66 protein-coding genes and 2 tRNA genes (2 of these 68 only partly in view) are annotated in these 57,671 nt (G+C 37.2%); 64 read left to right on the top strand and 4 right to left on the bottom strand.

The window, feature by feature from the left end; all coding sequences use genetic code 11:
* On the bottom strand, positions 1 to 622 hold the 5' end (the start) of the coding sequence (locus BN55_RS02020) for a C69 family dipeptidase (protein WP_008469975.1). It extends 794 nt beyond the left edge of the window; the window shows 622 of its 1,416 coding nt (coding positions 1-622); its start codon is at positions 620 to 622; its stop codon lies beyond the left edge, outside the window.
* A 339-nt stretch (positions 623 to 961) separates the two neighbouring features.
* Here BN55_RS02020 and trpX point away from each other — a divergent pair, with 339 nt between their 5' ends.
* From trpX to alr, 11 genes are all read left to right on the top strand, one after another.
* On the top strand, positions 962 to 1,954 hold the full coding sequence (trpX, locus tag BN55_RS02015) for a tryptophan ABC transporter substrate-binding protein (protein WP_008469972.1): 993 nt from the start codon (positions 962 to 964) through the stop codon (positions 1,952 to 1,954).
* Positions 1,951 to 2,850, top strand: coding sequence for an ABC transporter permease (locus tag BN55_RS02010; RefSeq protein ID WP_008469970.1), 900 nt, complete (start codon positions 1,951 to 1,953; stop codon positions 2,848 to 2,850). The genes trpX and BN55_RS02010 overlap by 4 nt, the downstream gene beginning before the upstream one ends.
* Positions 2,843 to 3,604, top strand: coding sequence for an ABC transporter ATP-binding protein (locus BN55_RS02005; RefSeq protein ID WP_008469968.1), 762 nt, complete (start codon positions 2,843 to 2,845; stop codon positions 3,602 to 3,604). Before BN55_RS02010 ends, BN55_RS02005 begins: the two co-directional genes overlap by 8 nt.
* A 26-nt stretch (positions 3,605 to 3,630) precedes the next feature.
* On the top strand, positions 3,631 to 5,232 hold the full coding sequence (locus BN55_RS02000) for an APC family permease (protein ID WP_008469967.1): 1,602 nt from the start codon (positions 3,631 to 3,633) through the stop codon (positions 5,230 to 5,232).
* Positions 5,233 to 5,390: 158 nt separating this feature from the next.
* Positions 5,391 to 5,465 carry a helix-turn-helix domain-containing protein gene (locus BN55_RS10365; protein WP_236699158.1) on the top strand — a complete coding sequence of 25 codons (75 nt, stop codon included), beginning with the start codon at positions 5,391 to 5,393 and terminating at the stop codon, positions 5,463 to 5,465.
* Between the two features lie 31 nt (positions 5,466 to 5,496).
* The gene (locus BN55_RS01995; protein ID WP_008469966.1) at positions 5,497 to 6,003 is read left to right on the top strand and encodes a Sialic acid-specific 9-O-acetylesterase; all 507 of its coding nucleotides are present in this window, start codon (positions 5,497 to 5,499) and stop codon (positions 6,001 to 6,003) included.
* Between the two features lie 144 nt (positions 6,004 to 6,147).
* Positions 6,148 to 6,399, top strand: a complete 252-nt coding sequence (locus BN55_RS01990; RefSeq protein WP_008469965.1) for a type B 50S ribosomal protein L31 — start codon at positions 6,148 to 6,150, stop codon at positions 6,397 to 6,399.
* A gap of 161 nt (positions 6,400 to 6,560) precedes the next feature.
* Positions 6,561 to 7,928, top strand: coding sequence for a UDP-N-acetylmuramoyl-tripeptide--D-alanyl-D-alanine ligase (locus BN55_RS01985; RefSeq protein WP_008469964.1), 1,368 nt, complete (start codon positions 6,561 to 6,563; stop codon positions 7,926 to 7,928).
* A 15-nt stretch (positions 7,929 to 7,943) separates the two neighbouring features.
* Positions 7,944 to 9,413, top strand: a complete 1,470-nt coding sequence (cshA, locus tag BN55_RS01980) for a degradosome RNA helicase CshA (protein WP_008469963.1) — start codon at positions 7,944 to 7,946, stop codon at positions 9,411 to 9,413.
* Between the two features lie 52 nt (positions 9,414 to 9,465).
* Positions 9,466 to 9,825 (top strand): holo-ACP synthase, encoded by a 360-nt coding sequence (acpS, locus tag BN55_RS01975; RefSeq protein ID WP_008469962.1) that lies wholly within the window; start codon positions 9,466 to 9,468, stop codon positions 9,823 to 9,825.
* A gap of 5 nt (positions 9,826 to 9,830) precedes the next feature.
* Positions 9,831 to 10,967, top strand: a complete 1,137-nt coding sequence (gene alr / locus BN55_RS01970; protein WP_008469960.1) for an alanine racemase — start codon at positions 9,831 to 9,833, stop codon at positions 10,965 to 10,967.
* A gap of 61 nt (positions 10,968 to 11,028) precedes the next feature.
* On the opposite strand, the gene cbpA is transcribed toward alr, so the two are convergent.
* Positions 11,029 to 11,712, bottom strand: a complete 684-nt coding sequence (gene cbpA / locus BN55_RS01965; protein ID WP_008469959.1) for a cyclic di-AMP binding protein CbpA — start codon at positions 11,710 to 11,712, stop codon at positions 11,029 to 11,031.
* Between the two features lie 187 nt (positions 11,713 to 11,899).
* Positions 11,900 to 12,871 (bottom strand): L-lactate dehydrogenase, encoded by a 972-nt coding sequence (locus BN55_RS01960; RefSeq protein ID WP_008469958.1) that lies wholly within the window; start codon positions 12,869 to 12,871, stop codon positions 11,900 to 11,902.
* Positions 12,872 to 13,013: 142 nt separating this feature from the next.
* Between BN55_RS01960 and pth the strand changes: the two genes are divergently transcribed.
* From pth to rpoC, 16 genes are all read left to right on the top strand, one after another.
* Entirely contained in the window at positions 13,014 to 13,571 is a 558-nt protein-coding gene (gene pth / locus BN55_RS01955; RefSeq protein ID WP_008469957.1) for an aminoacyl-tRNA hydrolase, read from the top strand.
* A 1-nt stretch (position 13,572) separates the two neighbouring features.
* Complete coding sequence (gene mfd, locus BN55_RS01950) at positions 13,573 to 17,067, top strand: transcription-repair coupling factor (RefSeq protein WP_008469956.1); 3,495 nt, start codon at positions 13,573 to 13,575, stop codon at positions 17,065 to 17,067.
* A 12-nt stretch (positions 17,068 to 17,079) separates the two neighbouring features.
* Positions 17,080 to 17,322: an RNA-binding S4 domain-containing protein gene (locus BN55_RS01945; protein WP_008469955.1), complete on the top strand. Its 243-nt coding sequence runs from the start codon at positions 17,080 to 17,082 to the stop codon at positions 17,320 to 17,322.
* Positions 17,323 to 17,423: 101 nt separating this feature from the next.
* A complete protein-coding gene (locus BN55_RS01940; protein ID WP_008469954.1) occupies positions 17,424 to 17,801 on the top strand; it encodes an FtsB family cell division protein in 378 nt (125 codons plus the stop codon).
* A complete protein-coding gene (locus BN55_RS01935; RefSeq protein WP_008469952.1) occupies positions 17,801 to 18,148 on the top strand; it encodes a S1 RNA-binding domain-containing protein in 348 nt (115 codons plus the stop codon). The genes BN55_RS01940 and BN55_RS01935 overlap by 1 nt, the downstream gene beginning before the upstream one ends.
* A gap of 36 nt (positions 18,149 to 18,184) precedes the next feature.
* A complete protein-coding gene (tilS, locus tag BN55_RS01930) occupies positions 18,185 to 19,483 on the top strand; it encodes a tRNA lysidine(34) synthetase TilS (RefSeq protein WP_008469950.1) in 1,299 nt (432 codons plus the stop codon).
* Positions 19,484 to 19,551: 68 nt separating this feature from the next.
* Positions 19,552 to 21,720, top strand: a complete 2,169-nt coding sequence (gene ftsH / locus BN55_RS01925; RefSeq protein WP_008469948.1) for an ATP-dependent zinc metalloprotease FtsH — start codon at positions 19,552 to 19,554, stop codon at positions 21,718 to 21,720.
* 47 nt (positions 21,721 to 21,767) lie between these two features.
* Positions 21,768 to 22,646: an Hsp33 family molecular chaperone HslO gene (hslO, locus tag BN55_RS01920; protein ID WP_008469947.1), complete on the top strand. Its 879-nt coding sequence runs from the start codon at positions 21,768 to 21,770 to the stop codon at positions 22,644 to 22,646.
* Between the two features lie 71 nt (positions 22,647 to 22,717).
* Positions 22,718 to 23,719 carry a tRNA dihydrouridine synthase DusB gene (dusB, locus tag BN55_RS01915; RefSeq protein WP_040469132.1) on the top strand — a complete coding sequence of 334 codons (1,002 nt, stop codon included), beginning with the start codon at positions 22,718 to 22,720 and terminating at the stop codon, positions 23,717 to 23,719.
* Positions 23,720 to 23,740: 21 nt separating this feature from the next.
* Complete coding sequence (gene lysS / locus BN55_RS01910; protein ID WP_008469945.1) at positions 23,741 to 25,291, top strand: lysine--tRNA ligase; 1,551 nt, start codon at positions 23,741 to 23,743, stop codon at positions 25,289 to 25,291.
* A 104-nt stretch (positions 25,292 to 25,395) separates the two neighbouring features.
* A tRNA-Gly gene (locus BN55_RS01905) sits at positions 25,396 to 25,470 on the top strand.
* Between the two features lie 41 nt (positions 25,471 to 25,511).
* Positions 25,512 to 25,585 (top strand) — tRNA-Pro (locus tag BN55_RS01900).
* A gap of 110 nt (positions 25,586 to 25,695) precedes the next feature.
* Entirely contained in the window at positions 25,696 to 25,926 is a 231-nt protein-coding gene (locus tag BN55_RS01895) for a hypothetical protein (RefSeq protein WP_008469944.1), read from the top strand.
* 152 nt (positions 25,927 to 26,078) lie between these two features.
* Positions 26,079 to 28,553, top strand: a complete 2,475-nt coding sequence (locus tag BN55_RS01890) for an ATP-dependent Clp protease ATP-binding subunit (RefSeq protein ID WP_008469943.1) — start codon at positions 26,079 to 26,081, stop codon at positions 28,551 to 28,553.
* A 194-nt stretch (positions 28,554 to 28,747) separates the two neighbouring features.
* Positions 28,748 to 32,392: a DNA-directed RNA polymerase subunit beta gene (gene rpoB / locus BN55_RS01885; RefSeq protein ID WP_040469131.1), complete on the top strand. Its 3,645-nt coding sequence runs from the start codon at positions 28,748 to 28,750 to the stop codon at positions 32,390 to 32,392.
* A gap of 19 nt (positions 32,393 to 32,411) precedes the next feature.
* Positions 32,412 to 36,098 (top strand): DNA-directed RNA polymerase subunit beta', encoded by a 3,687-nt coding sequence (gene rpoC, locus BN55_RS01880; protein ID WP_008469941.1) that lies wholly within the window; start codon positions 32,412 to 32,414, stop codon positions 36,096 to 36,098.
* A 56-nt stretch (positions 36,099 to 36,154) separates the two neighbouring features.
* On the opposite strand, the gene BN55_RS01875 is transcribed toward rpoC, so the two are convergent.
* Positions 36,155 to 36,823, bottom strand: a complete 669-nt coding sequence (locus BN55_RS01875) for a prepilin peptidase (RefSeq protein WP_008469939.1) — start codon at positions 36,821 to 36,823, stop codon at positions 36,155 to 36,157.
* A 167-nt stretch (positions 36,824 to 36,990) separates the two neighbouring features.
* Between BN55_RS01875 and rpsL the strand changes: the two genes are divergently transcribed.
* The 37 genes from rpsL to rplM form a co-directional block, all read left to right on the top strand.
* Complete coding sequence (gene rpsL, locus BN55_RS01870; protein ID WP_008469937.1) at positions 36,991 to 37,398, top strand: 30S ribosomal protein S12; 408 nt, start codon at positions 36,991 to 36,993, stop codon at positions 37,396 to 37,398.
* 15 nt (positions 37,399 to 37,413) lie between these two features.
* Positions 37,414 to 37,884, top strand: coding sequence for a 30S ribosomal protein S7 (gene rpsG / locus BN55_RS01865; RefSeq protein WP_008469936.1), 471 nt, complete (start codon positions 37,414 to 37,416; stop codon positions 37,882 to 37,884).
* A gap of 35 nt (positions 37,885 to 37,919) precedes the next feature.
* Positions 37,920 to 40,019, top strand: coding sequence for an elongation factor G (gene fusA, locus BN55_RS01860; protein WP_008469935.1), 2,100 nt, complete (start codon positions 37,920 to 37,922; stop codon positions 40,017 to 40,019).
* 269 nt (positions 40,020 to 40,288) lie between these two features.
* Positions 40,289 to 40,597 carry a 30S ribosomal protein S10 gene (gene rpsJ, locus BN55_RS01855; protein ID WP_008469934.1) on the top strand — a complete coding sequence of 103 codons (309 nt, stop codon included), beginning with the start codon at positions 40,289 to 40,291 and terminating at the stop codon, positions 40,595 to 40,597.
* Positions 40,598 to 40,625: 28 nt separating this feature from the next.
* Entirely contained in the window at positions 40,626 to 41,255 is a 630-nt protein-coding gene (rplC, locus tag BN55_RS01850; RefSeq protein WP_008469931.1) for a 50S ribosomal protein L3, read from the top strand.
* A 14-nt stretch (positions 41,256 to 41,269) separates the two neighbouring features.
* Entirely contained in the window at positions 41,270 to 41,887 is a 618-nt protein-coding gene (gene rplD, locus BN55_RS01845; protein ID WP_008469930.1) for a 50S ribosomal protein L4, read from the top strand.
* The gene (gene rplW / locus BN55_RS01840) at positions 41,887 to 42,186 is read left to right on the top strand and encodes a 50S ribosomal protein L23 (RefSeq protein ID WP_008469929.1); all 300 of its coding nucleotides are present in this window, start codon (positions 41,887 to 41,889) and stop codon (positions 42,184 to 42,186) included. Before rplD ends, rplW begins: the two co-directional genes overlap by 1 nt.
* A 16-nt stretch (positions 42,187 to 42,202) precedes the next feature.
* On the top strand, positions 42,203 to 43,039 hold the full coding sequence (gene rplB, locus BN55_RS01835; protein WP_008469928.1) for a 50S ribosomal protein L2: 837 nt from the start codon (positions 42,203 to 42,205) through the stop codon (positions 43,037 to 43,039).
* A 21-nt stretch (positions 43,040 to 43,060) separates the two neighbouring features.
* Complete coding sequence (gene rpsS, locus BN55_RS01830) at positions 43,061 to 43,348, top strand: 30S ribosomal protein S19 (protein WP_008469927.1); 288 nt, start codon at positions 43,061 to 43,063, stop codon at positions 43,346 to 43,348.
* A gap of 20 nt (positions 43,349 to 43,368) precedes the next feature.
* Complete coding sequence (gene rplV / locus BN55_RS01825) at positions 43,369 to 43,722, top strand: 50S ribosomal protein L22 (protein WP_008469926.1); 354 nt, start codon at positions 43,369 to 43,371, stop codon at positions 43,720 to 43,722.
* Positions 43,723 to 43,736: 14 nt separating this feature from the next.
* The gene (gene rpsC, locus BN55_RS01820) at positions 43,737 to 44,408 is read left to right on the top strand and encodes a 30S ribosomal protein S3 (RefSeq protein WP_008469924.1); all 672 of its coding nucleotides are present in this window, start codon (positions 43,737 to 43,739) and stop codon (positions 44,406 to 44,408) included.
* 2 nt (positions 44,409 to 44,410) lie between these two features.
* Entirely contained in the window at positions 44,411 to 44,848 is a 438-nt protein-coding gene (rplP, locus tag BN55_RS01815) for a 50S ribosomal protein L16 (protein ID WP_008469923.1), read from the top strand.
* Entirely contained in the window at positions 44,838 to 45,035 is a 198-nt protein-coding gene (gene rpmC / locus BN55_RS01810) for a 50S ribosomal protein L29 (RefSeq protein WP_008469922.1), read from the top strand. Before rplP ends, rpmC begins: the two co-directional genes overlap by 11 nt.
* A 21-nt stretch (positions 45,036 to 45,056) precedes the next feature.
* Positions 45,057 to 45,323, top strand: a complete 267-nt coding sequence (gene rpsQ, locus BN55_RS01805) for a 30S ribosomal protein S17 (RefSeq protein ID WP_008469921.1) — start codon at positions 45,057 to 45,059, stop codon at positions 45,321 to 45,323.
* A 33-nt stretch (positions 45,324 to 45,356) separates the two neighbouring features.
* Positions 45,357 to 45,725, top strand: coding sequence for a 50S ribosomal protein L14 (gene rplN, locus BN55_RS01800; protein ID WP_008469920.1), 369 nt, complete (start codon positions 45,357 to 45,359; stop codon positions 45,723 to 45,725).
* Positions 45,726 to 45,745: 20 nt separating this feature from the next.
* The gene (gene rplX, locus BN55_RS01795) at positions 45,746 to 45,988 is read left to right on the top strand and encodes a 50S ribosomal protein L24 (RefSeq protein ID WP_008469919.1); all 243 of its coding nucleotides are present in this window, start codon (positions 45,746 to 45,748) and stop codon (positions 45,986 to 45,988) included.
* 14 nt (positions 45,989 to 46,002) lie between these two features.
* The gene (gene rplE / locus BN55_RS01790; RefSeq protein ID WP_008469918.1) at positions 46,003 to 46,545 is read left to right on the top strand and encodes a 50S ribosomal protein L5; all 543 of its coding nucleotides are present in this window, start codon (positions 46,003 to 46,005) and stop codon (positions 46,543 to 46,545) included.
* A 14-nt stretch (positions 46,546 to 46,559) separates the two neighbouring features.
* Positions 46,560 to 46,745 carry a type Z 30S ribosomal protein S14 gene (locus tag BN55_RS01785; RefSeq protein ID WP_006729422.1) on the top strand — a complete coding sequence of 62 codons (186 nt, stop codon included), beginning with the start codon at positions 46,560 to 46,562 and terminating at the stop codon, positions 46,743 to 46,745.
* A 23-nt stretch (positions 46,746 to 46,768) separates the two neighbouring features.
* The gene (gene rpsH, locus BN55_RS01780) at positions 46,769 to 47,167 is read left to right on the top strand and encodes a 30S ribosomal protein S8 (protein WP_008469912.1); all 399 of its coding nucleotides are present in this window, start codon (positions 46,769 to 46,771) and stop codon (positions 47,165 to 47,167) included.
* 24 nt (positions 47,168 to 47,191) lie between these two features.
* Positions 47,192 to 47,722, top strand: a complete 531-nt coding sequence (gene rplF, locus BN55_RS01775; protein WP_008469911.1) for a 50S ribosomal protein L6 — start codon at positions 47,192 to 47,194, stop codon at positions 47,720 to 47,722.
* A gap of 27 nt (positions 47,723 to 47,749) precedes the next feature.
* Positions 47,750 to 48,109, top strand: coding sequence for a 50S ribosomal protein L18 (gene rplR / locus BN55_RS01770; protein WP_008469910.1), 360 nt, complete (start codon positions 47,750 to 47,752; stop codon positions 48,107 to 48,109).
* Positions 48,110 to 48,126: 17 nt separating this feature from the next.
* Positions 48,127 to 48,651: a 30S ribosomal protein S5 gene (gene rpsE, locus BN55_RS01765; protein ID WP_008469909.1), complete on the top strand. Its 525-nt coding sequence runs from the start codon at positions 48,127 to 48,129 to the stop codon at positions 48,649 to 48,651.
* A 12-nt stretch (positions 48,652 to 48,663) separates the two neighbouring features.
* Positions 48,664 to 48,849 (top strand): 50S ribosomal protein L30, encoded by a 186-nt coding sequence (gene rpmD, locus BN55_RS01760; protein WP_008469906.1) that lies wholly within the window; start codon positions 48,664 to 48,666, stop codon positions 48,847 to 48,849.
* A 24-nt stretch (positions 48,850 to 48,873) separates the two neighbouring features.
* Positions 48,874 to 49,314, top strand: coding sequence for a 50S ribosomal protein L15 (gene rplO, locus BN55_RS01755; RefSeq protein WP_008469905.1), 441 nt, complete (start codon positions 48,874 to 48,876; stop codon positions 49,312 to 49,314).
* Positions 49,314 to 50,609: a preprotein translocase subunit SecY gene (gene secY, locus BN55_RS01750; RefSeq protein ID WP_008469903.1), complete on the top strand. Its 1,296-nt coding sequence runs from the start codon at positions 49,314 to 49,316 to the stop codon at positions 50,607 to 50,609. Before rplO ends, secY begins: the two co-directional genes overlap by 1 nt.
* Before the next feature lie 8 nt (positions 50,610 to 50,617).
* A complete protein-coding gene (locus BN55_RS01745) occupies positions 50,618 to 51,271 on the top strand; it encodes an adenylate kinase (protein ID WP_008469901.1) in 654 nt (217 codons plus the stop codon).
* Between the two features lie 73 nt (positions 51,272 to 51,344).
* Entirely contained in the window at positions 51,345 to 51,566 is a 222-nt protein-coding gene (gene infA / locus BN55_RS01740) for a translation initiation factor IF-1 (protein ID WP_003647816.1), read from the top strand.
* Between the two features lie 14 nt (positions 51,567 to 51,580).
* Positions 51,581 to 51,697: a 50S ribosomal protein L36 gene (gene rpmJ / locus BN55_RS01735; RefSeq protein ID WP_003647815.1), complete on the top strand. Its 117-nt coding sequence runs from the start codon at positions 51,581 to 51,583 to the stop codon at positions 51,695 to 51,697.
* A gap of 31 nt (positions 51,698 to 51,728) precedes the next feature.
* Complete coding sequence (gene rpsM, locus BN55_RS01730; RefSeq protein ID WP_008469894.1) at positions 51,729 to 52,076, top strand: 30S ribosomal protein S13; 348 nt, start codon at positions 51,729 to 51,731, stop codon at positions 52,074 to 52,076.
* Between the two features lie 17 nt (positions 52,077 to 52,093).
* Complete coding sequence (rpsK, locus tag BN55_RS01725) at positions 52,094 to 52,483, top strand: 30S ribosomal protein S11 (protein ID WP_008469892.1); 390 nt, start codon at positions 52,094 to 52,096, stop codon at positions 52,481 to 52,483.
* 45 nt (positions 52,484 to 52,528) lie between these two features.
* On the top strand, positions 52,529 to 53,467 hold the full coding sequence (locus BN55_RS01720; protein WP_008469891.1) for a DNA-directed RNA polymerase subunit alpha: 939 nt from the start codon (positions 52,529 to 52,531) through the stop codon (positions 53,465 to 53,467).
* A gap of 26 nt (positions 53,468 to 53,493) precedes the next feature.
* Positions 53,494 to 53,877, top strand: coding sequence for a 50S ribosomal protein L17 (gene rplQ, locus BN55_RS01715; protein WP_008469890.1), 384 nt, complete (start codon positions 53,494 to 53,496; stop codon positions 53,875 to 53,877).
* A gap of 181 nt (positions 53,878 to 54,058) precedes the next feature.
* Positions 54,059 to 54,907 carry an energy-coupling factor transporter ATPase gene (locus tag BN55_RS01710; RefSeq protein WP_008469889.1) on the top strand — a complete coding sequence of 283 codons (849 nt, stop codon included), beginning with the start codon at positions 54,059 to 54,061 and terminating at the stop codon, positions 54,905 to 54,907.
* Positions 54,883 to 55,743 (top strand): energy-coupling factor transporter ATPase, encoded by an 861-nt coding sequence (locus BN55_RS01705; protein ID WP_008469888.1) that lies wholly within the window; start codon positions 54,883 to 54,885, stop codon positions 55,741 to 55,743. Before BN55_RS01710 ends, BN55_RS01705 begins: the two co-directional genes overlap by 25 nt.
* Positions 55,736 to 56,533, top strand: a complete 798-nt coding sequence (locus BN55_RS01700; protein WP_008469886.1) for an energy-coupling factor transporter transmembrane component T family protein — start codon at positions 55,736 to 55,738, stop codon at positions 56,531 to 56,533. Before BN55_RS01705 ends, BN55_RS01700 begins: the two co-directional genes overlap by 8 nt.
* 9 nt (positions 56,534 to 56,542) lie before the next feature.
* Complete coding sequence (truA, locus tag BN55_RS01695) at positions 56,543 to 57,331, top strand: tRNA pseudouridine(38-40) synthase TruA (RefSeq protein ID WP_008469884.1); 789 nt, start codon at positions 56,543 to 56,545, stop codon at positions 57,329 to 57,331.
* A gap of 101 nt (positions 57,332 to 57,432) precedes the next feature.
* On the top strand, positions 57,433 to 57,671 hold the 5' portion of the coding sequence (gene rplM, locus BN55_RS01690; RefSeq protein WP_008469882.1) for a 50S ribosomal protein L13. It continues 205 nt past the right edge of the window; 239 of the gene's 444 nt are visible here — the first part of the coding sequence; it begins with the start codon at positions 57,433 to 57,435; its stop codon lies beyond the right edge, outside the window.

The following is a 57,671-nucleotide window of genomic DNA, read 5'->3' as shown; positions in this document are numbered from 1 at the left end:
CAATAAAGTCTGGATCGTCAAATTTGAATTCATCAATGTTCAAACGGTTAGGGGCGATAACATATGCATCATCAGGGATGCGACGCGCAGCCCAGTGATGACCACCGATAGTTTCTAAATACCAAATTTCATCTTTATCGCAAAAGGCCATCCCGTTCATTTCGTAAGTGCCGTATTTTTCTAATAAGTAACCTACGCGCATAACGCCTTCGCGAGCATTGTGGATATAAGGTAAAGTTAAAGTAACAAAATCTTCCTCACCTAACCCGCCTTCTTCAAGTAATGGATCGATTCCTTGGATGCGAGAATTGGTTGTAATTGTTTCGGTAGCGGTCATGGCTACGTTGTCTGAATTAATACCAGCAGCAGCCCAGATACCATTTTTACCAGATGCATCAGGGGCGCTAGTATAACGAAGTGGATTTTCTAAAAGATCGGCATCGTCAATTTTTTGGTGGCTGATGACGCTTTCGTAATGTTTAGGTTGATCGCCTGGCATAACTACATCAAAGCGTTCAGGAATAATAGTGCGTCCGCCGTCTTCACTACGAGCAATCATAGTTGAGCCATCGATAGTTGCTTTTTTACCAACTAAAATTGTGGTACATTCGGTTTGTTTCATAAATTATGTGGTCCTTTCTTAAATTCTATATCTACATTGTATGAAAAAATTAGCATTTATGCCAAAAAAGTTTGACAGATAAAAAAACTCTATTTATACTTATGGTAATAATTTTTTAGGAGTAGTAATTATGAATACACAAGCTTTCTTTGTTAATAAACGTTGGCCTAGCCGGTAATCAGGTTGTGAGCAGTAGATACAACCTGAAGTTTTCAGATTGTATCTGTGCCGGTTGTGTATTTTGGTGTGACCTGCATGGAAGAAACATGTAGGTCTTTTTCTTTAAACAAGCTAGTAGGGACCTTCATGCAGGTCCCTATTTTTGTTTGGAGGAAAAATATGAAGCGAATGTACGGCTTAATTGCGATAATTGCAATTTTTTTAGCAGTTGCATTTTTTAAAGAGGATCAAAATCAAAAAAGCCAGTCAAAAATTCCTGAAGTAGGTGTTTTAACACTAATGCACCACCCATCTTTAGATGAAATTTACGATGGCTTTTTAGATGGATTAAAGCAAAAAGGCTATCGTAATGGTCAAAATATAAAAATCGATTATCAAAATGCCAACAACGATCAAAGTAATTTACGGACAATGGCGACTCGGTTAATTGATAATCACAGTAAAGTGTTAGTTGGAATTACAACTCCAGCAGGGCAAGCTCTAGCAAATGCCACAAGCGATATTCCGATTGTACTAGGTGCAGTGACGGATCCAAAAGCTAGCGGTTTAGTTAAAAATCTTAAACATCCCAATTCTAACGTCACGGGAGTATCTGATGCAGCGCCAATTAAACAGCAGCTACATTTAATCAAAGAATTTATGCCTGATTTAAAGACTTTAGGGGTAATTTACACTTCTAGTGATATGTCAGCAGTTTCTGGTTTTCACGAAATTGAACATGAATGTAAAAAGCAGCATATTCATTTAAAGGCTTTTTCAATTGCCAACAGCAACGACTTAAATCAAGTTTCCGAGCAAATGTTTAGTCAAGTAGACGCAGTTATTGTGCCGACTGATAATACGATTGCTGGAGCAATTCAAACTTTAGTTAAAAATGCTAATGCAGCTGGTAAGCCTATTTTTCCAGCGGCAGCTAATATGGTTAAGCAAGGCGGTTTAGCTACCTATAGCGTCAATCAATATGAATTAGGAAAATTAACAGCAGATATGACGGTCGATATTTTACATGGTAGAAAGGTTAGCTCACTTGCAATTAAACGGGTTCAAAAAGGTCAACCTGTGGTAAATCTCAAGCAAGCACGAAAGTTAAATATCCATGTTCCAGAAAACTTTATGCAGCAATGTGAAAAGCAAGGAGTGATTTATCGATGAATTTAATAGTTTCAGCTATTGGGCAAGGTTTATTATGGGCACTTTTAGGCTTAGGGCTGTACTTAACTTTTAGAATTTTGAATTTTGCGGATATGACTGTGGAAGGAACATTTCCTTTAGGAGCTGCAGTTGCTGTATCTTGTATTTCACAAAAAATGGATCCAGGTTTAGCCACTATCATTGCACTAGCCAGCGGGATGCTAGCTGGCTTAATTACAGGCCTTCTTTATACAAAGGGAAAAATCCCCATTTTATTAGCGGGAATTTTGACCATGACAGCAATTTATTCGATTAATTTGCGCATAATGGGCGGATCAAATGTTTCTTTATTAGGCAAAAAGACTTTGTTTTCGAATCCATTTTTGAGAAGCATGCCGCAATATTTTGATAGCGTTGCGTTAGGGCTTTTGATTGTTGCAGTTATTACTTTATTATTGGTATTTTTCTTAAATACGGATTATGGACAAGCATTTATTGCAACAGGCGATAATCCAATTATGGCCAGATCGCTTGGTGTTCACACTGATTCTATGGTAATTGTTGGCTTAATGCTTTCTAACGGTATTGTGGCTTTATGTGGCGCATTGATAGCGCAAAATAATGGTTATGCTGATATTAATATGGGAATTGGGACGATTGTTATTGCTTTAGCTTCCATAATTATTGGCGAAGTAGCGTTTGGCGAATTAACATTAAATCAGCGTTTAGTGGCCGTTAGCGTCGGGAGTATTATTTATCGTTTGATTTTATTGGCAGTTTTGCAACTAGGTTTTTCTGCTAATGATTTGAACCTAATTTCATCAATTGTTTTAGCAATTTGTATGATGCTTCCGCAACTGGAAAAAGTGCTAGATATTAAAAGACCGATTATGAAGGGAATAAAAAAGCATGACTGAACCGATTTTAGAGCTTAAAGATGTCAAAACTACGGTTAAGAGCGCAGATGGACAAGTGATTCCGATTTTAAAAGGTATTAACTTAAAGATTAACGTTGGCGATTTTATTACAATTATCGGAACTAATGGTGCTGGTAAATCTACTTTATTAAGCACAATTGCTGGCAATCTGCGCCCGTCTAGTGGCAGTATTATGCATAATGGCGCAGACATTACTAAATGGAATGAAGAAAAAAGAACGCAATTTATTGCCAGAGTCTTTCAAGATCCAAAACTTGGGACAGCTCCCAGAATGACAGTGGCTGAAAATTTATTGCTAGCAACTAAGCGAGGGATGCGTAAGCCGCTTACTTTGCGAAAATTAAAGCCGAAAATTCCTGAATTTATTGAACTAGCCAAGAGCATGAATAATGGCTTAGAAAATAGGATGAATACTTTTGTATCAGGACTTTCCGGCGGTCAAAGACAGGCTTTAAGCTTTTTAATGGCCACAATTAAAAGACCAGATATCTTACTTTTGGATGAACATACGGCTGCACTAGATCCGCATACTAGCCAAAATTTGTTAAATGTTACTGATCAAAAGATAAAGCAAGATCATTTAACAGCTTTAATGATTACCCACCATATGGAAGATGCCTTAAAGTATGGTAATCGCTTGTTAGTATTAAAAGATGGAAAAGTAAAAGCAGATATTAATCAAGAAGAAAAGGAAAAGCTACAAGTTTCTGATTTATATAACTTTTTTGAATAAAAATAGTTAATGTGAGGAATGTGAGAGTGAAGAAAAATAAAGTTCATAAAATTAGTTTATTTTCAGCAGTAATGCTGGCGCTTAACTCATTGATTGGTTCAGGCTGGTTGTTTGGCTCAGGATCTGCAGCAAGAATTGCAGGTCCGGCGGCAATTTTGTCCTGGATTATCGGGGCTGTCATCATTATTGCAATTGCTTTGACTTACGTAGAATTGGGAACTAGTTTTCCGGAAAGCGGCGGAATGAGTAAGTATGCTCAATATAGCCACGGCCCATTACTTGGATTTATTGCAGCATGGGCTAATTGGATTTCGCTTGTTACGCTAGTTCCAATGGAAGCAGTAGCAGCTGTGCAATATATGTCTTCTTGGCCATGGAGTTGGGCTAATTGGACTAAACATTTTATGCGCAATGGCAATATTACGACGCAAGGTTTGGCAGTTGTCTTTTTGTTTATGTTAATTTTTACTTTGATTAATTTTTGGTCGGTAAAGATTATGACGCACTTTACGAATTTGATTTCTGTTTTTAAAGTTTTGTTGCCTAGTTTAACTATCGTCATGCTGATTATTTCAGGCTTTCATCCAAGCAATTTTGGCACTGATTTTCATAGCTTTATGCCTTATGGAAGTCGGGCAATTTTTGAAGCAGCTAGTGGTGCTGGCATTATTATGTCTTATGATGCCTTTCAAACTGTCATTAATATTGGAGGAGAGTTAGATAATCCGCGCAAAAATATTATTCGTGGGGTAATGATTTCAATGCTGGTTACTGCAGCGATTTATGTTTTGCTCCAAGTGGCTTTTATTGGTGCAGTTGATCCAAGTATGATTGCAAGTAAAGGCTGGCACGGAATTAACTTTAGTTCACCGTTTGCGGATATTGCCATTTTGTTAGGAATTAATTGGTTGGTAGTTTTGCTTTACATAGATGCATTTGTGTCACCATTTGGAACAGGAGTAGCTTTTGTGGCAACAGCATCTCGTGCTTTAGCTGCAATGACGCACAATAAGCACTTACCAGCGTGGCTTGGAAGAATAAATCGTCGTTATTTAGTACCGCGTTTTGCTATGATAGCCGACTTGGTTTTGGCCATGATTTTAGTTAGCGTGTTTAGAAATTGGAACTTACTTGCAACAGTTATTACAGCGGCTACATTAATTGCATATTTAACTGGCCCCGTTACTGTGATGTCGCTTAGAAAAATAGCACCTAATTTAGAGCGGCCATATCATCCAAATTACATGAAGTTGTTAGCCCCAATTACGTTTATTTTGACGAGTTTAGCAATTTATTGGACGATGTGGCCAACGACAATTCAAGTGATTTTTGTAATTGCCTTAGGAATTCCGATTTATCTCTATTACGAAATTAAGTTTAAACAAAAAACGTTTAAACAAGAGCTTAAACATGCAGCTTGGCTTATTGTATATTTGATTCTTATGTCGATTATGTCTTATTTAGGCAGCGTTGGCTTTGGTGGCATTAACTTGATTCAATATCCTTGGGACTTTGTTGTGATTGCCATTATTTCGTTTATTATTTATCGTTATGCCTTAGCTAGTTCTTTAAGAAAAATCGATGCTGAATTAATTGCGATTAATCAAAAAGTTAGGGAAGAAAAATAGGTTTCAAAAGTATCAGTTATTATTTTTCATGATAGCATAAATTTGATATGACAAATTTAGAATGAAGATGAGTAAATGAAAGAAACGCCTAAATATTTATTAATTGCTCAGCGTTTGAGGAGTTAATCACTTCAGGCGAATATAAACCTAATGACCAATTGCCAAAAGAGTACGACTTAGCTAATTCTTACAATGTGAGTCGGATTACAATTCGAACTGCCGCTGTTAATTAATACCTGGCGTACTGAATTAAGAGATTCATCTTTGCCTGTTAAAATTATTCAACTTCCTGGATATAGCGATTATCCTAAAGACTCAGCTGCTTTAATTAGACAGGTGCAATTAAAGATATCACTTCAAATACCTAATACAGACTTAGTTTCATTTGTGGATGGCGGAGAAGAACATAATATTCATCCAACTCATAAAAAGAAAATGGGATTGAGACTAGGAAGAATCATTAGTGGAGGCGATTATGCCGGAACTCCATTTGTGAAAAAGCTTAGTTATACACATGGTGAATTAAAAATTGAAATTACTCGTTGTGAGGAGCTCAATCTATGTGGAAAAGCAGTGTTAAAACTCAAGTTTAAGCCTGGTACAAAAGAACTAGAAATTAAGAATGATAATTTGAAGAAGAATTGTTTGTATATCTCCCTCAAGACAAAGGATTTACTTCAAGTTTCTTATGGCTATCAAAATTATCCACAAGATATTGGACTTTACAATGAATTAGGCTATCCACTTTCGCCTTTTAAGATAGATATTTAAATTTTAAAATAAGTAATTTAAGGCAAGTTTAACCGGGAAGATAATATAAAAACTCCTTGAAATTAGTGACTGAAGGTGCTATTCTTAATTAGTCATATTAATCTATGATCTGAAAGACTGATCATGGCAAAGGAGATTAAAATTATGAAACAAGGCATTCATCCAGATTACCAAGAAGTTGTTTTCATGGACTCAGCAACTGGTGCTAAGTTCTTAGCTGGTTCAACTTTGAAGCCAACTGAAACAATTGATTACGAAGGTAAGACTTACCCATTAGTTCGTGTTGAAATTTCATCAGATTCACACCCATTCTACACTGGTAAGCAAAAATTTGCTCAAGCAGATGGACGTATCGAAAAATTCAACAAGAAGTACGGTATTTCTTCAAAGAACTAATATTTCTTGGTTTCTACCAAAAGAGCAGTTCCGTGTGGGGCTGCTCTTTTTTAACGTTTTGCCTTAAAATATGACGATCGATTGAAAAGCTCAATTTGGCTTACGACTATAAAGTAAGTATAATAGGCTATATGCAATTTTGATTGGGAGTAATAGAATTTATGAAAATGCAACTCGCAGAGATCGCTAGTGCTCTTAATAGCGATTTAAGTAAAGGCGAAGATACTGTTATTACATCAGTTGTTTTTGATTCTAGAAAGGCGACTGATAATTCTTTATTTGTTCCATTAGCAGGACAAAGAGATGGACATGAATTTGTAGCTAATGCGATTAGTCATGGAGCAAAGGCTACTTTGTGGAAGAAAGGCCATCCAAATAAGCCTGAGTCAATTCCAGTAATTGAAGTAGATGATCCACTTACTGCTTTGCAAGATTTGGCTCAATATTATTTGAACAAGGTAAACCCAACTGTTGTGGGAATTACTGGTTCAAATGGTAAAACTACCACCAAGGATATGATTGCAGCAGTATTATCCAAACGCTTCAATGTTCATAAGACTCAAGCTAATTTCAATAACGAAATTGGTGTTCCTGTAACTATTTTAGAGATGAAGCCATCTACTGAAATTTTAGTTTTGGAAATGGGAATGGATCGTCCAGGTCAACTTCATCATTTAAGTAGTTTAGTTAAGCCAGATGTTTGCGTGATTACCATGATTGGTGAGGCACACATCGAATTCTTTGGGACACGCGATAAGATTGCCGACGCCAAGATGGAAATTACTGATTTTCTTAAAGCAGATGGTAAATTTATCTATAATGGCGATGAACCACTTTTAGCTGAACGTGCTAAAAAGATTAAGCAAAGTAAATCAACTTTTGGCTTTGAAGAAGATGATACTGTCTATGCTACTGAGTGGAAGTCTTACATGCACCATGCGTCATTTAAGATTAATAATTCAGATGAAAAATTTACCATTCCAATGATTGGTAAGCACAATGTTTCTAACGCAATGGCTGCAATTAGCGTAGGACGTCATTTCCATGAAAGCGATGAAGAAATCGCTCAAGCCTTAAGTAAATTTACCCCTACGGCAAATAGAATGCAGTGGAAAAAAGGCGATGTTGGCGAAGCGATTATGGATGATGTTTATAATTCAAACCCAACAGCTGCCAAAGCAGTACTTACTTCTTTTGGCCAAGTAAAAATTAAAGAAGGTGGCCGCAGAATTGCTGTTTTAGGAGATATGCTCGAATTGGGCGATGCTGCACCACAATTGCACGCAAGCTTAGCTAGTGCACTTGATCCAACAATTATTGATGAAGTATATCTTTACGGCCCAGAAATGAAAAATTTAGCTGATGCTTTAACTACTAAGTACAGCAAAAATAATATTCATTATTATCCACAAGAAAGTATGGATAGAATGATTGAAGATTTGAAGAATGACATTAAGCAAGACGATATTGTGATGCTTAAAGGATCTCATGGCATGCATCTAGAAAAAGTTCTAGATCGTCTGCTTTAGGAAGGAATTAGATATTTGAAATTTTCAGAATTAGGCTTAAAGCCAGAGATTTTAAAGGCAATTAAGCGTGCTGGTTTTGAAGAAGCTACTCCAATTCAGGCTCAAACAATCCCTTTGGCATTAAAGGGTGATGATGTAATTGGACAAGCTCAAACTGGTACAGGAAAAACTGCTGCTTTTGGTTTGCCAATTTTACAAAATTTAGATAAGCAGCATGATTCAATCCAAGCGATTGTTATTGAACCTACGCGTGAATTAGCTATTCAAACTCAAGAAGAATTGTTTAGACTAGGACGTGACGAAAAAGCTCGTGTTCAAGTAGTTTATGGCGGAGCTGATATTAGACGTCAAATTCATGCTTTAAAACAAACTCCTGCTATTTTAGTAGGTACGCCAGGTCGTTTGCTTGACCACTTGAAGCGCAAGACAATTGATATTTCTCAAGTTAAAACAATTGTTTTAGATGAAGCCGATGAAATGCTTGACATGGGCTTTATTCAAGATATTGAAAGTATTTTGAAATACGCTTCAAGTAAGCATCAAACACTTTTATTTTCTGCAACAATGCCTAAGCCAATTATGCATATTAGTGAAAAATTTATGCATGATCCAGAGATTGTTCAAATTAAGGGTAAAGAATTAACTGCTAACTTAATCGATCAATACTTTGTACGCGCTAAAGAAAATGAAAAGTTTGATATTTTATGTCGCTTAATTGATGTTCAAAATCCGGATTTAGCAGTAGTGTTTGGTAGAACTAAACGTAGAGTTGATGAATTAACTCGTGGCTTGCAAGCACGTGGCTATAATGCTGCTGGAATTCATGGGGACTTATCTCAAAACAAGCGTATGAGCGTACTTAAGAGATTTCGTAAAGGAAAGCTCGATATTTTAGTTGCTACTGATGTGGCAGCTCGTGGATTAGATATTTCAGGCGTAAGTCACGTTTACAACTATGATATTCCGCAAGATCCCGACTCTTACGTTCACCGGATCGGTAGAACTGGTCGTGCTGGTAAAAACGGTATGTCCGTTACCTTTGTAACGCCAAATGAAATTGGCTATATGAGAACGATTGAAAATCTAACTCATAAAAAGATGATGCCACTTCGTCCACCTTCTGATGAAGAGGCTTTCAAAGGCCAATTGAGCGCTGCAAATAAAAAGGTACAGGAGCTTTTAGATGGTGATTTGAGTAAGTATACTGAAGGTGCTGCAAAGCTCTTAGATGACTATTCTGCTGTTGATTTAGTTGCGGCATTACTCAAGGATCTATCAAAAGATGCTGATAGCGTAAAAGTTAAGATTACGCCAGAAAAACCATTGCCATACAAGGCAAAACGCGATTATTCACACTCACGCTCAAGACGAAACTTTAAACATAATGGTGATCGCAATAGTAAATATCGTCGTCGACCAAATTCTAAGCGCGGCAGTCGTCATAACAACAAAAATCATGATTTCGTGATTAAGAAAAAAGATTAATAAAAAAGACGCCATTTGGCGTCTTTTTGTTTAAAAGGGAAAATGACAAAAAATGATTAGAGGAATTGGAATTGATATTTTAGATTTAGAGAGAGTTAAAAAATTACAAGAAAAATTAGGAGATCGTTTTGCTAAAAGAGTCTTAACTTCAAATGAGTTTAAGCAGTATAAGGAATATACCAGACAACGTCAAATTGAATATCTAGGCGGTCGTTTTTCTTGCAAAGAATCTTTTTCAAAGGCATATGGAACAGGATTGGGAAGAGAAGTGGGCTTTAAAGATATAGAAATTTTGCAAGATGAAATAGGGCATCCCATTATGACGTCTACTAAATTTAGTGGTAAAATTTTTGTTAGCATTTCACATGAAAAAAAATATGTGGTAACGCAAGTCTTGTTAGAGGAAGGTTAATTTTAATGATACCTGCAATTCACAGGCCAGCACAAATAAATGTTGACTTAGATGCAATTAGACAAAATGTTCAAAATGAAATGAAGAACTTAGATCAAGACCAACAGCTTTGGGCGGTAGTTAAAGCTAATGCTTATGGTCACGGAGCAATTGCTGTGGCAAATACGGCTTTAAGAGCTGGAGCAACTGGCTTTTGTGTAGCAACTTTAGATGAGGCGCTAGAATTAAGAAGGTACGGTATCCCTAAGCCGATTTTGGTGTTAGGTATAGTTCCTGAAAAATGGGCAGTTTTAGCTAGTCAAAAAGATATTTCATTAACAGTCGGAAGTTTATCTTGGCTTGAAAAGGCACAATCTTATTTAACTAGTGAAAATTCAAAGCTAAAAATTCATCTAGGCATTGACTCAGGTATGGGAAGAATTGGTTTTAGCGAAGACGATGAATTTGTCAAAGCTAATGAATTTTTAAAAGATAATCCTAATTTTGAAGTTGAGGGGATGTTTACCCACTTTTCAAAAGCAGATTCTGCAGATACTTCATATTTTGAATACCAAGTAAAGCGATTCAATCATATGAAAGACTTGCTTACTATTAAACCTAAGTACATCCATGTGGATAATAGTGCTGCAAGTATTTTTAAACGACCTGTAAAAAGTGATATTGTCCGCTATGGGATTGCAATGTATGGTCTTAATCCGTCATCTGCGCCTAATAACAAGGATCTTGCTTCCCAAGTTAGTTTAAAACCTGCCATGACCTTTACTTCTGAATTAACTTTTGTAAAGCAAATTCATTCAGGCTATGGAGTAGGATATGGCGTAACTTATCAAGCCGATTCTGATCAATGGATTGGCACAATTCCTGTGGGTTATGCAGATGGCTGGCAACGTTCGATGCAGGGACTTGAGATCAAGGTGGGCGATACTTATTGTCCAATTGTCGGACGTGTATGTATGGATCAATGTATGGTTTTATTACCTAAAGAAATGCCAGTGGGTACCAAGGTAGAACTTATTTCGGATAATCCACAAGCTCCTAACTTTATTAAGCGGGTGGCTGATCGTGCTAATACAATTCATTATGAAATTGCATGTCTTTTAAGTGATCGTTTGCCTCGCGTTTATAAAGAAGCAAAATTTTAGAAAAAAGAACTACTCAGTAATTTTAAAACTGAGTAGTTCTTTTAATTAGCTTTTGAAACGATTAATCTGCTAAGAATTCGCCCGGCTTTTCATCGCTTCTGATTGTCATTCCTGATTGAAGGTCTTCAATTTCAGCAACAACAAAACCTTTCTTTTCTAGCTTTCTGACGATAGTTTCCATAGTATCGCGCGATACACCAACTGGTAAAGTGAAAAGGTTACGTCTTACTAATTCGCCAGTTTTTACGTCTAAAGTTAAGCATCCAGCAATATTAGTATACTTAGAAATGATCTTTGACATTCTTACCAAATTACCACGATCATTGTCAGATAAGACGGTTAAAACATAAGATCCATTGTTGATGTTCCAAGCGTCTGAAAGCATATCTAATAAACGAGAGTGGGTTAAAATTCCGTAGAAGTGATTTTGTTCATCTAAGACTGCAATGTAAGGTAAGTCCTTGATGTTGAAGAAAACTCGGAAGAATGGTGAATCTACCTTGATGGTCTTAGTTGCATTTTTAAGTAAATAGGTAACAGGTAAATTCATATCTCCGCCTTGAGATTTATGACGGTAGATATGCATCTTGTAGATATTTCCTCTAAAAATTGTGCCAGTATCATCTAAGATAGGAACACAACGAAAACCAGAGTCTTCAAGAATTTTAAGTGCTTCTGCAAGAGTAGCCTTTTCATTAACAGTTGTTAAATAATTCTTTTTATAAACCAGAGATTTAATAAGCATTAAGTGACGCCTCCGTAAATTGATAAATTTAATTGAAATTATACCATAAATAGCAAAATAAATTAAAGTATAATTAAATACCTGTAAAAAGTTTTAATTTAGCATGATCTCAAATCTATTCTATCAATTTAAAGGATAATAAAAAAGCATTTGTTTCCAAATGCTCTTTTAAAATTTAATTTTAAGATTATTGACGAACTTTTACGCCAGTTTCTTTGAAGGCTTTGTCCATAACTTCCTTCAATTGTTTTGCAGATGCTTCCATCTTAGCTTGTTCGTCAGCACTTAATGGCATTTCGATAACTTGTTCCAAACCGTGACGACCAACAACAGCTGGAGTACCAATGTGGAGATCGTGCAAGCCATATTCACCATCCATAGGAACGGAAAGTGGAAGAACTCTGTGTTCATTGTTCAAGATAGCCTTAGTAATGAATGCTAAAGCAGTACCGATGCCGTAGAAAGTGGCACCTTTCTTGTTGATGATGTCGTAAGCCATATCAGCAACTTCTTTATGAATAGCTTCAAGCTTGTTTTCGCCAACTTCTGGGTGAGCCTTTACCCAGTCACTAACTTTTACGCCACCAACGTTGTTGTAGCTCCATACTGGGAATTCAGTATCACCGTGTTCACCAAGCATGTATGCATTAACTGAACGTGGGTCAACATGTTCCATTTCACCGATAACTTTTTGAAGACGACCAGTATCAAGTGAAGTACCTGAACCGATAACGCGATCCTTAGGAAAGCCTGACATTCTCCAAGTTGCGTGAGTTAAAATATCAACAGGGTTAGCAGCAACTAAGAAGATACCTTTAAAGCCTGATTCAACGATTGGTTCAACAATTGAAGATAAGATCTTCAAGTTCTTGTTAACAAGGTCAAGACGAGTTTCACCTGGCTTTTGTGGAGCACCAGCAGAAATAACAACTAAGTCTGCGTCTTTAGCATCAGAATATTCAGCTGAGTAAATAGTCTTTGGTGCAATCCAAGGAGTAGCGTCAGCTAAGTCGATAGCGTCACCTTGCGTTCTTTCTTTAACGATATCAACGATACCTAATTCTTGGGCGATGCCTTGTTGTACTAATGAAAATGCGTAAGTAGAACCTACAGCACCGTCACCGACAAGAATAATCTTATGAATTTTTTCTTCTGTCATGTTAAATTCATCCTTCCACATTTAGTGATTTTTTTAACAATAAAGATTATATCATATCTAAAATGTATTTTTAAAGCAGAACAAATTACCTATGTGCTATAATCATCACGCTAACTAAACTAGTTTAAGGAGAAAAATGATAATGAAGTTAATTGCAGCTTTGGGTAATCCAGGACAAAAATATGAAAAAACTAAGCATAATACTGGTTTCATGGCTTTAGATCATTATTTAAAAGATAGTAATTTAACTCTTGATAAGGATAAATTTGAAGGATTTTGGACTAAGCAAAAAATTAATGGCAAAGATGTGATTTTTCTCGAACCGCAAACTTATATGAATGATTCGGGAAAATCAATTGCCCAAATAGCCAATTTCTTCAAAATTAAACCCGAAGATATACTGGTAATTCATGATGATATGGATATGCCAGTTGGTAAAATTAGAATTAGAAAAAATGGTAAATCAGGTGGTCATAATGGAATTAAAAGCATTATTGCTTGTTTAGGTACCACTGAATTTAATCGCTTAAAAATTGGAATTCAGCATCCTCAAAAACAAAGCGTAGTTTCATGGGTTTTGACTCCTTTTGCAGGAGAGCAGCAAAAACAAATGGACCAAGCATTTGAAACTAGCGAAAAGATTATTGAGGATTTTGTTAGTGGCAAAGATGCCCAGTATTTGATGAATCAATATAATTAAAATGCAAATCTCAGAAATAATTGAAAAAGATCAACAATTAAACAATTTTATTAATCAATTGCCTCACGATAAAAAATCTCTGCTTACTGGAGTAAATAGTGGGGCTTTTAGCGTAATTATTAAACAAATTTTGCAAAGGCAAAATAAGCCATTATTGTTAGTTGAAGAAAATGAAGATAAAGCTCAAAGACTGCAAAATGAATTGTCCGCTTTTTTATCTGAAGATATAGTCCATGCTTTTCCAGTGGATAGCACTTTGGCTACGCAAGCTGCAGTAGCATCTTTTGATGAATTAAGCGAGCGAATTTCGACTTTGAATTTTTTGCTTCAGCAAAGAACAGGAATAATTATTGCTACGCCGCAAGGTTTGCAGTATCAGCTTTCTGATCCTGAATTATTTGCTAAGGCAAATAAAACTTTTGAAATTGGTCAAGAGCATGATTTGAAGGACTTAACGAATTGGCTGATTGCAAACGGCTATAAACGCGATAGTATTGTGGCGCGTCCAGGAGAATTCGCTTTGCGTGGGGATATTTTAGATATTTATCCATTGCAAAATCAAGATCCAGTGCGAATTGAATTTTTCGGCGATGAAATAGATACGATTAAACGTTTTGATGCGGCAACGCAAAGAAGTTTAGAAAGTATTGAACAAGTATCGATTAGTTCAGCTTTGGACCGTGTTTTTTCTCAAGACGATATTGCAGAGGCCGTGAAAAAAATTGAGAAAGATATTCAAGATTCTACAGCTGATGAAAAGGCGGTCAACAATCATTTTTCTTTGCCCTTAGATGATTTAAAGCAGGGACATTTACCTGAAAATTATTCATTTTTAGTAGATTATTTACTGCCAAAATCATATTCTCTTTTAGATTATTTAGCAGATGATGGCCTACTTTTATTTGATGATTGGCCTTTAATTCAAAAAAACGTTAATGACGTTGATGCTCAAAATGAAAGCTTTATCTCTGAAGAAATTAAAGCTGGAGCAATGCTTGATAGTCAGAAATTGCGCAGCAATTTTACAAATGTCTTAAGAAAGTCAAAGCAAAATCGATTGTATTTTTCTTTATTCCAAAAAGGGATGGGGAGATTAAAGTTTGATCAATTGCTGAACTTTACTAGCCGCGAAGTTGAGCAGTTCTTTAGTCAGATGCCTTTAATTAAGACTGAGGTAAAAAGATTTCACACTCAAAAGCAAACCGTGGTTATTCAAGCTGACTCTAAATTGCGATCCCAACAAATTCAGCAAAATTTTGTCGATTATGGGTTGGATATTCCGATTGTCAGTGCAGATCAAATTCAAGAAGGACAAACTCAAATAATTATTGGTGATTTTCAGACTGGATTTAATCTGCCAACCGTAAACTTAATTTATATTACTGAGCGCGAATTATTCAATCAGAAAAAACACCACAAAAAGCGGATTAAGACTTTAGAAAATGCACAAAGATTAAGAAATTATACTGAACTTAAGCCAGGCGACTATGTAGTTCACGTCAATCACGGAATTGGCCGTTTTGAAGGAATTAAAACGCTAGAAGTTGATGGCAAAAAGCGCGACTATATCACGATTACTTATCAGCATCATGATCAATTGTTTGTTCCTGCCGATCAATTAGGCTTAGTACAAAAATACGTAGCTTCTGAAGGACGCGTGCCACATATTAATAAATTAGGCGGCAGCGAATGGGCGAAAACTAAAAAGCGGGTCCAGTCTAAAGTTGAAGATATTGCGGACGACCTGATTGACTTATATGCAAAGCGTGAATCAGAAAAAGGATATGCTTTTAGTAAAGACGATGAATTGCAAAGAGCTTTTGAAGATTCATTTCCATATCAAGCAACTGCAGATCAAGTTCGATCGATTAAAGAAATTAAAGCAGATATGGAATCACCTCGTCCGATGGATCGCTTAGTTGTTGGCGACGTTGGTTTTGGTAAAACAGAAGTTGCATTGCGAGCAGCTTTTAAAGCAATTCGTGATGGTAAACAAGTTGCTTTTTTAGTGCCAACTACGATTTTAGCTCAGCAGCACTTTGAAACAATGCAGGACCGTTTCAAAGATTTTCCAGTCAGAGCAGCAATGCTATCACGTTTTCAAAGCGATAGCGAGGCTAAAGAAATCATAGAAAAGCTCAAAGATGGGCAAATTGACATTGTGGTTGGAACACACAGAATTTTGTCTAAAGACGTAAAATTTAAGGACTTAGGCTTATTAATCATTGATGAAGAGCAGCGCTTTGGTGTTAAGCACAAGGAAAGATTAAAACAGCTAAAGGCTAATATCGATGTCTTGACGCTAACGGCTACGCCGATTCCTAGAACTTTGCATATGTCGATGGTTGGCGTTAGAGATTTATCTGTTATGGAAACTCCGCCGACTAACCGTTATCCAATCCAGACTTACGTAATGGAAGAGATGCCAAGTATCGTCCGCGAAGCTTGTTTGCGTGAAATGAAACGTAATGGTCAAGTCTTTTTCTTGCATAATCGAATTGATGACATTGATAAGGTGGTTAGTCAGCTGCAAGAATTAATCCCAGAAGCCAAAATTGAATATATCCATGGCCGAATGAGTGAAAATCAACTAGAAGATATCATGTATCGTTTTGTCAAAAATGAATTTGATATTTTGGTAACGACGACCATTATTGAAACTGGAGTTGATATGCCAAATGCTAATACTTTGATTGTCGAAGATGCAGACCGCTATGGCTTAAGTCAGTTATATCAACTGCGCGGACGCATTGGTCGTAGCGCGCGACTAGCTTATGCATATTTTTTGTACCAACCTAATAAGGTTTTGACCGAAGTTGGCGAAAAACGATTAAGCGCCATTCGAGATTTTACGGAATTAGGATCTGGCTTTAAAATTGCTATGCGTGATTTGTCAATTCGTGGAGCAGGAAATATGCTTGGTCAGCAGCAACATGGCTTTATTGACAGCGTCGGTTATGATTTATATTCTCAAATGCTAGATGAAGCAGTTAAAAAGAGAAAGGGACAAAAAATCATTGCTAAGACTAATGCTGAAGTTCAGTTTGATTTTGAAGCCTATATTCCTGATGATTATATTGGCGATCAAGAGCAAAAGATTGAATTTTACAAGCGAATTAAAGAAATTGATACTCGTAAGCAGGCTGATGAAATTGCAGATGAATTGATTGATCGTTTTGGAGATTACCCAGTTGCAGTGGAAAATCTGTTAAATGTTTCTACTTTGAAAGCTGAGGCAGATAAAGCACAAGCTTTAAGTATTGTGCAAAAAGATAAACATATTCAAATTATTTTTAATAATAAGGCAACGCAAGAACTTGAAGGACCCAATGTCTTCAAAGCTTTGGAACATGTCACGATGCGTGCGCGTGTGAATATGGATCCGAAACAAAGGATGAATGTCGTTTTAGAAGTGTCAGATAAGATGTCTTCTAGACAGTTATTCAATGAAATAAAAGAGTTTTTAAATAAAGTACAAGAAATTGTACAAAGATAATAGGTGAAAAATATGAGAATAGATAAATTTTTAAAAGTTTCTAGATTAGTAAAAAGACGTACTGTCGCTAAAGAAATGGCTGATCAAGGCAGAGTGAAAGTAAATGACCGGGTAGTAAAGTCTAGCTATGATGTGAAATTGGGCGACGTTATTGAAATCGGTTTCGGAAATAAACAGTTAAAGGCTAAAGTTCGTGATCTTAGAGAAACTACAAAAAAAGCTGAAGCAAGTGACCTATATGAGCTAATTGACTAATGACATTTCTTTAAATAGGTGTTATATTAAGAGTGTTGTATAATGAAATAAAATTTAATTATCATGTTATTAGTCAAAATTAATGAAGGTGGGTTAAGCTCATGAACAAGGGCCCTAGAATTTATAATGCTTTAAGCGACGAAGAAAGAATTGCACGCCTGCAAAGAAAAGCAGCACGAAAAGTTAAAGAAGTACATCGAGTACGTAGAAATAGAATATTTGCAATTTTTGCCATTATCTTCGTCTTTTTTGGCATTCAATTAATTATGGTCCATGTTCAAACTAATCGTATTAATTCTCAAGTTGAAGCAAGTCGCGTTCAATTAAATAAGATTAAGCAAAAGAGTAAAAAGCTTGAAGCTCAAAGTAAAGATTTAAAAGACCCTAACTATGTTGGCAAGGTAATTCGCTACAAGTTCTATTATTCTAAGCCTGGAGAGGCAATTTATAATATCCCAGAAAAAGAGGATAATAATTAATGAAATTTCCGATTGGATTAAGAATTACCGGAAAAGTTAATAATGTTACTGAACTCGGTGTTTTTGTTGATTTGCCTCACCATCACCATGGCTTGATTCATCACAAAGATTTTGGCGATAAATGGGCAAGTCAACGGAAAAAGATTAGTCAAGGCGATGAAATTCGAGTAGTTATTTTTAATAACTACCGTGGAAAAATCGCCTTATCTTTAGCTAGAGTCAATGATCCTGACTTGATTGATCCAACTAATAGTTATAATAATAAGGCGGATTTTTCTAAAAGCTTAACTGAATTACTTAATGATTCAAGACGTGAAATTAAGACATTAAAAGAAAATATTGATTAAAGTGACCGGTTGGTCGCTTTTTTTATGAGGAAACTTATGAAAAAACTAGCAGATTTTTTTGCTAAAAATGATTTAGCTATTAATCAAAAAAAGTTTTTAATTGCTACTAGTGCAGGGCCAGATTCTATGGCACTACTGGATATGATGCGTAAGTTAGTGCCACAGCCTGAATTGCAAATCGTTGTAGGGCATGTGGATCACAATTTAAGACGCGATAGTTACTTAGAAAATGAGTTATTAGATCGTTATTGTCAAAAGTATAATTTAAGAATTTATCACAAGAAGTGGGCAAAAGATCTGCAGCCACAAGTAGGAATAGAAGCGGCTGCACGTAAGTTTCGGTATGATTTTTTTAAAGAAATTATTGCTAGTGAGCAGATTGATTATTTATTAACTGCTCATCATGGGGATGATTTAATTGAAAATATTTTGCTTAAATTTGTACGTTCAGGTAGAGTTCAAGAAATGAATTCACTGATTCAGATTGGAAAATTTGGACAAGCCAGTGTATTGCGACCGCTACTATATTGGTCAAAGCAGGAATTAGAGCAGTACGATGAGAAAAATAAAATTGATTTTATTCAAGATCAAACTAATTTTGAAGATGATGTATTGCGCAATCGAATTCGACACCATATAGTGCCACTGCTAAAAAAAGAAAATTCTGGCTTAGTGAAAAATGCGATGCGTTTTCTTGAAAGTGAAGATGAGCTAGAAAATGATCAAAGTAGTTTGTTTTCATCAATTAAGGCACCAAGCTATTTTTTAGATAGTATAACTGGAAATATGGCGGATTTAAGTGGCCTGTCGCTTGAGCAAAAAAGGCGATATTTTGAGTGGTTAATTTTAAATAAATGGCATCAGCAAGTTCACTTTAGCGAGATAGATGAAAATATTTGGCAAAAAGATGGCTTTAGTATTTTCTTTTATCGTCATAGATTTTTTATCACCAAAAATAAATTTGCAGATAGTCCTATGCAACCGATTCAATTAGATAAAGAATTCTTATTTAGAGGAAAAAAGTATCTTGTATCTTTAAAAGAAAAGGTTCCTCAGATGCAGACAGTAGGTTTTTTTTATAATGAACCTAATTTGCAGCTAAAAGCTGGCAGCGTTATTGCAGGTGAGAAACTTGAGCTTGCAAATGATAAACAAGCAAAATCTAAGAAAAAATTTGCTGAAGTCGGTATTCCAAAACAGCTTAGAAATCGATGCTTAGCTATCAAAAATAACCAGCAAATTTTATTTGTTGAACATGTCTATCAGTGGCAAAAATTTGATAAAAAATATATTCGATATAATATTTTCTCAAATTGTGAAGATTCGTTTAAATGATTAGGGAAAATTTGATTTTTATGGTAAAATTTTGAGAGTAATTCCGAGAAACTTCATGGAGGTTCAATATGAAAAATAGAAGAAATAGGCTGCTATCAAACGGTCTTTTCTATATTTTGGTTTTCGTGATCCTCTTGGGAGGAATTAACTGGTTCGTAGGTGGATCAGGATCAGGCGGTTCCTCAGAAAATATTAGTTATTCAACTCTTGTTAAGGATTTGAAGGCTAATAAAGTCAAGAGCATCAATATTCAGCCAGCTAACGGTGTTTACACCGTAACTGGAACTTATAAATCAGCACATAAAGCTAAGAATCAAAAGAATAATAGTTTAGACTTCTTTGGTAGCGCAACTGGTAATTCAAGCGTAGATCGCTTCAGTACTACAATGTTGCAAAATGATTCCATGGTTAAGAACGTTTCTAATTTAGCTCAAAAATCTGGAGCTACAATTTCTGGCCAAGGGGAATCTCAATCAGGTACTTGGATTTCCACTATCGTAATGCTTGTACCCACTTTAATCTTCATCGTAATGCTTTGGATGATGATGAACCAAGGTGGACAAGGCCGTGGCGGTGGCATGATGAGCTTTGGTAAGTCTCATGTTAAACCACAAGATCCAAGTAAAAATAAAGTTCGTTTTTCTGACGTAGCTGGTGAAGAAGAAGAAAAGCAAGAACTTGTTGAAATTGTTGAATTCTTGAAGAATCCATCCAAATACACTAAGTTAGGCGCTAGAATTCCGGCTGGTGTATTGCTTGAGGGTCCTCCGGGTACTGGTAAAACTTTACTAGCACGTGCGGTTGCTGGTGAAGCTGGCGTACCATTTTATTCAATTTCTGGATCAGACTTTGTTGAAATGTTTGTCGGTGTTGGTGCATCTCGTGTTCGTGATTTGTTTGAAACTGCAAAAAAGAATGCTCCAAGTATCATCTTCATCGACGAAATCGATGCCGTTGGACGTAAACGTGGCAACGGTGTTGGCGGTGGACATGACGAACGTGAACAAACTTTAAACCAATTGCTTGTTGAAATGGATGGTTTTGAAGGCGATGAAGGTGTCATTGTTATGGCAGCTACTAACCGTTCCGACGTCCTTGACCCTGCTTTATTGCGTCCAGGTCGTTTTGACCGTAAGGTTTTAGTTGGTCGTCCAGACGTAAAAGGTCGTGAAGCAATCTTAAGAGTCCATGCTAAAAATAAACCACTTGCTTCAGACGTTGATTTGAAAGAAGTGGCTCGTCAAACTCCAGGCTTTGTTGGTGCAGATCTTGAAAACGTCTTGAACGAAGCGGCTTTAGTTGCTGCTAGACGTAATAAGACAGAAATTACAGCATCTGATATTGATGAAGCAGAAGATAGAGTTATTGCTGGACCCGCTAAGAAAGATACAGTTATTTCTGCATCAGAAAGAAAACGCGTTGCTTTCCACGAAGCTGGTCACGCAATTGTTGGATTAGTTTTAAGCGATTCAAGAACTGTGCGTAAGGTTACTATTGTTCCCCGTGGTAGAGCTGGCGGATACAACATCATGCTTCCTAAGGAAGATGAAAACTTGCTTACTAGACACCAATTAATGGAACAAGTAGCTGGATTAATGGGTGGTCGTGCCGGTGAAGAAATCGTAGTTGGTGATAAATCAACTGGTGCTTCAAACGACTTTGAACAAGCAACTAACATTGCACGCAGCATGGTTACTCAATACGGTATGACTGATGTCGGAATGACTGAATTAGAATCTCCAAGTATGCAAGGCGAATTTGGTGTAAAACCATATAGTGAAGCTACTGCAGCTAAGATTGATGAGGCTGTTAAGAAGATTCTTGATGAAGGTTATGACAAGGCCGTTGAGATTATTAAATCTCACAGAGAAACTCATAAAGTCATTGCTGAAGCTCTTCTTAAGTATGAAACTTTGAATGAAAAGCAAATTCTTTCATTGTTTAAGACTGGTAAGATGCCAGAAAACGATGATAGTGAATTTCCAAGTGAAAATAAAGCTTCAACTTATGAAGAAGCCAAAGCTGCAATGGAAAAACGCGATCATCAACGTGAAGAAACTGAAAGCAAGGATGATAAAGAAGATATTCATCCACTTCCAGATGATCACAGAAATATCGATGATATTCCATTGAATCCTCCATCTGAAAATGAGGATGCAGACAAGAAATCTGAAGATGCACAAGATAGTGATTCAAACAAACACACTTCTAGTGACAGTACAGATGATAAAGAATAAGATTAAAAATGGAGCTATTAAGCTCTATTTTTTTTAGAGGAAACAAAATGAATGATTATTTAATTAAAGCGATTGATAAAACAAAAAATCTCCGTTTTCTTGCAATAACTGCTAAGGACTTAGTAAACGAAGCACAAAAGCGTCATGATACTTGGAGTGCATCATCGGCTGTTTTGGGCAGAACGATGATTGGAAGTTTACTTTTGGCAGGAGCCTTGTTAAAAGATAAAGATGAATTAACTGTAAGATTACTAGGTAATGGACCAGTGGGAGCCTGTGTGGTAACTGCAAAAGCTGATTTAAAAGTAAAAGGATTTGTTCAAAATCCACATATTGCTCTTCCGCCAAGAAAAGATGGTCATATCGATGTTGCTAAAGCGGTTGGTCAAGGATGGCTTCAAGTAACCAAAGATTTAGGCCTAAATAAGCCATACACAGGTGAAGTTCCAATTGTTAGTGGCGAAATAGCTGAAGACTTTACATATTATTTGGCTAAGTCAGAACAAATTCCATCTGCGGTTGGATTGTCAGTTTTTGTTGAACCAAATAATTCAATTGGAGCAGCTGGCGGCTTCATGATGCAGGCTTTGCCAGGAGCAAGTGATGAATTGCTGGCAAAAGTAGAAAAGAAGATTAAACAATTGCCGCATTTGTCTACTTTGCTTCTTGATGGCTTGACTCCGGAAAAATTAGCCGAGCAAATCTTAGGCGATGATTGTAAAATCTTAGATAAACAAGAAGTTGCTTTTGCATGTGATTGTTCTAAAGAAAAATATACTGATATTTTGAAAACTTTAAAGCCAGCGGACTTAAAAGAAATGATTGAAAAAGATCATGGAGCTGAATTGGTTTGCCGTTTTTGCAAAAATAAATATCATTTTTCAGAAGATGAATTAAAGAAAATTTTAGCTGAACAAAAAGATTAAATAGTTACTAACAAAAAGATAGTCTAATAGTTGCTTTTTTGGTAGAATTGTTTAGTGATTTTGAAAGGAGTATGCATGTGAGTAAAAGCTGGAAAATTAGAGAAATTGAGATTCCAAATCAAGTTGTTGTTGCTCCAATGGCAGGTATTTCTAATGCTGCTTTTAGAGTGGTGTGTAAAGAATTCGGTGCCGGATTAGTTGTCTGTGAAATGATTTCTGATCACGGCATTATTTATCGTAATAAAAAAACTTTGAGCATGCTGCAAGTTGATCCTCGTGAACACCCAATGAGTATTCAAATCTTTGGTGGTAGTGAAGAAACTTTAGTCCAAGCTGCTCACTATGTTGATGAAAATACAGCGGCAGATATTATCAATATCAATATGGGCTGTCCTGTGCCCAAGGTTACTAAAACCGATGCAGGCGCTAAGTGGTTACTTGATCCAAATAAGATTTATCAAATGGTGCATGCTGTAGTCAGAAATGTCAAAAAGCCAGTTACAGTAAAAATGAGAACCGGTTGGGATCAACGTCATATATTCGCTGTCGAAAATGCTTTAGCAGCTCAAGAAGCTGGCGCTAGTGCAGTAGCTATGCACGGCAGGACTAGAAAGCAAATGTACATGGGTGAAGCAGATTGGGAAACTTTAAAAGACGTTGCGGACCATTTGTCGATTCCGTTTATTGGAAATGGGGATGTAACTACTCCTGAAAAAGCTAAGCAAATGCTAGATGAAGTTGGAGCAACTGCAGTTATGGTGGGAAGAGCAGCTTTAGGAAATCCATGGATTTTAAAAGATATGGTTCACTACTTAGATACTGGTGAAAAGCTACCAGAACAAACTGTGGCGCAAAAGGTAGAAACTGCTAAACAGCAATTAAATGGCTTAATTGAACTTAAAGGCGAAAAGATTGCTGTTCCTGAATTTAGACGTCAAGCTGCATACTATCTAAAGGGAATTCCCCGTTCTGCTCGTACTCGTGCTAAAATAAATGATGTTTGGACTAAACAAGAAGTTTTTGACTTACTAGATGATTTTGTGGAAAAATATGAAGCAAGGCAAAAACATTAATCGATAAAGGAGTTTTTTACAGTGGCAAAAAATGAGATGAATGACCAACTTATCGTTCGTCGCGAAAAGATGGACGAAATGCGTGAAAATGGTATTGAACCATTTGGTGTGAGAAAGTTTGATCGTCAAGACTTAGCTCGCAGCTTAAATGAAAAGTATAGCAATGAAGATAAAGATGAATTAAACGCAGACATGCCAATGACCAAGATTGCAGGTCGTATGCTTGCAAAACGTGGTAAAGGTAAGGTTGGTTTTGCTGATCTTTATGATCGTACTGGTAAGATCCAAATTTATGTACGTAAAGATATTGTTGGTGAAGATAACTACAAAATCTTTAAAAAATCAGATATCGGTGACTTTTTAGGTATCGATGGCGAAGTAATGAAGACTGATACTGGCGAATTAACCATTCGTGCTACTCATGTTACTTTCTTATCTAAAGCTCTTCGTCCATTGCCTAACAAGTGGGATGGCTTAAAGGATGTTGAACAAATTTATCGTCAACGTTATCTTGATTTGATTACAAACCATGATAGTTACCTGCGTTTCGTTCACCGTACTCAAATTATTCAAGCAATCCGTAATTACTTGAATAATAAGGACTTCTTAGAAGTTGAAACTCCAGTTCTTCATAATATTCCTGGCGGTGCCGAAGCTCGTCCATTCATTACTCACCACAATGCTTTAGATATTGATCTTTACATGAGAATTGCTTTGGAACTTCCTTTGAAGCGTTTGATTGTCGGTGGTATGGAAAGAGTTTACGAAATTGGTCGAGTATTCAGAAATGAAGGTGTTGATACTCGTCACAACCCTGAATTTACTGAACTTGAAACCTATGCTGCATACTGGGACTTCCATGATGTAATGGACGAAGCAGAAGGTATTATTCGTGCTGCTGCTAAAGTTGTTTCACCAGATGGAAAGATCAATTACCAAGGAACTGATATTGACTTAGGCAAGCCATTCCGTCGAGTTCACATGGTTGACTTGATCAAGGAAAAGACCGGTGTTGATTTCTGGAAAGAAATGACTGACGAGGAAGCTAAGAAGATTGCGGAAGAACATGGTATTCACCCAGAACCATTCTGGAAGGTTGGTCACGTAATCAATGCTTTCTTTGACGAATTCTGTGAAAAAACTATTGTTGATCCAACATTTGTTTACGGTCACCCTGTAGAAATTTCTCCGCTTGCTAAAAAGAATGCCGATGATCCAAGATTTACTGATCGTTTTGAAATCTTTATTTTAGGTATGGAATATGGTAATGCCTTTTCAGAATTAAACGATCCAGTTGATCAACGTCACCGTTTTGAAGAACAAATGGAAGAACGTGAAGCTGGTAATGATGAAGCGGATATGATCGATGAAGATTACATCCGTGCTATGGAATACGGTATGCCTCCTACAGGTGGTTTGGGTATCGGTATTGATCGTTTAGTAATGCTTTTAACCGATGCACCAGCTATTCGCGATGTCTTGCTCTTCCCAACAATGCGTCCTGAAAAAGTGGAAGACGTTGATGCCGAAGTACAAGAGGACTTGAAGAAAAAGGCTGAGAAGAATAAATAATCTCATAAAATTAGGTTGTCTAAAAAGGCAGCCTATTTTTTTGAAAAATTTTTCAAAAAAATGCTTGCAATCAAAAGATGTTTTGCTATACTAGTAAATGTACTGCGGAAGTAGTTCAGTGGTAGAACATCACCTTGCCATGGTGGGGGTCGCGGGTTCGAATCCCGTCTTCCGCTCCAGTATAAAAGACTCACCGAAGCGTGAGTCTTTTTTTGTTCCCCGGGATGTGGCTCAGCTTGGTAGAGCGCTACGTTCGGGACGTAGAAGTCGCAGGTTCAAATCCTGTCATCCCGATTAGTAAATATTTTCGTACAAAAAACATTTTTCTTTCTTTAATTCCGTGCTAGGATAAAGTTAGGCTCTTAATGAGCTATTCCAAAGCACCTGGAAGGACGAAGATTACTATGAAAGAAAGAATTTATGTAGTTATGCACGCAAGTGTAAACCATGATTCTACTCAGAAGAATGGTTTAGTTGATATTTTGTACGCATCCAAAGATATTGAAAAAGCAAAGCACTTTAAAGAAAATTTGTCTCCATATGAAATTGCAGCTATCTATCCAATGCAATTAGATGAGCAGATTCCTTATAATGAAACGCCAGCTCTTTCAATTCAATGGGATGATCTCCAATAAAGTAAAAGATCCTGATTTTTGTCAGGATCTTTTTATTGTTACAATATTTTTAAGAAAATAAAAAGTATTTTACAATGAGATAAGCAAGATTTAGAATATTTACTAACTCATGTTGTTACTTATAAAAATATAGTAAAGTAAGGCGGTGCGCAATGGAAAAATCATATAGCAATAGTGCTAGAGATGTATTACAAATTGCAAGAGAACAGGCACAAAACTTTCATCATCGAATTATTGGAACTGAGCATGTTTTATTAGCATTAGTTATAGAAGCTAATGGGAATGCTGGAAAGTTATTGCGCGAAAATGGGGTCACGCCAACCTTAGTTAGAGAAGAAATAGAACGCTATACAGGTTATGGTTCCAGCCCTAAGGCAACATACATGGAGATGTCGCCACGACTAGATTTAGTATTAAATTATGCTAAACAAAAAGCTAATAGTGTTGGTTCTAGCGAGATCGAAACTAATCATATTCTTTTAGGTTTACTAGCAAGTAACCAGATTTTAGCTAGTCTTATTTTGAAAAATATAGGTTTGGATCCACAAATTTTGATTGATGAGATTAATGAGGAATTAGGCAATAACGATTCTAGCTCGAGTGATTTTACCAGTCAAAATATGACTAATACAAATGATAGCTCTAAATCGCTTACTCCTAATCTTGATAAAGTGGCAGTTAATTTGAATAAGCGTGTTCGCGAAGGCGGCATTGATCCAGTAATTGGACGCGATAAAGAAATTAAAAGAGTAATTCAAATTTTATCTCGTCGAACTAAAAATAATCCGGTTTTAGTGGGAGAACCTGGCGTAGGAAAAACTGCAGTGGCTCAAGGTATCGCTGCAGCGATTGTTCATGGTCAAGTTCCAGAAGACTTAGCTCATAAAAGAGTAATGGCTCTTGATATGGGGAGTTTGATTGCAGGAACTAAGTATCGTGGTGAATTTGAAGATCGAATGAAAAAGATCCTTAATGAGATTCATCAAGACGGCTCTGTAATTTTGTTTGTTGATGAAATGCATACTCTTATTGGGGCTGGCGGTGCAGAAGGGGCAATCGATGCTTCTAACATTTTGAAACCATCGCTTGCTCGAGGTGATATTCAAATGATAGGTGCCACTACTTTTGATGAATATCAAAAATATATTGAAAAAGATCAAGCATTAGCTCGTCGTTTTCAAAGAGTAAAAATTGGTGAACCTACTAAAGAGCAAACTGTAAAGATTTTGGAAGGTTTGCGTCCAAAATATGAAGCTTATCATAATGTGCGTATCAACGAAGATGCCTTAGAAGCTGCTGTTGATTTATCAACTAGATATATTTCTAATCGCTTTTTACCAGATAAAGCTATTGACTTAGTCGATGAAGCTAGTGCCGCAGTTAAAATTACTGCCAAAGGCAAGGTTGATCCAAAGCTTATAAAGTTAAATACTCAAATTAAGCAAACGATTACTCAAAAAGAGCAAGCTGCAGAAAATCAAAACTTTGTTCAAGCAGCTAAGCTTCATGAACAAGAAGATGAGCTTCAAATGCAACGTGAAGCTTTAAATGAAAAATTAACGGCTAAAAATGCCAAAACTGCTGTTGTTGACGAAGCTCAAATTGCTAAAGTTGTAGCTCAATGGACTGGAATTCCTGTAACTCGCATGAAAAAGAGCGAAACTAAGCGTTTAGCTAACTTAGAAGCAATTTTGCATGAAAGAGTTATCGGTCAAAATAAGGCAATAAGTGCTGTTAGCCGTGCCATTAGAAGAAGCAGAAGCGGAATAAAGGATGAAAATCGTCCAATTGGTTCATTCTTATTCTTAGGTCCAACTGGTGTAGGTAAGACTGAATTGGCTAAAGCGCTAGCGGATGCTGTATTTGGATCTGAAAAAAATATCATTCGAGTGGATATGTCTGAATATATGGATCAAATTGCTACTAGCAAGCTAATCGGTTCAGCTCCAGGCTATGTTGGCTATGAAGAAGGCGGACAATTATCTGAAAGAGTTCGTCGCAATCCATATTCAGTTATTTTACTTGATGAAGTAGAAAAAGCTCATCCAGATGTATTTAATTTACTTTTACAAGTTCTTGATGAAGGTTTTTTAACTGATTCTAAAGGAAGAAAAGTCGACTTCCGAAATACAATTATTATTATGACTTCTAACCTTGGCTCAAGATCGATTCAGGAAGATAAGACAGTCGGGTTTGCAGCAGATAATGCTGATTTGAATCAAGTCAAAAAAGATAAGATTGAGGCAGCCACTAAGCAATTCTTCAGACCAGAATTCTTGAATAGAATTGATGAAGTTGTCTCATTTGATAGCTTGAACAAAAAGCAATTGCGTCAAATTGTAACGCTTTTAACCCATCGCTTGGTTACTCGTTTAAAGAATCAAGATGTAACTTTGAAAATTTCTCCAGCTGCTTTAGATGTGTTAGCTAAGGATGGATTTGATCCAGAAAATGGTGCTCGTCCATTAAGAAGGGCTATTCAAAAAGACCTTGAAGATCCTATTGCACAATACTTAATTAGCGGTCAGTTAAAGGCTGGTCAAGTTCTAAAAGTTGGAGCTCATCAAGGTAAAATTAAATTTAAAATTGAACAAGCTAAAGAAAAATCTTTAGTCAAAAATTCTTAGCTTTGACAAATTAAAGAGAAAATAGTAGAATATTGCTGTTTAAAAGGCTGAAATTCAGGATTTTGCTGATCTATTGTCCAGCAGAATGATAAAACAAAAACGACTTTATTGTTGTTTTTGTTTTTTTGTACCCAAAAATAGGCTTTTTGATAAATGTAACACAAATGTAATATTTGATCTTTGCACAAGAAAGGATGTTTTCTTTGTTAGGACACGCTGTGAACTATGGTAGTCATCGGACAAGACGTAGCTTCTCACGAATTAAAGAAGTTTTGAAGCTTCCTAATTTGACTGATGTACAAACCGAATCATACAAGTGGTTTCTAAATGAAGGTATTCGCGAGATGTTTGATGACATTATGCCAATTTCAGATTTCTCAGGAAAACTTTCACTTGAGTTTGTTGATTATAAACTTTTGAAGCCCAAATACACTCTTGAAGAAGCTCGTGATCACGATGCTAACTATTCTGCACCTTTACACGTAACTTTGAGATTAACCAACCATGAAACTGGTGAAATTAAGACTCAAGATGTATTCTTTGGTGAATTCCCATTGATGACTGATTCTGGTACTTTCGTAATCAATGGTGCCGAAAGAGTTATTGTTTCTCAGTTAGTTAGATCACCTGGTGTATATTTCCACTCTGATTTTGATAAAAATGGTCGACAAATTTTTGGCACCACTGTTATTCCTAACAGAGGTGCATGGCTTGAATACGAAACTGACGCTAAGGACTTAGCCTTTGTCCGTATCGACAGAACTCGTAAATTACCTTTGTCTATTTTAATCCGTGCTTTAGGATTTGGATCAGACAGCGAAATTGCTGAAATGTTTGGCGATAGCGATTCACTCAAATTCACTTTGGAAAAAGATATTCATAAAAATCCAGCTGATTCTCGTGTAGCTGAAGCTTTGAAGGATATTTATGAAAGATTACGTCCTGGTGAACCGAAGACTACTGATTCATCAAGATCATTGCTTTATGCACGTTTCTTTGATCCAAGAAGATATGATTTAGCACCTGTTGGTCGTTACAAGATTAATAAGAAGTTATCATTAAAGAACCGTTTGTTAAGACAAACTTTAGCAGAAACTTTAGCAGATCCTGATACTGGTGAAATTATCGCTAAGAAGGGTACTGTAGTTACCCACGAAGTAATGGATAAATTATCTCCATATCTTGATCGTGATGACTTTAAGATGGTGACTTATGAACCATCTAAAGAAGGAGTTCTTCCAGATCCTGTAACTGTTCAAGAAATTAAAGTTTACTCTAAAGTAGATCCTGAACGTGTAATTAAGTTAATGTCTAACGGACACATTGGCGAAGATGTAAAACACTTAACTCCAGCTGATGTTTTAAGTTCAATTAACTACTTCTTTGCACTTCAAGATAATATTGGTACTACTGACGACATTGATCACTTAGGTAACAGACGTATTCGTCGTGTTGGTGAATTACTTCAAAACCAATTTAGAATTGGTTTAGCTCGTATGGAACGTGTAGTTCGTGAAAGAATGTCAACTCAAGACATTGCAACTGTAACTCCACAACAATTAATCAACATTCGTCCAGTTGTAGCTTCAGTTAAAGAGTTCTTTGGTTCATCACAATTGTCACAATTCATGGACCAAAATAACCCACTTGGTGAGTTAACTCACAAGCGTCGTATGTCTGCCTTAGGGCCTGGTGGTTTGTCACGTGATCGTGCTGGATATGAAGTTCGTGACGTGCACTATACTCACTATGGTCGTTTATGTCCTATCGAAACTCCCGAAGGACCTAACATTGGTTTGATTAACTCTTTAGCAACTTACGCTATTGTTAACAAGTATGGTTTTATTGAAACACCATACCGTCGTGTATCTTGGGATACTCACAAAGTAACTGATAAGATCGATTACTTGACTGCCGATGTTGAAGATAACTACATCATCGCTGGTGCCAACGCTCCATTGAATGAAGATGGATCATTCAAAGATAAGATCGTCTTAGCTCGTCATAAGGAAGAAAACTTGGAAGTTACGCCTGATAAGATTGACTACATGGACGTTATTCCAAAGCAAGTAGTTTCTGTAACTTCTGCATGTATTCCTTTCCTTGAAAACGATGATTCTAACCGTGCTTTGATGGGAGCTAACCACCAACGTCAAGCTGTTCCTTTGATTAATCCACATGCACCAATTGTTGGTACTGGTATGGAGTACCGTGCTGCTCACGATTCAGGGGATGCAATTTTAGCTAAAGCACCTGGTGTTGTTGAATATGTAGATGCTAATGAAATTAGAGTTAGAAGAGAAGACAAGACACTAGATAAATATGTTCTTGAAAAGTATCGTCGTTCTAACGCAACTAAGAACTACAACCAAACTCCAAACGTTAAGCAAGGCGAAGAAGTAGTAGCTGGTGAAGTTATTGCGGATGGTCCTGCAATGGACAATGGTGAATTGGCTTTAGGTCAAAACCCAATTATCGCATTCTTGACTTGGAACATGTACAACTACGAAGATGCTGTTATGATCTCAGAAAGAATGGTTAAAGACGATGTCTACACTTCCATTCATATTGAAGATTACGAATCAGAATCACGTGATACTAAGTTAGGACCTGAAGAAATTACTCGCGAAATTCCTAACGTTGGTGAAGATGCACTTAAGGATCTTGACGAAGATGGTATTGTTCGTATTGGTGCAGAAGTTCATGATGGCGATATCTTAGTTGGTAAAGTTACTCCAAAGGGTGTAACTGAATTATCAGCTGAGGAACGTTTACTTCACGCAATCTTTGGTGAAAAGGCACGTGAAGTTCGTGATACTTCACTCCGTGTACCACATGGTGGTGGTGGAATTATTCAAAACGTTCAAGTCTTCACACGTGAAGCTGGCGACGAATTACCACCTGGTGTAAACAAGATGGTTCGTGTTTACATTGTTCAAAAACGTAAGATACAAGTTGGTGACAAGATGTCTGGTCGTCACGGTAATAAAGGTACTATTGCTTTGGTTTGTCCTGAAGAAGATATGCCTTACTTACCAGATGGTCGTCCAGTTGACATTTGTTTGAACCCCATGGGTGTGCCATCACGTATGAATATCGGACAGGTTCTTGAATTACACTTAGGTATTGCTGCTAAGCAATTAGGTATTCACGTAGCTACTCCAGTATTCGATGGTGCTTCTGAAGATGATATGTGGAAGATGGTTCGTGAAGCTGGTATTGGTAAAGACGGTAAGACTGTTCTTTATGATGGACGTACTGGTGAACCATTCCACAACCGTGTTTCAGTAGGTATTATGTACTACTTGAAGTTAACTCACATGGTTGATGACAAGATCCACGCTCGTTCAATTGGGCCTTACTCACTTGTTACTCAACAACCACTTGGTGGTAAAGCACAATTTGGTGGACAGCGTTTCGGTGAAATGGAAGTTTGGGCTCTTGAAGCTTACGGTGCTGCTTACACTTTGCAAGAAATTTTGACTTACAAGTCAGATGACGTTGTAGGACGTGTTAAGGCATACGAAGCTATTGTTAAGGGAGAAAGAATTCCAAAACCAGGCGTTCCTGAATCATTCAGAGTATTGGTAAAAGAATTACAATCTCTTGGCTTGGATATCAAGGTCTTAGATATGGATCACAAAGAAATCGAATTGCGCGATATGGATGATGATTCTAATGAGCACTTCAACATCGATACATTATCTAAGATGGCTGAGCAACAAGAAAAGAAGAAGTTAGCCGAAGAAACTGAAAAAAATAAGACGCAGCAAGACAACCAAACTCCACAAGAGTCTGGATCAGCTGATTCTGCATCTGATGACAAGGTTTCTAAGTAATTAGCAGGAGGTTAAACTTTTGATCGACGTAAATAAGTTTGAAAGTATGCAAATAGGTTTGGCTTCTCCAAACAAGATCAGAAGTTGGTCTTATGGTGAAGTTAAGAAGCCTGAAACTATCAATTATCGTACTTTAAAGCCAGAAAAAGATGGTCTATTTGATGAAAGAATCTTTGGACCAACTAAAGACTGGTCATGTGCCTGTGGTAAATACAAGGGGGTTCGGTACCGTGGTATCGTTTGTGATCGTTGTGGTGTTGAAGTAACCTCTTCTAAAGTTAGAAGAGAACGCATGGGTCACATCGAATTAGCAGCTCCTGTATCACACATTTGGTACTTTAAGGGCATTCCATCACGTATGGGATTAGTTTTAGACGTTTCTCCAAGATCATTAGAAGAAGTAATTTATTTTGCAGCTTATATTGTTATTGATCCTGGTGACACTGATCTAGAAGATAAGCAACTTTTAACTGAAGCTGAATATCGTGAAGAAAAGGCTAAATATGGTAACCGTTTTGAAGCTAAAATGGGTGCTGAAGCCATTAAAGAACTTCTTGAAAAAGTAGATATTGATAAAGAAGTTGCGGCTTTAAAAGAAGAATTAAAGACTGCTACTGGACAAAAGAGAACAAGAGCAATCAGAAGATTAGATATTCTTGATGCTTTCAAGAACTCAGGTAACAAGCCTGAATGGATGGTTATGGATTGTATTCCAGTTATCCCACCTGATCTTCGCCCAATGGTTCAATTGGATGGTGGACGTTTCGCTACTTCTGATTTGAACGATTTGTACAGACGTGTTATTAACAGAAATAATCGTTTAAAGAGATTGCTTGACTTGAATGCACCACGTATTATTGTTCAAAATGAAAAGCGTATGCTCCAAGAAGCTGTTGATGCATTAATTGATAACGGTCGTCGTGGTCGTCCAGTTGTAGGACCAGGTAATCGTCCACTTAAGTCACTTTCTCACATGCTTAAAGGTAAGCAAGGACGTTTCCGTCAAAACTTATTAGGTAAACGTGTTGACTATTCTGGTCGTTCAGTTATCGACGTTTCACCAAAATTGAAGTTCTATCAATGTGGTGTTCCTCGTCCAATGGCTTTGGAATTATTCAAGCCATTTGTAATGCATGAATTAGTTGAACGTGGTTTAGCATCTAACATTAAAAATGCTAAGCGCAAAATTGATCGTGAAGATGACGATATCTGGGACATCTTAGAAGATGTTATTAAGGAAAGACCGGTTCTTTTGAACCGTGCCCCTACTCTTCACCGTTTGGGTATTCAAGCATTTGAACCTGTTTTAGTGCCAGGTAAATCAATTCGTTTGCACCCACTTGCTTGTGAAGCTTACAATGCCGATTTCGATGGTGACCAGATGGCTATTCACGTTCCATTATCTGATGAAGCTGTTGCTGAATCACGTTTATTGATGCTTGCAGCTCACCACATTTTGGCACCTAAGGATGGTAAGCCTATCGTTACTCCATCACAGGATATCGTTTTAGGTAACTTCTGGTTAACTCAATCAGAACGTGGTCGTGAAGGCGAAGGAATGATCTTTGATTCACCACAAGAAGCAACTATTGCTTATGAAAATGGTGATATTCACTTCCATACTAGAATTGGTCTTGCAGCTGATTCTATGCCTGAAAAGCCATGGCCAAAGGGTCAAGAACATGGTATTTTTGTTACTACTTACGGAAAACTTGTATTTAACATGATCTTCCCTAAGAACTTCTACTATGTAAATGATCCAACTCAAGAAAACCTAACTCATCCATTGGATGAAAAGTATTTCTTAAAACCAGGTGAAGATATTCACGAAAAATTGGACAATATGAAGTTAGGCCAAGCATTCAAGAAGGGCTTCTTGTCTGATTCTATTGCCCAAATTTATAAAGACTACAAAGTTCAAAGAACTTCTGATTACCTTGATGATTTGAAGGAATTAGGTTACACAGTATGTACTACTTCTGGATTAACTATTGGGGTTGAAGATATTCCTACAATCACTGATAAAGATGACATTGTAGCCCAAGCTCGTAAGAAGGTTGATGTTGTTTCTAAGCAATATCGTCGTGGTTTGATTACTGATGAAGAAAGACACGATCGAGTAATTAGTATTTGGAATAGTTGTAAAGATACTGTTCAAAATGAAATCGCGCAAATCCATGCTCCACGTAACCCAATTACTATCATGGCCGATTCTGGTGCTCGTGGTAACATTTCTAACTTTACTCAGTTAGCTGGTATGCGTGGACTTATGGCTGCTCCTAACGGAGGAATGATGGAAATTCCTGTTACTTCAAACTTCCGTGAAGGTTTGTCAGTTTTGGAAATGTTCATGTCCACACACGGTGCTCGTAAGGGTATGACTGATACGGCTTTGAAGACCGCAAACTCTGGTTACTTAACTCGTCGTTTGGTTGATGTTGCTCAAGACGTTATCATTCGTGAAGAAGATTGTGGTACTGATCGTGGTCTTACTGTACACGCAATTACTGAAGGGGACGAAATGATCGAACCATTATTCGATCGTTTAGTTGGTCGTTACACTGCTAAGAGTGTTTACGATCCTGAAACCCACGAAGTAATTTGCCCAGCAGATGTTATGATGACCGAAGATATGGCTCATAAGATTGTTGATGCTGGTGTAACTGAAGTTACTATCCGTTCCGTATTTACTTGCAACACTCAACATGGTGTATGTAAGAAATGTTACGGTATGAACTTAGCTACTGGTGAAGATGTTGAAGTTGGTGAAGCAGTAGGTACTGTTGCTGCCCAATCAATCGGTGAACCTGGTACTCAGTTGACTATGCGTAACTTCCACAACGGTGGTGTTGCCGGTGCTGCTGATATTACTCAAGGTCTTCCTCGTGTTCAAGAATTGTTTGAAGCTCGTAACCCTAAAGGTCGTGCAACAATTTCCGAAGTTACCGGTGAAGTTACTGCTATTGAAGAGGATCCAGCAGAACACACTCGTGAAATTACTGTTAAGGGTCAAACTGATACTAGAACTTATAATGTTCCTTACACTGCCTCAGTTGCAGTTGCAGAAGGTGATCAAATTGAACGTGGTGACAAATTAACGCTTGGTTCTATCGATCCTAAGGAATTAATTAGAGTTCGTGATGCTTTGACTACTGAGAAGTATATTCTTAGCGAAATTCAAAAGGCTTATAGAATGCAGGGTGTGGAAATTGCCGACAAACACGTCGAAGTAATGGCTCGTCAAATGCTTCAAAAAGTTAGAATTCTTGATCCAGGTGAAACTGATATCTTACCAGGTGAACTTATGGATATTGGAGAATTCAAAGCCCGTAACAAGCAAGTCATTATTTCTGGTGGTATTCCAGCAACTGCACAAAGCGTTATTTTGGGTATTACTAAGGCCGCTCTTGAGACTAACAGTTTCTTATCAGCTGCTTCATTCCAGGAAACTACTCGTGTTCTTACTGATGCTTCAATTAGAGGTAAGAATGATCCATTACTTGGACTTAAGGAAAATGTTATTATTGGTAAGATCATCCCAGCTGGTACTGGTATGCCAGTATATCGTGAGATGGAACCAAAAGCAGATATTCCACCTGAGAACATGAAGAAGGAACAAAAAGCTAAAGAATCTGTATACTCAATTGCAGATATTGAAAAGAAATTAGCCGCTGCTGATAATTCAAAAGATAGTTCAAAGCAATAAGCTTAATTAAAACATTTGTGTTAAAAAGAGGCGTCTCGTAATGAGACGTCTCTTTTTTATGCATTAGTAAAGATTAATCCTATTATTATAAAAGGAATGAATGCTGCAGCTTGTCTTTGCTTAGTAAATATGCAGTAGCCCATAAAACTTAAACAAGCGTATAAAAGAATATAAATTGTTTGATAGCCTAGAAATAGATAAAGAATGATAAAAATTAATGTATCGCCACCGCCTAGTTTATTTAATAAATTCATTAATAAAAAAGTAGCTAAAAATATCCCAAAGCTCAGCAATTCAGCAATATTAAAATAATGATATGCAGAAATAGGGGAAAAAAGCGCAATTATAGTGGGGATGAACAGAAGGTTTATTTCAAATTCTTGATCTTTTAGGTCAAAAATTCCAATTAACAAAATAAAATAAGTAAATAACGCGCTGTAAAATCCAGAAAGTGAAAAAATATTGATTGAAAGAAATAAAAGGCCACTGATTATTTCTGTATAAAGACAGCTGATGGGGATAAGATTATTACAAAAAGAGCATTTACCTTTTTTTATTAAGTAAGAAAAAATTGGAATTTCATCTAAAATAGTTAAAGGAGTTTGACAGCTATCGCATTTAGAAGAGCCAAATAAAAAATCTTTGGTTTCGTAGCGATTAACAACTACTAGAGCATGAGAGCCAATACAAGCGCCGATAAAAAAATTAAAAAATTGCATATACATGTGTTTACCTCCAATGTATATTACGTAAAAAATCATGATTTTTATTTTTTTATTGTTGACCTCAATTAAAATTCGCGTTAAACTAGCTTTTGTGCATATAAATATGATATTCGTGAGGTCAAAAAGAAACTCCCGGATGTGTGAACAAAAATTAGGAGGAAAATTTAATGCCAACAATTAACCAATTGGTTAGAAAAGGCCGTCACTCAAAGACGACTAAATCAAAGTCACCAGCTTTGAACTATGCTTACAACAGCATGAAGAAGGAAATGAACTACAACCCAGCTCCACAAATGCGTGGTGTTGCAACTCGTGTAGGTACTATGACACCTAAGAAGCCTAACTCAGCTTTACGTAAGTACGCTCGTGTACGTCTTTCAAACATGACTGAAGTTACTGCATATATTCCTGGTATTGGTCATAACTTACAAGAACACTCCGTTGTTTTAATTCGTGGTGGTCGTGTAAAGGACCTTCCTGGTGTTCGTTACCACATCGTTCGTGGTGCTTTGGATACTGCAGGTGTAGATGGTAGAAAGCAAAGCCGTTCTAAGTACGGTGCAAAGAAGGACTAATAGGAGGAATTTCGAATGCCTAGAAAAGGTAATGTTGCTAAAAGAGATGTTTTAGCAGATCCAGTTTACAATTCTAAATTGGTTACTAAGTTAATTAACCACTTAATGGTTGATGGTAAAAAAGCAAAAGCTTCATCTATTCTTTACGATGCTTTTGGCATCATTAAAGACAAGACTGGTAAAGAACCAGTTGATGTTTTTGAAGAAGCAATGAACAATGTTATGCCAGTATTGGAAGTTAAAGCTCGCCGTATCGGTGGTTCTAACTACCAAATCCCTGTAGAAGTTCGTCCTGAAAGAAGAACTACTCTTGGCTTAAGATGGATTGTGTCTTACGCACGTTTACGTAATGAACATACTATGGATGAACGTCTTGCCAACGAAATTATGGATGCTGCTAACAATACTGGTTCAGCAGTTAAGAAGCGTGAAGATGTTCACAGAATGGCAGAAGCAAACCGTGCATTTGCTCACTACCGCTTCTAATTGTTATCGGTAGTTTTTAAAGGAGATATAATCTTATGGCTAACAAACGTGAATTTCCATTAGCAAAAACACGTAATATTGGTATCATGGCCCACATCGATGCCGGTAAAACTACTACTACTGAACGTATTTTGTACTATACCGGTAAAATTCACAAAATTGGTGAAACTCACGAAGGTGATTCACAAATGGACTGGATGGATGAAGAAAAGGAACGTGGTATTACTATTACTTCAGCAGCTACTACTGCTCAATGGAAAGACCACAGAATTAATATTATCGACACCCCAGGACACGTTGACTTTACTATCGAAGTAGAACGTTCACTCCGTGTTCTTGATGGTGCTGTTACTGTTCTTGATGCTCAAGCTGGTGTAGAACCACAAACTGAAAATGTTTGGCGTCAAGCTGAAACTTACGGTGTTCCTCGTATTGTTTTCGTTAACAAGATGGATAAAATCGGTGCTGACTTTGACAAGTCAGTTAAGTCACTTCATGAACGTTTAAACGCAAACGCACATGCAGTTCAAATGCCAATTGGTTCGGCTGATACTTTTGAAGGTGTTATCGACTTAATCAACATGGTTGCTGATATCTATGATGAGGATAAGCTTGGTTCAAAATGGGATACTGTTCCAGTTCCTGATGAGTACAAAGAAGAAGCAACTAAGCGTCGTAACGAATTGATTGAAGCTGTTGCTGACGTTGACGACGGTATCATGGAAAAATACCTTGGCGGAGAAGAAATTTCTAACGATGAATTAAAGGCAGCTATCCGTAAGGCTACTTTGAACTTGGAATTCTTCCCAGTTTATGCTGGTTCAGCATTTAAGAACAAGGGTGTTCAAATGATGCTTGATGGTGTTATTGATTACTTGCCATCACCACTTGATGTTAAGCCTTATGTTGCTCACGATCCTAAGACTGGTGACGAAGTTGAACTTATGGCAGATGACAACAAGCCATTTGCTGCTTTAGCATTTAAGATTGCTACAGACCCATTTGTAGGTCGTTTAACTTTCATCCGCGTTTACACTGGTTCACTTCAATCAGGTTCTTACGTATTAAACGCTTCAAAGAACTCACGTGAACGTGTAGGTCGTTTGCTTCAAATGCACGCTAACTCAAGAACTGAAATTCCTGAAGTTTTCTCTGGTGATATTGCTGGTGCCATTGGTTTGAAGAACACTACTACTGGTGATTCATTAACCGATCCAGATCACCCACTTATTTTGGAAAGTTTGAAAGTTCCAGATCCAGTTATTCAAGTTTCTGTTGAACCTAAGTCAAAAGCTGATCGTGATAAGATGGATGTTGCTTTACAAAAGCTTACTGAAGAAGACCCAACTTTCCGTGCTGAAACTAACCCAGAAACTGGGCAAACTTTGATTTCTGGTATGGGTGAGTTGCACTTGGACATCATGGTTGAACGTATGAAGCGTGAATTTAACGTTGAAGCTACTATCGGTGAACCACAAGTTGCTTACCGTGAAACCTTTACTAAGGAAGCTAAGGCACAAGGTAAGTTCGTTCGTCAATCTGGTGGTAAAGGTCAATATGGTGATGTTTGGATCGACTTTACTCCAAATGAAGAAGGTAAAGGCTACGAATTTGAAGATGCCATCGTTGGTGGTGTTGTTCCTCGTGAATTTATTCCTTCAGTTGATGCCGGTTTACAGGAAGCTATGAAGAATGGTGTTCTTGCAGGCTACCCATTGATCGACGTTAAGGCTAAGCTTTACGATGGTAGTTACCACGAAGTCGACTCATCAGAAGCTGCCTTCAAGGTTGCTGCTTCTCTTGCTTTGAGAAACGCCGCTTCTAAGGCTGGCGCAGTTATCTTGGAACCTATTATGAAGGTTCAAGTAACCACTCCAGAAGAATACTTAGGTGATGTAATGGGGTCAATTACTGCACGTCGTGGTTCTATGGAAGGTATGGAAGATAGAGCCGGTGCTAAGGTAATCAATTCATTTGTTCCATTATCTGAAATGTTTGGTTACGCAACTACTTTGCGTTCATCAACTCAAGGTCGTGGTACATTTACTATGGTATTCGATCACTATTCACCAACTCCTAAGTCAATTCAAGAAGAAATTATTAAAAAACGCGGTGGAAATGAATCTGCTGAATAATTAATTTCTATATAAATAAGAAAGAAAGTAGGTAGCTACTTTCTTTTTTTATTGAAAAAATTTAAGAAATATCGTTTAAACCCTTGATATTTAAGGAAGGACACAGTACAATAATAAACGTGCAATTTGGACAGGTGGATACTGTCGTGCACAATTTTTTATGCTTAGACGCAAAAGGTTGCGGCACACCAGGCTGCATTGCCACAGAGGTATGTCGGTAATTTTTGCCGAGCTAGTCATCTTTTAAAGAAGACGAAGGAGGTTATTAGATGGCAAGTCAACAAATTCGTATTAGATTAAAGTCTTACGAACATGGTATTCTCGATGAATCAGCTGCTAAGATCGTAGCTACTGCGCAAAGAACTGGAGCAGAAATTTCTGGACCAGTTCCATTGCCTACTGAAAGAACTTTGTTCACTGTTTTACGTTCACCACACAAGAACAAGGATTCACGTGAACAATTTGAAATTCGTACGCACAAGCGCTTAATCGACATTTTGAATCCTACACCAAAGACTGTAGATTCATTGATGAAGCTTGATTTACCAAGCGGCGTAGATATCGAGATTAAGTTATAGTTTTTAAAACACATATGGAGGTGTAATCATGACCAAAGGAATCTTAGGAAAAAAGGTCGGCATGACTCAAATCTTCACTGATAAAGGTGTTTTGGTTCCTGTAACTGTTATCGAAGCAACCCCTAACGTAGTTTTACAAGTTAAAACTAACGAGTCAGACGGTTACGAAGCAGTTCAAGTAGGTTACCAAGACATGCGCGAAGTTTTGAGCAACAAGCCTGCCAAAGGTCATGCTGCAAAAGCAAAGACTTCACCTAAGCGCTTCATTCGGGAAATCCGCGATGTTGAGCTTAAGGATTACGAAGTCGGCTCAGAAATCACGGTGGACTCATTTAGTGAAGGTGACGTAGTTGACGTTACTGGAACTTCAAAGGGTCATGGTACTCAAGGTAACATTAAGCGTTGGGGCCAATCAAGAGGTCCTGAAACCCACGGTTCAAGATACCACAGAATTCCAGGTTCAATGGGTTCAATCATTAACCGTGTACCTAAGGGTAAGAAGTTACCTGGTCACATGGGTGGCAAGACAGTCACTGTTCAAAATTTAGTAATTGAAAAAGTTGTTCCTGAAAAGAACGTACTTTTAATTAAGGGTAACGTTCCAGGAGCTAAAAACTCATTAATTATTGTTAAGTCAGCTGCAAAGGCTGCTAAATAGGAAGGAGGAGTATAATGGCTAATTTACAAGTTATCGATCAAAAAGGTAAATCTGCTGGTAATGTAGATTTAAACGAAGAAATCTTCGGTATTGAACCTAACGAAAGTGTTGTTTTCGACGCAATCATTAGACAAAGAGCCGGCAAGCGCCAAGGTACTTCTGCTGTAAAGAATAGATCAGCTGTTCGTGGCGGTGGTAAGAAGCCTTGGAGACAAAAGGGTACTGGTCGTGCTCGTCAAGGTTCCATTAGAGCTCCACAATGGCGTGGCGGTGGTGTTGTATTTGGTCCTACCCCTCGTTCATACAAGATCGACATGCCACGTAAAGCACGTCGCTTGGCTATGAAGTCAGTTCTTTCTCAAAAAGTGGCTGACAACGATTTAATCGTTCTTGACCAACTTACTTTAGACGCACCAAAGACTAAAGATTTAAAGACAATCTTAGATAGTGCAAAAGCTTCAGGCAAGGTTTTAATTATTTCTGATAACGAAAATGTTAAGCTATCAGGTAAGAACCTTAAGAATGTTAAGGTAATCCCTGTTGAAGGTTTAAATATTGTTGATGCGGTTAACTACGAAAAATTGTTATTAACTCAAGACGCACTTAAGAGAATTGAGGAGGTTTTGGCATAATGGATGCACGTGATATCATCTTACGGCCTGTAGTTACCGAAAAGTCAATGAACTTAATGGATGATAAAAAGTACACTTTTGATGTACTTGTATCAGCTACCAAGACTCAAGTTCGTGATGCTGTTGAAGAAATCTTTGACGTAAAAGTTAAAGGCGTAAACATCATGAATGTTCGTGGCAAAAATAAGAGAGTCGGCCGTTACACTGGTAAGACTGCTCGTCGTAGAAAAGCAATCGTAACATTAACTGAAGATTCTAATGACATTAAGATCTTCAATGATGAAAAAGAAGATAAGTAAATAGGAGGTCAGTCAATTGGCAATTATCAAATATAAGCCAACCACAAACGGCAGACGTAATATGACTTCTTCAGATTTTGCTGAAATTACCAAGAAAAAGCCTGAAAAGACTTTACTTGAATCACAAAGTCATACCGCTGGTCGTAACTCATACGGCCACATCACTGTAAGACACCGTGGTGGTGGACATAAGCAAAAATACCGTATTATTGACTTCAAGCGTAATAAGGATGATGTAAAGGCAGTTGTAAAGGCGATTGAATATGATCCAAACAGATCTGCTAACATTGCACTTCTTCATTACACTGACGGTATCAAAGCATACATCATTGCTCCTAAGGGCCTTAAAGTTGGCGACATTGTTGAATCAGGTGCTAACGCTGACATTAAGCCAGGTAATGCGTTACCATTATCTGCAATCCCAGCTGGTACTGAAGTTCACAACATCGAATTGAAACCTGGTAAGGGTGGTCAATTGGTAAGAAGTGCTGGTACTGTTGCTCAAGTTCTTGGTAATGATGGTAAATACACTTTGGTAAGATTACAAAGTGGTGAAGTACGTCGTATTTTATCAACTTGCCGTGCTACTGTAGGTTCAGTAGGTAACGAACAACACTCATTAATTCAATTAGGTAAAGCTGGTCGTAGTCGTTGGCTTGGCAAGCGTCCTCAATCACGTGGTTCTGTAATGAACCCTAACGATCACCCACATGGTGGTGGTGAAGGTAAGGCTCCTGTAGGACGTCCACAACCAATGACTCCATGGGGTAAGAAGTCTCGTGGTATCAAGACTAGAAACTCTAAGGCAAGAAGTGAAAAGCTTATTATTCGTCACCGTAAGGGTAACAAATAGTTAAACAAAGGAGGTTAATTAATGAGCCGTAGTATTAAAAAGGGTCCTTTTGCAGATGCAAGCCTTTTAAAGAAAATCGAAGCCCAAGAAGGTTCCGAAAAGAAGCAAGTAATTAAAACCTGGTCCCGTCGTTCAACTATTTTCCCTTCTTTTGTTGGTTTTACAATAGCTGTTTACGATGGTAGAAAACATGTTCCAGTTTACATTACTGAAGACATGGTTGGTCACAAGTTAGGTGAATTCGTACCAACTAGAACTTTCCATGGCCACAAAGTTGCTGATAAGGCAACTACTACCGCAGGTAAATAATAGAAAGGAGAAACATTTAAATGGCAGAACAAATCAATTCAGCTAAAGCTGAAGCAAGAACTGTTCGAATCGCTCCTAGAAAAGCCCGCTTGGTTGTAGACCTTATTCGCGGAAAGAGCGTTGCTGAAGCATTAGCTATCTTGCAATTCACTCCAAGAGCAGCTTCCCCTATCGTTGAAAAAGTTTTGAAGTCAGCAATTGCTAACGCAGAACACAACTACGATCTTGAAAGTGCAAATCTTTACGTATCAGAAGCATATGTAAATGAAGGTGCTACTTTGAAGAGATTCCGTCCACGTGCTAAAGGTATGGCTTCTCCAATCAACAAGAGAACCAGCCACGTAGTCGTTGTAGTTTCAGAAAAGAACGATTAAAGGAGGTAAATTGAATGGGTCAAAAGATTAACCCAAATGGTTTCCGTCTCGGAGTTAACCGTGATTGGGAAGCAAAGTGGTACGCAGATAAAGATTACGCTAACACTTTAAATGAAGATTTACGTATTAGAAAGTTTATCTCCGATAAGTTAGCTGACGCATCAGTATCAACTGTTGAAATTGAACGTGCCGCAAACAGAATTAATATTTCTATCCACACTGCTAAACCAGGTATGGTTATTGGTAAAGGTGGTAAAGAAGTTGAAGCATTAAGAAAAGAACTCAACGCTTTAACTAAGAAGAATGTTCACATTAATATTGTTGAAATTAAGAAGCCTGATTTAGACGCTAAATTAGTAGGCGAAGGCATTGCTCGTCAACTTGAAGCAAGAATTGCTTTCAGACGTGCAACGCGTCAAGCAACTCAAAGATCAATGCGTTCTGGCGCTAAAGGTATTAAGGTACAAACTGCAGGTCGTTTAAACGGTGCAGATATGGCCAGAAGAGAATGGCACACTGAAGGTAGTGTTCCACTTCATACTTTAAGAGCTGACATTGACTATGCGTGGGTAGAAGCAAATACTACTTATGGTCAAATTGGAGTTAAGGTTTGGATCAACCGTGGTGAAATTTTACCACAACGTAAGAACAAGCCTACTTCTAAGAAAGCGAAGGGAGGAAACTAATAGTGTTAGTACCTAAGCGTGTAAAGCACCGTCGTGAATTCCGCGGTAAGATGCGTGGTGAAGCCAAAGGCGGTAAAACTATTGCATTTGGTGAATATGGTTTAGAAGCTGTTGAATCTCACTGGATTACTAATAGACAAATCGAAGCTGCTCGTGTAGCTATGACTCGTTACATGAAGCGTGGTGGACGTGTTTGGATTAGAATCTTCCCACAAAAATCCTACACTGCTAAAGGTGTTGGTGTTCGTATGGGTTCTGGTAAAGGTGCACCAGCTGGTTGGGTTGCAGTTGTTAAAAGAGGCAAGATTATGTTTGAAATCGGTGGCGTTTCAGAAGACGTTGCTCGTGAAGCATTAAGACTTGCATCAAACAAACTCCCAATCAAGACTAAGTTTGTTAAGAAGAGTTCGGAAGTAGGTGGCGAATCTAATGAAGGCTAAAGATATCAGAGCATTAACCACTGATCAAATGTTAGAAAAGGAAAAGCAATACAAAGAAGAACTCTTTAATTTGCGTTTCCAACAAGCAACGGGTCAATTAGAGAACACCGCTCGCTTGAGACAAGTCCGTAAGAATATTGCTAGAATTAAAACAATTCTTAGCGAAAAAGAATTAAGTAACGATTAGTATTGGAAGGGAGTAATTAACTTGAGCGAAACTAACGAAAGAAACCGTCGTCACGTATATCAAGGTCGCGTTGTTTCTGACAAGATGGATAAGACTATCACTGTTGTTGTTGATACTTACAAGAACCACCCTGTTTACAAGAAGCGTATTAAGTATTCAAAGAAATATTACGCTCACGATGAAAACAACGAAGCTAAAATTGGCGATACTGTTCGTATCATGGAAACCCGTCCATTATCACATGCGAAGCGTTACCGTTTAACTAAGATCGTTAAGAAGTCTGTTTAATATTACGGATTTTTTTGAGGGGAGGATATACTAGTGATCCAACACGAAAGCCGTTTAAAGGTTGCTGACAACTCCGGTGCAAGAGAACTTCTAGTTATTAAAATTTTAGGTGGTTCTAAGCGTAAGACCGGTAATATTGGTGATATTATCGTTGCTACTGTTAAACAAGCAACACCAGGTGGCGTTGTCAAAAAAGGTGACGTCGTAAAGGCAGTTATTGTTAGAACAAAATCAGGTGCACGTCGTGAAGATGGTTCATACATTAAGTTCGACGAAAATGCAGCAGTTATTATTAACGCTGATAAGAGTCCTCGTGGAACTCGTATTTTTGGGCCAGTTGCTCGTGAACTGCGTGAGAACGATTTTATGAAGATCGTTTCTCTTGCTCCTGAAGTATTATAAAAATTTAGGGAGGTGCACTGATGTTTGTTAAAACAGGTGACAAAGTAAAGGTTATTGCCGGTAAGGATAAAGGCAAGGAAGGCACTGTTCTTTCAGTCAACGCCAAAACTAACCGTGTCGTTGTCAAAGGTGTCAACAAAATCAAGAAGCACGAAAAGCCTTCACAAACTAACGCTAACGGTGGCGTAGTTGAAAAGGAAGGTTCAATCCACGCTTCTAATGTTAAAGTTATTGAAAAAGCAAGTAAAAAAGATAAGAAATAGGAGGGAGGACTCAAATGGCAAATAGTTTAGCTGAAAAATATTCAAAAGAAATTGCTCCAGCTTTAAATGAAAAGTTTAATTACAATTCTGTAATGCAAATTCCTAAGATCGAAAAGATCGTTTTAAACATGGGTGTTGGTGATGCTGTTTCAAACGCTAAGAACTTAGACGAAGCAGTTGAAGAACTTACACTTATCTCTGGTCAAAAGCCATTGATTACTAAAGCTAAGAAATCCATCGCAAACTTCCGTTTACGTGAAGGTATGTCTATTGGTGCTAAGGTAACTCTTAGAGGAGATAGAATGTATGATTTCTTAGATAAATTAATCAACGTTTCACTTCCTCGAGTTCGTGATTTCCGTGGTGTTAGCTCAAGATCATTTGATGGTCGTGGTAATTACACTTTAGGTATCAGAGAACAATTGATTTTCCCAGAAATCGATTATGATAAAGTAAACCGCGTAAGAGGTTTGGACGTTGTTATTGTAACTACTGCCAATACTGATGAAGAAGCTCGTGAACTTCTTGCAGATTTTGGTATGCCTTTTGCTAAATAATTTGGAGGACATTAATGGCTAAAACATCACAAATCGTCAGAAATCATCGTCCTGCTAAGTTCTCATCTCGTGAATACACTCGTTGTGAAAGATGTGGTCGTCCACACTCTGTTTACCGCAAGTTTAAATTATGCCGTATTTGCTTAAAAGACTTAGCACACAAGGGTCAAATTCCTGGTCTTAAAAAGGCAAGTTGGTAATAAACGGTAAGGAGGTAAATTAAATGGTCATGACTGATCCGATCGCAGATTACTTAACTAGAATCAGAAACGCTAACATGGCAAGACATGATTCAGTTGAAATTCCTGCATCATCAATGAAAAAATCACTTAGTGAGATCTTAAAACAAGAAGGTTTTATTCGTGATTACCAAGTTGAAGAAGACAATAAACAAGGTATGATTAAAATCTTTTTGAAGTATGGACCAAACAATGAACGTGTAATTTCTGGCTTAAAGCGTATTTCTAAACCAGGTTTAAGAAACTACGTTAGCGCTGAAAACTTACCAAAGGTTCTTAACGGTCTTGGCATCGCAATCATTTCTACTTCTGCTGGTGTAATTACTGATAAAGAAGCTAGAGAAAAGAATGTCGGTGGCGAAGTTATTGCCTATGTTTGGTAATTTTGACAGAAAGGAGAACAATAAATGAGCCGAATTGGTTTAAAGGTCATCGAAGTTCCTGATACAGTCACTGTTACCAAAAATGGTGATGATATTACTGTAAAGGGACCAAAGGGTGAACTTACTAGATATTTTGATCCACGTATTACCTTCGAACAAAAAGATGGTGAAATTCATTTTTCTCGTTCAAGTGAAGCAGATAAAGCTCTTCACGGTACTGAAAGAGCAAACTTAGCTTCAATGATTGAAGGTGTAACCGATGGATATGTTAAGAAATTAACTTTAATCGGTGTTGGATATCGTGCAGTAGCTCAAGGTAAGAAGTTAACTTTGAACGTTGGTTACTCACATCCTGTAGAATTTGAAGCTCCAGAAGGTATTACTGTTAAAACTCCTTCTGCAACTTCAATTGAAATTGAAGGAATTTCTAAGCAAGTTGTTGGTCAATTTGCGGCAGAAATTCGTGATGTCCGTCCACCAGAACCTTACAAGGGCAAAGGTATTCGTTATGAAGATGAATACGTTCGTCGTAAGGAAGGTAAGACTGGTAAATAATAAATAGAATATTTTTGAGGTGAAATTGTGATTTCTAAACCAGATAAAAACAAATTACGCTTAAAGCGTCATAAACGTATTCGTGGTAAGATTTCTGGTACTGCTGAGCGCCCACGCTTAAGTATTTTCCGTTCTAACAAAAACATCTACGCTCAATTAATTGATGATGTAGAGGGTGTAACGCTTGCAAGTGCCTCAACAAATGATAAAGCTATTTCAGCAGAAGGTTCAAAGATGGACCAAGCTGCTGCAGTAGGTAAAGCTTTAGCTGAAGCTGCAACTAAGAAGAATATCAAGGCTGTTGTATTTGACAGAAGTGGTTACTTATACCATGGTCGCGTACAAGCTCTTGCTGATGCAGCACGTGAAAACGGATTAGAATTCTAGGAAAGGAGAATTAACTAATGGCAAACCGCAACGATTCTCGTAGAGATTCTCGCAAAGATCGTAAAAAGGACGATATCGAAGATCAATTAGTCGCAATTAACCGGATCACCAAAGTTGTTAAAGGTGGCCGTCGCATGAGATTTGCAGCAGTTGTTATTGTCGGCGACAGAAAAGGTCATGTAGGCTTTGGTACTGGTAAAGCTCAAGAAGTCCCAGAAGCTATCCGCAAAGCAGTTGAAGCTGGTAAAAAGAGAATGATTAAAGTTCCAACTGTTGGAACTACCATTCCTCATGAAGTTACTGGTCACTATGGTTCTGGTAACATTATGTTGAAGCCAGCTGAAGCTGGTTCTGGGGTTGCAGCTGGTGGTGCTGTACGTATCATTATGGATTTGGCAGGTATCTCAGATGTTACCTCTAAATCATTAGGATCAAACACTCCTATTAATGTTATCCGTGCTACTATGGACGGTTTGAAGAAATTGAAGACTCGTGAAGATGTTTTGAAACTTCGTGAATCGGCAAAGAGCTTAGAAGATTAAGGAGATATATAAATGACTAATTTAAAAGTTACCTTAATTAAGAGCGCTGCTCACCGTCTACCAAAGCAAAGAAAGATTGTTAAAGGTCTTGGCCTTGGTAAGATCAATAGCACTGTTGTTCTTCCTGACAACGCTGCCACTCGTGGCGCTTTATTGAAGATTGCACACTTAATTTCAGTAGAAGAAGTTAAGGATTAAAAGGATACAAGGAGGTGCCAATAAATGAAGCTTAATGAATTAAAGCCTGCTACAGGTTCTCGTCGTAATAGAAAACGTGTTGGACGTGGTACTTCAAGTGGTTACGGAAAAACTGCTGGTCGTGGTCAAAAAGGTCAATTAGCTCGTACTGGTGGTAAAACTCGTTTAGGTTTTGAAGGTGGTCAAATGCCTTTATTCAGAAGAATGCCTAAGCGTGGTTTCAATAATATTAACCGTAAAGAATACGCAGTTGTAAACGTAGAAGACTTGAATAGATTTGAAGACGGCAGTGAAGTAACTGTTGAAACTTTGAAAAACGCAGGTTTAGTTAAGAAAGAACTTTCAGGAGTTAAATTGTTAGCTAACGGCGAATTGAAGTCTAAGTTGACTGTAAAGGTTAACAAGGCTTCAGAAGCTGCTAAAAAAGCAGTTGAAGCTGCTGGTGGAACTATTGAGGTGATTTAATGTTCTCAACCTTGAAGAACGCCTTTAAGGATAAAGAAATAAGAAATAAAATATTTTTTACTTTATTTATCCTTCTGCTTTATCGCATAGGCGCTAATATTACTGTTCCTGGTGTTAATGCAAAAGCTATAACTAAAGTTGCTCAAACTGGTTTAGTGCCAATGCTAGATACTGTCAGTGGTGGTGGATTGGATAACTATTCAATCTTCTCGCTTGGTGTATCACCATATATTACTGCTCAAATTGTTATTCAATTGTTGCAGATGGATATTGTGCCTAAATTAGTTGAATGGGGCAAACAAGGTGAAGTTGGTCGTCGAAAGACTAACCAAGTTACAAGATATCTAGCTTTGGTTGTAGCATTTGTTCAAAGTATTGGTATTACGCTTGGATTTAATGTTTTAACACAAATGGGGTTAGTTAAGAATCAAACACCTCAAACTTATGTTGAAATTGCAATAATCATGACAGCGGGTACGATGCTTTTAACCTGGTTGGGTGATGAAATAACTGATAAAGGATTAGGTAACGGAGTATCTGTTCTGATTTTTGCAGGTATTATTGCAAGATTACCAAATGGTCTTTATCAATTATATAAAGATTTCATTACCAACAATAATGCTAGCGACCGTTGGCAAGGTATATTGTTCTTCATTGGGATCATTATTGCCATATTAGTGGTAACTCAGTTTGTTACATGGTTTCAACAAGCTGATCTCCGAGTTCCAATTCAATATACTCGTAGAGCAGTAACAAGTGGCTCCGAAAGTTTCCTACCACTTAAAGTAAATGTTTCTGGAGTTATTCCAGTTATCTTTGCCAGTTCCTTCATTATTACTCCTGCAACTATTTTGATGGCTTTTCAAAGAACGCATGGAGATGAACAATGGTTTAAGATCTGTAGTGAAATATTCAGTTTACAAACCACTCCGGGTGCTTTAATATATACTCTTTTAATTATTCTCTTTACTTTCTTTTATGCCTTTGTTCAAGTTAACCCTGAAAAATTGGCTGAAAACTTACAAAAGCAAGGAGCATATATTCCTAGCGTTTGGCCAGGTAAAGATACACAACAATATGTATCAAAGATATTGATTAGATTATCAACAGTTGGTGCTGTATTTCTTGGACTAGTTGCATTGCTTCCTCAATTAGCTACAAATCTTTGGGGCTTACCAAGTTCAATTGGACTTGGAGGAACGAGTTTGCTAATCGTTATCGGTGTTGTCCTTGAATTAGCTCGCCAAGTTGATGGACTACTTATGAAACGTGAATATGTTGGTTTTATTAGATAGGAATAGAAATGATTAATTTAATTCTTTTAGGTTTACCCGGTGCAGGTAAGGGGACTGTTTCAGAACGTATTGTTGATAAATATAAAATTGCGCACATTTCGACAGGGGATATGTTTAGAGAAGCAATGGCTAACAAAACTCCTGTTGGCTTGGAAGCTAAGAGCTATATTGATCAGGGAAATTTAGTTCCGGACGAAGTTACAGCTAAATTAGTTGAAGAAAGATTGAAACAATCTGATACTGATAAAGGTTTTATTTTAGATGGATTTCCAAGAACGACGGTTCAAGCGGAATTATTAGATGGTATTACTAAACGTTTAGATAAACCTTTAACTAATGTTATTGCTATCGATGTTGATGAAGACGTTTTGATCAAGCGTTTATCAGCAAGATACATTTGTAAAGATTGTGGAGCAACTTACAACAAAATTTCTAATCCAACTAAGGTTGAAGGCACATGTGATCGTTGTGGAGGACATGACTTCTTCCAACGTGAAGATGACAAGCCTGAAGTTGTTAAAAATAGATTAGAGGTCAACAAAAAGATGAATGCCCCTCTTCGTGATTATTACGAAAAGAAAGGTATTCTTTCAGTAGTAAATGGAGAGCAATCTCCTGAACAAGTTTTTGCTGATGTTGATAAGATTTTAAGTAAAGACTAATTTAAGAATTGTATTTTTATCAGTCCGTGTTATAATTCCTAAGTGTGACTTATTTCTCATTGGAGGAACTATTTTGGCAAAAGAAGATGTCATTGAAGTAGAAGGTAAGGTAGTTGATACTTTACCTAATGCTATGTTTAAAGTCGAATTAGAAAATGGAGCTACAATTTTAGCTCATGTTTCTGGAAAGATTAGAATGCACTACATTCGTATCTTGCCAGGAGATAGAGTAACAGTAGAGTTGTCTCCATATGATTTGACTAAGGGTAGGATTACGTATCGTTTTATTAAGTAATTACGGAGGCAAAGATGAAAGTTAGACCATCTGTTAAACCAATGTGTGAACATTGTAAGATTATCAAAAGACATGGTCGTGTTATGGTAATTTGCTCTGCAAACCCTAAACACAAACAACGTCAAGGTTAATAAAATTAGTTAAAAATAGGAGGTGCAATTAATGGCACGTATTGCTGGTGTTGACTTACCAAGAGATAAGAGAGTTGTTGTAGCTTTAACTTACATTTATGGTATTGGTGAACCAACTGCAAAGAAGATCTGTAAAGATGCTGGTGTATCAGAAGACGTACGGACTAATGACTTAACTCCAGAAGATCAAGAAAAACTTCGTAGCGAAGTTGATAAGTATCGTGTTGAAGGTGACTTACGTCGTGAAGTTAGCCTTAACATCAAGCGTTTAGTTGAAATCGGTTCATACCGTGGTATGCGTCACCGTCGTGGATTACCAGTCCGTGGACAAAATACCAAAAACAATGCAAGAACTCGTAAAGGTTCAAAGAAAAAGTAAAATAGGAGGTTAAGTTAATGGCTGCAAAGAAAACAGCACGTAAGCGCCGTGTAAAGAAGCATGTCGAAAGCGGCGTAGCACATATTCATTCTACGTTCAATAATACCTTAGTCATGATTACTGATGTACAAGGTAACGCAGTTGCTTGGTCATCCGCTGGTGCTTTGGGCTTTAAAGGTAGTCGTAAGTCTACCCCATTTGCCGCACAAATGTCAGCAGAAGCTGCTGCAAAAGCTGCAATGGATCAAGGCATGAAGCATGTTGAAGTTTCAGTTAAGGGACCAGGTGCAGGTCGTGAAGCTGCTATTAGAGCACTTCAAGCTACTGGTCTTGAAATAACTGCTATTCGTGACGTTACTCCAGTTCCGCACAACGGTTCCAGACCACCAAAACGTCGTCGTGTCTAGTTTATTCCTGCATGCAGGACATTACGTTTTGAAAGGGGCCCAGTAATGATTGAATTTGAAAAACCAAATGTTACCGTTGTTGACCAAGAAGAATCTTACGGTAAGTTTGTTGTTGAACCACTGGAACGCGGTTTTGGGACTACTTTAGGTAACTCACTCCGTCGTGTTTTATTAACTTCTATTCCAGGAACAGCACTTTCTTACATTCAAATTGATGGTGTGTTACACGAATTTTCTACAGTTCCTGGCGTTAGAGAAGACGTCACTAAAATTATTCTTAATTTGAAGAAACTAGAATTAAAGTCACTCTCAGATGAAGAAAAAATTGCAGAAATAGATGTAACTGGACCAGCTGTAGTTACTGCTGCCGATTTGAAAGTAGATTCTGATGTGGAAGTCTTAAATCCTGATCAATATATTTGTACTATTGCTGATGGTGGTCATTTGCATATGAACGTTGCGATTAAAAATGGTCGTGGCTATGTTCCTGCAAGTGAAAATAAGACTGACGAAATGCCAATTGGGGTAATTCCAGTCGACTCACTCTTTTCACCTATTAAAAAAGTAAACTATCAAGTTGAAAATGCACGTGTAGGTAAGAGAGACGATTATGATAAATTAACTTTGGAAATTTGGACCAACAGTTCAATCACACCTAATGATGCCCTTAGTTTCGCTGCAAAGATCCTTGAAGAACACTTTAAGGTATTTATGTCTACTGATATGGATGCTCAGTTAGATGATGTAATGGTAGAAAAAGAAGACAATAAGAATGAAAAGAAACTTGAGATGACTATAGAGGAGTTAGATCTTTCTGTTCGTTCATACAACTGCTTGAAGAGAGCAGGAATTAATACCGTTCAAGAATTAACTGATAAGTCTGAAGCAGATATGATGCGTGTACGTAATTTAGGACGTAAATCATTAGAAGAAGTAAAGAATAAACTTGCAGAACTTGGTCTTTCACTTCGTCAAGAAGATTAAGTTATAGAGCATAAGGAGGGAAAAAAATGGCATACCGTAAATTAGGTCGTGACAGTGCTCATAGAAAAGCTATGCTTAGAGAATTGACTACCCAATTAATCATGAATGAACGTATTGTTACTACTGAAACTCGTGCTAAAGAAGTACGTAAAACTACTGAAAAGATGATTACTCTTGGTAAGCGTGGCGACTTAAGCGCTAGAAGAAAAGCTGCTGCTTTTGTTCGTAACGAAATTGCAGATATTCATGAAGAAAACGATGCAGTTGTTGTAAAGTCTGCTTTACAAAAATTGTTTAGCGATATCGCACCTCGTTACAAAGACCGTAATGGTGGTTACACTAGAATGTACAAGATGGCAAATCCTCGTAAAGGTGATGCTGCACCAATGGTCATTATCGAATTAGTTTAATTACTATTTTTGTTTAAATATTGAATTTTATAAATCTTTCACGAAAGCGAGAATAAGCGCAATGATGGTGGCTTTAGCCCAGTCTAGCTTAGATGTTATATGCATCCCTCTTCGTGGATGATTTTTTTTTTGCTCTTTTTTTAGTACAATATTTATAAATATTGAAAGAAGAAACTCTGTCATGCAAAAGAAAATAATTGAAGTTGAAAATCTAACATATACTTACAAAGATGCCAAGCAGCCAGCATTGGAAAATATTTCGTTTTCGGTTAAAGAAAATGAATGGGTCTCGATTATTGGCCATAATGGTAGTGGCAAATCAACCTTATCGCGTTTATTAAATGGCTTGCTAAGAGCAGATGAAGAAAAAAATAGCAAAATTACTATTGATGGACTCATACTTAACTCAACTAATTTATGGAAAATTAGAGACATGATTGGTATTGTGTTTCAAAATCCTGAAAATCAATTTGTAGGAACTAATGTACAAGACGATGTGGCATTTGGTTTAGAAAATAGAAATATTTCGCGTACAGAAATGATAAAACGTGTTAATTCAGCTTTGCAAGCCGTCGGCATGCAAAATTATAAAAATGCAGAGCCTCAAATGCTATCAGGCGGACAAAAGCAAAGAGTTGCTATCGCGGGTATTATTGCAATTAGACCTAAAATTATTATTTTGGATGAATCAACAAGTATGTTAGATCCTGAAGGTAGGACCAGTATTTTAAGCTTAATTAGAGATTTGCAACAAAAAAATGATATGACAGTGTTATCTATTACTCATAATATTCAAGAAACTTTACATTCTGATCAAATCTTGGTGCTTGACAGTGGAAAAAAGGTGGCGCAAGGAACGCCTCAAGAGATATTTTCAAATATTTCCATGATTGAAAAGGCGGGGCTTGGTCTTCCTTTTGTTTATGAATTAAAAAAAGAATTAGCAGTATACGGTATCAAAATACCTGATAGTGTTTCAAATGAAGAAAAGATGGTGGAGTATTTGTGTCAATTAAATTCGAACATGTAAATTACATATACAGTGAGGGAACTCCTTTCCAACATCAAGGTTTAAAAGATATAACTTTTGAATTAAATGATGGAGATTTTGTTGCTGTAATTGGCCATACTGGGAGTGGTAAATCCACCTTGCTTCAGCATTTTGATGCGCTTTTAAAACCAACTTCAGGTGAAATAAAAATAGAAGGTTATTCGATAGACAGTAAAACTACAAATAAAAATCTTAAACAGTTAAGAAGAAAAGTGGGAATAGTTTTCCAATTTTCTGAGAATCAATTATTTGCAGAAACGGTACTTAAAGATGTAATGTTTGGACCATTAAATTTTGGAATAAATAGAAAAACTGCCACTGAAAAGGCTAAAAAGTGGTTAAAAAAGCTAGGAATTCAAGAAGAACTTTATGATAAATCACCGTTTGATTTATCAGGAGGGCAAATGCGACGTGTAGCAATTGCAGGAGTTTTAGCATACGAGCCAGAAATTTTATGTTTAGATGAACCAGCCGCAGGTCTAGATCCAGTAGGTCGTCGAGAAATAATGGATATTTTTAAGGAATATCAAAAAGCAGGACATACAGTGATTTTGATTACACATGAAATGGATGATGTAGCTACTTATGCAGATGATGCTTTAGTGCTTCAAGATGCTGAATTAATTAGGCATGTTAGTCCAAAGGATTTGTTTAAAGACGCAAAATGGTTATCTAAGCACTACTTGGGGCAGCCGCATGCAATGAAATTTGCTAATCGGTTAAATGCTCATGGCTTTGATTTGCGAGATATACCTTTAACAATTAAGCAGCTTGCAAAAAGTATTAGTGAAAAAATGGAGGAATATAATGAGTAAGATAATAATTGGACGTTATATTCCTGGTAACTCGATCGTTTATAAAATGGATCCCAGAGGAAAGATCATTGGAGCCTTTTTCTTTATTTTCTTGATATTTCTAGCAAATAATTGGTTTACTTACCTGATGATTACTTTGTTCACTTTTGCTGCTGTCTTTGCTACGAGGTTAAAGATAAAAACTTTTTGGGAAGGTGTACGTCCTTTAATTTGGCTAATTCTTTTCACTTCAGTTTTACAATTATTTTTCACTACTGGAGGGAAAATTTATTGGCATTGGGGGATTTTTACGATTAGTCATTATGGAATTGAAAATTCAATTTATATATTTATTCGATTCGTAATGATCATTTTAATGTCAACTGTATTGACGTTGACCACGACCCCATTGGAAATTTCTGAAGGTATGGAATGGATACTTACGCCATTAAAGTATTTAAAAGTCCCTATCGGACAAATTGCCTTAGTAATGTCGATTGCTTTACGTTTTGTGCCTACTTTGATGGATGAAACTGTCAAAATAATGAACGCTCAAAGAGCGCGTGGAGCAGATTTTAATGATGGTGGATTGATTAAAAGAGCGAAAGCAATAATTCCAATTTTAATTCCATTGTTTATTAATTCATTGACAATTGCTATTGATTTAGCTGTTGCAATGGAATCTAGAGGCTATCGAGAGGGCGAAAAAAGGAGTCGCTATCGAGTTTTAACATGGAGTAAGTATGATTGGATTAATTTAGCCTTTTTTACTCTGTTAACGGCTCTTTTATTAGTTTTAAGAAAGCATTAGAATTATTCGATGATGACAAGATATAAGATGAAAATGACTTATGATGGTCATTTATTTCATGGGTTTCAAATTCAACCTAATCAACGAACTGTACAAGGTGAGATAGAAAAAGCTCTACTAAAAATGACAAAAGGGCAAAGAGTTGTAGTGCATGGATCAGGCAGAACTGACGCTGGAGTGCATGCTAAAGGGCAGGTTATTCACTTTGATTATCCGGGTAAAATACCTGCTAAAAATATGATGATGGCACTTAATTCTCTGATGCCAAGAGATATTTTGTTTACAGAGAGTGAAATTGTTGATAAAGATTTCCATGTCCAATATTCAACTAAAGGTAAGTGGTATAGATATATTGTTGATCAGCACCATTTTACTGATCCTTTTAAGAGATTTTACACAGGGCACTATCCTTATCCTGTAGAAATTGAAAAAATGAAGATTGCAGCCCAAGACTTATTAGGTGAGCATGATTTTACAAGTTTCGCAGCAAGTGGCGGACAAATAATCGATAAAGTACGTACAATTTATTATGTGAATATTGAGTCTAAGCCAGAAGATAAAGAGATCGTGTTTGACTTTATCGGAAATGGGTTTTTGTATAATATGGTGCGCATTATGGTTGGGGCGCTCCTTGAAATCGGAAACGGAAAACGTCCAGTTCATGATTTACAAAGAGTTATTGCAGCTAAAGATCGGCAAGAAGTAAGAACTACGGCACCTGCAAGTGGATTATATTTATATCATGTTTTTTATGATGAAGTTCCTGAAAAATATCGGTTAGATAAGAAAAAACATTGACATTTGGGCAAAAACGACGTAAATTAATATACGTATGTTTGTCCACGATAGGCCCCGGAAACTTATTGTTTGTCAAACACAAGAAAACGGAGGAATTCAAATTGCGTACTACCCCATTAGCAAAAACTAGTGATATTAAGCGTAAGTGGTATGTTATCGATGCAACTGATGTTGCACTTGGTAGATTATCAACTGCTGTAGCATCAATTTTAAGAGGTAAGAATAAACCTCAATATACACCAAATGTAGATACTGGTGACAACGTTATTGTTGTAAATGCTGGTAAGTTGAAGTTGACTGGTAAAAAGGCAACTGACAAGATTTACTACCACCACTCAGA

This window comes from Lactobacillus hominis DSM 23910 = CRBIP 24.179 (assembly GCF_000296835.1).
Taxonomy (GTDB): domain Bacteria; phylum Bacillota; class Bacilli; order Lactobacillales; family Lactobacillaceae; genus Lactobacillus; species Lactobacillus hominis.
The sequence above is the reverse complement of the archived record's forward strand: the minus strand, read 5'-3'. Positions and strand labels throughout refer to the sequence as shown.

Bases quoted from the DNA above. Each gene is read 5' to 3' on its own strand.
- trpX (WP_008469972.1), top strand. From the start codon at position 962: ATGAAGCGAATGTACGGCTTAATTGCGATAATTGCAATTTTTTTAGCA.
- BN55_RS02010 (WP_008469970.1), top strand. From the start codon at position 1,951: ATGAATTTAATAGTTTCAGCTATTGGGCAAGGTTTATTATGGGCACTT.
- BN55_RS02005 (WP_008469968.1), top strand. From the start codon at position 2,843: ATGACTGAACCGATTTTAGAGCTTAAAGATGTCAAAACTACGGTTAAG.
- BN55_RS01990 (WP_008469965.1), top strand. From the start codon at position 6,148: ATGAAACAAGGCATTCATCCAGATTACCAAGAAGTTGTTTTCATGGAC.
- BN55_RS01985 (WP_008469964.1), top strand. From the start codon at position 6,561: ATGAAAATGCAACTCGCAGAGATCGCTAGTGCTCTTAATAGCGATTTA.
- acpS (WP_008469962.1), top strand. From the start codon at position 9,466: ATGATTAGAGGAATTGGAATTGATATTTTAGATTTAGAGAGAGTTAAA.
- alr (WP_008469960.1), top strand. From the start codon at position 9,831: ATGATACCTGCAATTCACAGGCCAGCACAAATAAATGTTGACTTAGAT.
- cbpA (WP_008469959.1), bottom strand. From the start codon at position 11,712: ATGCTTATTAAATCTCTGGTTTATAAAAAGAATTATTTAACAACTGTT.
- BN55_RS01960 (WP_008469958.1), bottom strand. From the start codon at position 12,871: ATGACAGAAGAAAAAATTCATAAGATTATTCTTGTCGGTGACGGTGCT.
- pth (WP_008469957.1), top strand. From the start codon at position 13,014: ATGAAGTTAATTGCAGCTTTGGGTAATCCAGGACAAAAATATGAAAAA.
- mfd (WP_008469956.1), top strand. From the start codon at position 13,573: ATGCAAATCTCAGAAATAATTGAAAAAGATCAACAATTAAACAATTTT.
- BN55_RS01945 (WP_008469955.1), top strand. From the start codon at position 17,080: ATGAGAATAGATAAATTTTTAAAAGTTTCTAGATTAGTAAAAAGACGT.
- BN55_RS01940 (WP_008469954.1), top strand. From the start codon at position 17,424: ATGAACAAGGGCCCTAGAATTTATAATGCTTTAAGCGACGAAGAAAGA.
- BN55_RS01935 (WP_008469952.1), top strand. From the start codon at position 17,801: ATGAAATTTCCGATTGGATTAAGAATTACCGGAAAAGTTAATAATGTT.
- tilS (WP_008469950.1), top strand. From the start codon at position 18,185: ATGAAAAAACTAGCAGATTTTTTTGCTAAAAATGATTTAGCTATTAAT.
- ftsH (WP_008469948.1), top strand. From the start codon at position 19,552: ATGAAAAATAGAAGAAATAGGCTGCTATCAAACGGTCTTTTCTATATT.
- hslO (WP_008469947.1), top strand. From the start codon at position 21,768: ATGAATGATTATTTAATTAAAGCGATTGATAAAACAAAAAATCTCCGT.
- dusB (WP_040469132.1), top strand. From the start codon at position 22,718: ATGCATGTGAGTAAAAGCTGGAAAATTAGAGAAATTGAGATTCCAAAT.
- BN55_RS01895 (WP_008469944.1), top strand. From the start codon at position 25,696: ATGAAAGAAAGAATTTATGTAGTTATGCACGCAAGTGTAAACCATGAT.
- BN55_RS01890 (WP_008469943.1), top strand. From the start codon at position 26,079: ATGGAAAAATCATATAGCAATAGTGCTAGAGATGTATTACAAATTGCA.
- rpoB (WP_040469131.1), top strand. From the start codon at position 28,748: ATGTTTTCTTTGTTAGGACACGCTGTGAACTATGGTAGTCATCGGACA.
- BN55_RS01875 (WP_008469939.1), bottom strand. From the start codon at position 36,823: ATGTATATGCAATTTTTTAATTTTTTTATCGGCGCTTGTATTGGCTCT.
- rpsL (WP_008469937.1), top strand. From the start codon at position 36,991: ATGCCAACAATTAACCAATTGGTTAGAAAAGGCCGTCACTCAAAGACG.
- rpsG (WP_008469936.1), top strand. From the start codon at position 37,414: ATGCCTAGAAAAGGTAATGTTGCTAAAAGAGATGTTTTAGCAGATCCA.
- fusA (WP_008469935.1), top strand. From the start codon at position 37,920: ATGGCTAACAAACGTGAATTTCCATTAGCAAAAACACGTAATATTGGT.
- rpsJ (WP_008469934.1), top strand. From the start codon at position 40,289: ATGGCAAGTCAACAAATTCGTATTAGATTAAAGTCTTACGAACATGGT.
- rplC (WP_008469931.1), top strand. From the start codon at position 40,626: ATGACCAAAGGAATCTTAGGAAAAAAGGTCGGCATGACTCAAATCTTC.
- rplD (WP_008469930.1), top strand. From the start codon at position 41,270: ATGGCTAATTTACAAGTTATCGATCAAAAAGGTAAATCTGCTGGTAAT.
- rplW (WP_008469929.1), top strand. From the start codon at position 41,887: ATGGATGCACGTGATATCATCTTACGGCCTGTAGTTACCGAAAAGTCA.
- rpsS (WP_008469927.1), top strand. From the start codon at position 43,061: ATGAGCCGTAGTATTAAAAAGGGTCCTTTTGCAGATGCAAGCCTTTTA.
- rplV (WP_008469926.1), top strand. From the start codon at position 43,369: ATGGCAGAACAAATCAATTCAGCTAAAGCTGAAGCAAGAACTGTTCGA.
- rpsC (WP_008469924.1), top strand. From the start codon at position 43,737: ATGGGTCAAAAGATTAACCCAAATGGTTTCCGTCTCGGAGTTAACCGT.
- rpmC (WP_008469922.1), top strand. From the start codon at position 44,838: ATGAAGGCTAAAGATATCAGAGCATTAACCACTGATCAAATGTTAGAA.
- rplX (WP_008469919.1), top strand. From the start codon at position 45,746: ATGTTTGTTAAAACAGGTGACAAAGTAAAGGTTATTGCCGGTAAGGAT.
- rplE (WP_008469918.1), top strand. From the start codon at position 46,003: ATGGCAAATAGTTTAGCTGAAAAATATTCAAAAGAAATTGCTCCAGCT.
- BN55_RS01785 (WP_006729422.1), top strand. From the start codon at position 46,560: ATGGCTAAAACATCACAAATCGTCAGAAATCATCGTCCTGCTAAGTTC.
- rpsH (WP_008469912.1), top strand. From the start codon at position 46,769: ATGGTCATGACTGATCCGATCGCAGATTACTTAACTAGAATCAGAAAC.
- rplF (WP_008469911.1), top strand. From the start codon at position 47,192: ATGAGCCGAATTGGTTTAAAGGTCATCGAAGTTCCTGATACAGTCACT.
- rpsE (WP_008469909.1), top strand. From the start codon at position 48,127: ATGGCAAACCGCAACGATTCTCGTAGAGATTCTCGCAAAGATCGTAAA.
- rpmD (WP_008469906.1), top strand. From the start codon at position 48,664: ATGACTAATTTAAAAGTTACCTTAATTAAGAGCGCTGCTCACCGTCTA.
- rplO (WP_008469905.1), top strand. From the start codon at position 48,874: ATGAAGCTTAATGAATTAAAGCCTGCTACAGGTTCTCGTCGTAATAGA.
- secY (WP_008469903.1), top strand. From the start codon at position 49,314: ATGTTCTCAACCTTGAAGAACGCCTTTAAGGATAAAGAAATAAGAAAT.
- BN55_RS01745 (WP_008469901.1), top strand. From the start codon at position 50,618: ATGATTAATTTAATTCTTTTAGGTTTACCCGGTGCAGGTAAGGGGACT.
- rpmJ (WP_003647815.1), top strand. From the start codon at position 51,581: ATGAAAGTTAGACCATCTGTTAAACCAATGTGTGAACATTGTAAGATT.
- rpsM (WP_008469894.1), top strand. From the start codon at position 51,729: ATGGCACGTATTGCTGGTGTTGACTTACCAAGAGATAAGAGAGTTGTT.
- rpsK (WP_008469892.1), top strand. From the start codon at position 52,094: ATGGCTGCAAAGAAAACAGCACGTAAGCGCCGTGTAAAGAAGCATGTC.
- BN55_RS01720 (WP_008469891.1), top strand. From the start codon at position 52,529: ATGATTGAATTTGAAAAACCAAATGTTACCGTTGTTGACCAAGAAGAA.
- rplQ (WP_008469890.1), top strand. From the start codon at position 53,494: ATGGCATACCGTAAATTAGGTCGTGACAGTGCTCATAGAAAAGCTATG.
- BN55_RS01710 (WP_008469889.1), top strand. From the start codon at position 54,059: ATGCAAAAGAAAATAATTGAAGTTGAAAATCTAACATATACTTACAAA.
- BN55_RS01700 (WP_008469886.1), top strand. From the start codon at position 55,736: ATGAGTAAGATAATAATTGGACGTTATATTCCTGGTAACTCGATCGTT.
- truA (WP_008469884.1), top strand. From the start codon at position 56,543: ATGATGACAAGATATAAGATGAAAATGACTTATGATGGTCATTTATTT.